We start from the raw sequence: 57,671 nt of genomic DNA on the forward strand, positions 1-57,671 counted from the left end.
GAAGAGGTTGAACACGCGCTCCTGCAGCTGCCGGTTAAAGTAGATCAGCACGTTGCGGCACACCACCAGGTGAAACTCGTTGAACGAGGTATCGGTGGCCAGGTTGTGGGGGTAAAACACCACGTTACGCACCAGCGACGAGGCGAACTTGACGCTGCCGTAGTTGCTGGTATAGTACCCGGCAAAATCGCGCTTGCCGCCCGCCGCATAGTATGCCGCCGCATAGGCTGCCATGCTGGAAGCCGGGAAGATGCCTTCCTTCGCCTGCTTCAGCACCTTCTGGTTAATGTCGGTGGCGTAGATCTTGGTGCGGCCCAGCAGCCCCTCCTCCTCTAAAAGTATGGCCAGCGAGAAAAGCTCCTCGCCCGTGGAGCAGCCGGCATCCCAGATCTTGATGAACGGGTAGGTGCTAAGTATGGGCAGCACGTGCTGGCGCAGCGACAGGAAGAAGGTCGGGTCGCGGAACATTTCGGTCACGTTCACGGTGATCTCCTGCAGGAAGTTCTCAAAAAAGAAGCTGTCTGAGAACAGTCTTTCGCGCAGCGCATCCATACCCGGCAGGTGCTTGTGGCCCAGGAAGCGCTTTACCCTGCGGTACACCGAGGCCCGCGCGTAGCCGCTGAAATCGTACCCATACGTGGTGTGTATGTCCCTGATAAGCGCCTCTACCTCCTGCTCAAACAGTTCATCCGCCCTAGGCTTCATACAACCAAACCCGCATTAAGGTCAGCAACTTGTCGGTATCCACCGGTTTTGGGATGTAGTCAGAAGCGCCGGCCTCTATACATTTCTCTCTGTCTTCTTTCATGGCTTTTGCGGTGAGGGCAATGATCGGGAGTTGCTTAAAACGAGGAATCTCCCGAATTCGTTTTGTGGCCTCAATGCCGTCCATCTCCGGCATCATCACGTCCATCAGCACCAAGTCTATGTCGCTTTCGGCACCCAGCTTTTGCAGCGCCTCCTTCCCGTCGTAAGCGGCCGTCACGCCCATGCCGTGCATCTCCAGCAAGCTGCTCAGTGAGTAAATGTTGCGCACGTCGTCGTCCACCACCAGCACCTTTTTGCCGCGCAGCACCTCCTCGGGCACGTGCAGCTTCATCCTGAACTCCTTGCCCTGCGGCAGCTTCTGATTCACCTTGTGCAGGAACAGCTGCACCTCGTCCAGCAGGCGCAGGTACGAGTACTCGTTCTTGATGATGATGGTGTTGGCAAACTCCTTGAGCCGGGCTTCCTCCTCCTCGCTCAGGTCCTTGCCCGAATAGATGATGATCGGGATGTCCGAAAGCCTGCTCTGCAGCCTGATCTTCTTCATCCACTCGTAGCCTTTCATGCCCGGCAGGTTCAGGTCAAGTATGATGCAGTCCACTTTCTGCCTGGCCAGCACCTGCTCGGCTTCTTCTGCGGAGAAGGCGGGGGTGGATTTAAGCCCGTGTGCCAGCAGCAGTTCGCCCACCGCTCGGTTCTCGATCTCGTTATCCTCCACGATCAGGATGTTCTCAATCGTAGCGTCGGACCCGTTGAGTATGGAGCTGAAGGCTTTGTTCAGCATCTCCAGCGTGACCGGCTTTGGCAGGTATTCCTCGTTTTCGGCATGCTCGCCAATCACGTCCTTGTCGTAGGCCGACATCACGTGCACGTTCATGTGGCGCAGCTCCTTGTCCTCCCGCACCTGCTTCAGCACGTCCCAGCCTGTCATGTCGGGCAGGTGGATGTCGAGCAGCATGGCATCGGGCTTCTCCTCGCGGGCCGCCTGCAGGCCTTCCTGCCCGGTGTAGGCCTGCTGCACCTTAAAGTTCTTGGCCAGGGCAAAGTCAGCCAGAATATCACTGAAGCCCTTGTCGTCCTCCACGATCAGCACCTTGATGTCCTGTTTCTCCTGGCGCTCCATGTGCATGAACATCTGCCCCACGCCCTGACCCTTGCTTTGCGCGGGCGCAGGTGCGGTAAGGGCTGGCTGGGCTTGCTTTATACTTGTGGTTGGCTCAGGTTGCTTTTTCTCCACGCCCTGCGGCACGCGCGGCAGGTACAGGGTAAAGGTGCTGCCCTGGCCCGGCGCACTCTCCAGCATCAGCTCGCCGCCCAGCAGCGTGGCCAGTTCCTTACTGATGGTCAGGCCCAGGCCGGTGCCGCCATACTTGCGGGTGGTAGATGTATCGGCCTGCTGGAAGGCCTCAAACACCATGTCCTGCTTCTCTTTTGGGATGCCGATACCGGTGTCGCGCACCGAGAACGCCAGAATATCGGTCTGCTCGCGCAGCTGCTCCGACCTGAACTTTGGCTTGTGCAGCACCGGTGTTATGGAGAACTCCACCTCACCGCCAGCGTCGGTAAACTTGAGCGCGTTGCCGATAAAGTTCTTCAGTATCTGCTCCAGGCGGAAGCGGTCGGTAATGATGGTCTCGGAGCTGCCCGGGTCGATGCGCTCGGTAAAGCGAATCTGCTTTTTAGCGGCCACCTCCCCGAACAGCGGCTTCATGGAGATATCCTGTAGCTTCAGCTCCTCCGTCTCCAGCTTCACCATCCCCGATTCTATCTTCGACAGGTCCAGTATCTCGTTTATGAGCCGGAGCAAATCGTTGCCCGACTTGTGGATGATCTGGGCGTGATCGATCTGCTTGGTGGAGAGGGTGTTCTCCACGTTGTCGGCCAGCAGCCTCGAAAGTATAAGGATGCTGTTGAGCGGGGTGCGCAGCTCGTGGCTCATGTTGGCCAGGAAGTCGCTTTTATACTTGCTCACCGTCTCCACCTGCTGTATCTTCAGCTCGATGGCTTCGCGGGCGTCTTCCAGGGCCCTGTTCTTGGTGCCAAGGGCTTCGTACTGCTCCTCCAGCAGCTGGGCTTTTTCCTCCAGCTCGGCGTTTTTCTCCTGCAATTCCTCCTGGTTCACGCGCAGCTCCTCCTCCGATGCCTTCAGCTCGGCGTTCAGCTGGCGTAACTCCTCCTGCTGCGTCTCCAGTTCCTCGGCCTGGTTCTGGGTTTCGTAGAGCAGTTCCTGGGTTTGCAGGTGCGCTTTCAAAGTATGGATCACCACGGAAATCCGCTCGGAAACGGACTCGAACAACCTTCGGTGCAGCTCGGTGTAGGGCTGGCGCGCGGCAAGCTCCAGCGCCCCAACGATATTATCGGCAAAGTATAAAGGAATGATGATCACCGAGGCCGGCCCGATATCGGAAAGGCCCGTTTTGATCCGCAGGTGCTCCTCCGGCACGCCCTCCAGCACTTGTATCCTGCGCTCCTGCACCGCCTGCCCCACCTTGCCCAAACCGATCGCAAAGGCAGGAAGCTGGTCCCTGTCAAGCGCCACGCCGTAGCTGGCCGCAGGCGTCAGTTTGCCGTTGCTGTGGTGCAGGTACAACACGCCCGCCTCAGAGCCTGTGTACTCGCAAAGGAAGCTGATAACTTTTTCGGATACCTTCTCCAGGGATGTTTCGCCGCTTACGTGGATGTTCAGCTCCGCCACGCCGGTAAGTATAAAATTGCGGTTGGTGTTCTCGGTGGTAAAGCGCTGCAGGTTGTCCTTCATATCGCGGATAGCCATGCTCAGCACGTCCTCGTCGCTCTGGGCGGCTACCGCCACCTCATAGCGCCCCTCGCCAATGGCCTGCGCCACCTCCGAGAGGTGAACCGTTTTATTCAGCACGCCCCTGAAGGAGGTGGCCACGCTTCCGATCTCGTCATTGCTGTGGATGTCGATCGTGACATCGGTGGCGCCCAGCTTGATGCGATCGGCGGCGGTTTTGAGCTTGGTGAGCGAGGAGGAGATCAGATTGATGATGTAGATGGACAGGGCCACCGTAAGGCCAAGTATGAGCAGGAAAGCAATGATGAGCGTGGCCACGGCCTGCTGCTTCTCCACCACCCGTGCATTAATATCCTGCTTAATGCTGCCTGAAAGTGCTGTTTCTGCCTTGCGGAGATCCTCTATACTGATAGTGAACTCATTAAAGACCGTTTCGGGGTCGAAGGTGGTCAGGTTTAGCTGTGGGTCTGCCTCGATGGCCTGCAGTACAGCCGCCACCTTTTTGTAATTCCCGGAGGCGAGGATGCCCTGCACCTGGCGCGTTGTCTCCGGCCCGGCGTAGCGGCTGAAATTATCCAGGGCCCGGTTGTAGGAAGTAATCTGCGACCTGATGGTGGCGTAGTCGTTGTAGTTGAAGCGCTCCCCTTGTATGGCATTTAAAAAGTGACTCCTGATCCTGGCCAAATGTATTTTAGCCTCGGTGAGCTGGCGGAAGCTTTCGAGCTGGCGCCCCAGAAACGCACTGCCCACGCCGGTGGCGTTGTCCTCCATCCTGTTGAGCAGGCTAAAGATCAAGGCGCTTGAGTACTCCCTGTACTCCTGGGCATCAAAATTACGCTGATCGAGGCGGCTCCTGTACTTCTTCTGCTCGCCCAGCTGCGCCAGTTCCGACAGGTTTCGGCCTGAGTTCTCCAGAAAAGCGTTCAGTTCTCTTTCGGCAGCATCGGTGGTGGCTCGGGTGGCCTTTGCCTCCAGCAGCATGTCGGTGTCGCCGGTTGCCGAGGCCAGCATGCGGGCGCGCTCCCGCTGAAACGCATGCAGCAGCGAGGATATTCTCTCCGACTCCTCCAGTTGCAGTTCCTCCTGCTTCAGGGCGGCGTTCTCTTCCAGTTCATTCTCAATCGCGGATACAAGGAAGTATACCAACGGAACAAGCAGCAGGGACAGCAGCAGAATAAGCTTATCCCTGATCTTAAGGTTCTTTATGAAGTTCATCTAACGTGCGTATGGTTCGGTTCTGTTACCTACTCCTTTGCAAGTTAGTAAAACAAAGTATGATTTTCCCGCTCGTATTACCTCCCTATCCTAGATTAGAGCCATGCCAATGGGTTTGGCGCCACAGCGGGCGGCGCAGGATAAGCCACAGCAGTATGCACCTGCGTGATGCGGCGCGCCGGTTTACCGGGAGGCGCCGGGGTGGGTGAAGCCGTGCTCCGGCAGCTTACCAATCAAACATCTCCATCAGGTCTACCTGCTTAATGTAGGGCTCCAGAGCCTTGTTGCTGGTAAAGCCGCGCACCAGGCTGATGTAATCGTTCTCGGGGTTATACCAGATCTCGGCAAAGAAACTGCCCAGGTTGTAGAGTTCGATGCGGTAGCCTCTTCTGCCCCGGTTGGCAATAAAGTCCCCGTGCGCCCAGATAATCTCCAGTCTTCCTGCCAGGGTGTGGGTGTTGAATAGGTTGAGGTTCATGTGGTAGTATACGAGGTTAGTTAGAAAAGGAGGTGCCCTGTACGGGCTTTGTTACAGCACCGCTAAGAGGCTGCCTTGGGATACTCTTGATACTCCTCGGGGTTGCCGAAGTCCCAGTATACTTCCAGGGTGGTAGGGCCGCTGAGGTAGGCCGGAAGGGGCGTATAGATCACCAGGCCATCTTTAAAGACCCGCTTACCGGATTTAGCCAGGCGCATGGCCTGCCAGAGCAGCCTGTCGCGGATCTCGTTGCTTACCGGCCGCCTGGCGTTTACAAACGGACTCCCCTCCCCGAATTTAAATACAGTGGTATACATGGCGTTATGGTTGTGGTGGTACAATCTATCCTACGCAAGTTTCAATTATTTAGTATAAGGAATCAGAGGGAATATTACCTTATGTTACGAGAGCCGGATATTGTGGGTGCTGCCGAAGCCGTGCTTTCCGTAGCTATACTTTTATACTTGCTGTTATGGACATACCTGTCTGAAAGCACTTCTGCTGCGGGTTTCCTGATTCGCGTAAGCCATACTTTATACTTTGCTTATACTTGATTTATACTTCCTTAGCCGCTGCTTCCTGTTTTTGACACAGGCTATACTTGCTAGCTGCCGCTGATCCTCAGTCTTACGAGCCTACCGTTGCACTTTATACTTTGGCTCCCTCAAGGCCGGGAGGCCTCGCCTTCGGGCATCGCGCTGGGAGCTTTTCCTTTGCTCCTGACGTCGCAATGCCTCACTGGCGTTCGTCACCGGAAAAACTCGCATAGGCGCTCAACCCAAAGGCTGGGATCAGATTCGATAGCCGCCGGTTTTGTCATTTCGACCTTCGGGAGAAATCTTATTAGAATTCCGGATAGATCTTTCACTGTGTTCGGGATGTTAGGTAGAAGAAGTAAGTATAAATTCCCCTCCTCAGAGGGGCAAGGGGTGGTTTTATACTTTGTAGGGACAGGTCGCGACCTGTCCGCGCTGTACCAGCGGCTACAAAGCTTATACCTTGGCAAAAGTAATTACGGGCTCCCCTCCTTGGACAAGGAGGGGTAGGGGTGGTTGGAACAAGTGCTGCAGAAGCTCCCTCTCCTGTTCTTAAGACAGGGCTGGGCTGGGGTAATCCCCCTCTGTCAAATATTTCATCCGGGATGCATGATAGCTACTGCCTCCCCTCCCCCAACAGCCACTGCAGCGCCGTTTGTTGATCCATGAAAACCTCGTGCCGGGCAGAGCCGTGGTGCTGGTACTTCTTCTGTGCCCGCTGCGTAAAACCGGTGAAGGAAACGAGGCTGTTGTAGTGGTCCGTGAGGAGAACTGCGATTTTGCTGATGCCGGATGTTGCCACCAGGGCCGTCCACTCGTTCTCCACCCAATGCTGCTCCTGCGACGTGATCACGAAGATCTCAGCGTCATCGATCAGCCAGTACCTTATATCGTTCCCGATGGAAAAGTCCAGGGCCCGGAGAAAGCCTTCCCGTCGCTCTTCAAAATCAATCTGCCGCAACCACTTTAGCGTTAGCAGCGCGTGCGCCGCGTCATAACGTAAGGAGACAAACCCATTTCGCAAGATCTCTTCAGACACAAATTTATGATACTCGGCCTCCCCCATAAAGTGAGCTTCTGCGCTAATTGCTGATAACTGCTGCTACATCCTCAATTTAAGGAACTTAGGCGAGAATCACAGAAAAACGACCATAAAAATTGACTTATTACCGCGTGCTAAGCCACGGAAAGAGGCAATGCCATACCTTTCCTGCACGGAATTTGCGTGAACACGACCGTCCAAAGTATAAAATCAATATACGGGCCTTCTCTAACCCACATGGCGGGAGCGGCTTTATAGTTGTTTTTTGTATCTTGTGGCTGATTTCAGTAACACCGCCTGAGGAAGGCATCATTCACCCAATTTTAAATAATCTATGCAGAAGAAAATTATAACAGCAGGCAGCCTGATAGCTGTACTTGCCCTGACCAACTGTACCTCGGTAGAGGACAAGTCGCAGCAGGCGCAGGCTACCGTAGAGCAGGCGCAGGCCGAAACCAACCCGCTCCTGAAGGAGTGGACAGGCCCCTACGGCGGCGTGCCGGCCTTCGACAAAATGAACCTGGCCGACCTGAAACCGGCGATGGAAAAAGCCATGGCCCTGAACCTGGCTGAGATCGAGGCAATCGCCAACAACCCGCAGCCCGCCACTTTCGAGAACACCATCGAGGAGATGGAGCGCGCCGGCGAGGAGCTGGGTCGTGTGTTCACGTACTACGGCATCTGGGGCAGCAACGTGTCTACGCCGGAGTTCCGGAAAGTACAGGCGGAGATGGCGCCCAAAATCTCTGAGTTCAGCTCCAAGATCTCCCAGAACGAGAAGCTGTTCCAGCGCATCAAGACCGTTTACGAGAACTCCCAGAAAAACCCGCTGCCTGCCGACCAGCAGCGCGTGGTGCAGCTGGTGTACGAGAACTTTGCACTGGAAGGCGCTGACCTGAGCCCGGAGGCCAAGAAGCGCTATGCCGAGATCAACAAGGAGCTCTCCTCGCTTTATACTTCGTTCTCTAACAACGTGCTGGCCGACGAGGAAAAGTACGTGGTTTACCTGACCAAGGAGCAACTGGGCGGTTTGCCGGAGTCGTTCGTGAAATCGGCGGCCAAAGAAGCCGAGGACCGCGGGCAGGCAGGCAAGTACGCTGTTACGAACACCCGCTCCAGCATGGACCAGTTCCTGACCTACTCGGATGAGCGCGCCCTGCGTGAGAAAGTATGGAAGAACTACTACTCCCGCGCTGACAACGGCGATGCCAGCGACAACAACGAGAACATTGCCAAGATCCTGAAGCTGCGCAATGAGCGCGTGAAGCTGATGGGCTACGACAACTACGCCGAGTGGCGCCTGCAGAACCGCATGGCCAAAACCCCGGAAGCTGCCATGGACCTGATGAACGCCGTTTGGCCGGCGGCCCTGGCCCGCGTAAAGGAAGAAGTAGCCGACATGCAGGCCATCGCCAACAAAACCAGCAAAACCAAGATCACGATAGAGCCCTGGGATTACCGCTACTACGCCGAGAAAGTGCGCCAGGAAAAGTATGATCTGAACTCTGATGAGGTGAAGCAGTACCTGGAACTGGGCAACCTGACGCAGGCTATGTTCTTTACGGCCGGTGAGCTGTTCAACTTCAAGTTCACGCCTGTGGCGGAAGGCTCAGTGCCGGTATTCCACGAGGACGTGAAAGTATGGGAAGTAACCGACAAGACAACCGGTGCACACATCGGCCTTTGGTACCTCGACCCGTTCGCGCGCCAGGGCAAGCGCTCCGGCGCCTGGGCTACTACCTACCGCGCCCATACTACGTTCGATGGCAAGAAAAACGTGCTGTCGTCTAACAACTCCAACTTTGTGAAGCCTGCCCCGGGTGAGCCGGTGCTGGTGTCATGGGATGATGCGAGTACTTTCTTCCACGAGTTCGGCCATGCGCTGCACTTCCTGGCCTCTAACGTGAAGTACCCGACCCTGAACAGCGGCGTGCGCGATTACACCGAGTTCCAGTCGCAGTTGCTGGAGCGCTGGCTGTCTACCGACAAGGTGATCAACCAGTTCCTGAAGCACTACAAGACCGGCGAGCCGATGCCGAAAGAGCTGGTGGCCAAGATCGAGAAGGCCGCCACCTTTAACCAGGGCTTCGAAACGACTGAGTTCCTGGCATCTGCCTTGATGGACATGCACTTCCACCTGGCTGACCCTACGAATATGGATGCGGATAAATTTGAGCGCGAGACGCTGGCCAAGCTGAACATGCCGAAAGAGATTGTGATGCGCCACCGCTCCCCGCACTTCGGGCACGTGTTCTCCGGCGAGGGCTATGCCACCGGCTACTACGGCTACCTGTGGGCTGACGTGCTGACCTCTGATGCCGCCGAGGCCTTTGCCGAGGCACCGGGCGGGTTCTACGACGAGGAAGTGGCTGCCAAGCTGGTGAAGTACCTGTTTGCCCCGCGCAACTCGATGGATCCGGCCGAGGCATACCGCCTGTTCCGTGGCCGCGATGCCAAGATCGACGCGCTGATGCGCGACCGCGGCTTCCCGGTACCGGGCCCGCAGTCTAAGAAGTAAGCCACCCGCCGCGCGCTCAGAGTTTATACTTTAAAGTGCGTGGTTTATATACAAAAGCCCTGCAGACGCTGTGTTTGCAGGGCTTTTATACTTTAGTGCGGATGCTGCCCCATACACCCCTCCTTTCCGTTCCAGAGTAACTTTTGGCCTCTTACCTCGTCAATAGAGAAGTAACTCTAACGGACGTAGCATTGAAGATAGTTTTACCACACCGGTTATGTTTGCTGTTAGTCCTCTTTCTTTTCTTCAGCAAGGTGTGCCAGGCACAGGCCCCGGAAGAGAAGCCCGAGGAAAAACCATACCTGAAGCTGGGCGGCGCCGTGCGTTTTAACTATAACCTCTCTACCTGGAAGAAGGACCAACTGGAGCGCGGTGGCGATTTTGGCTTCGACATGTTCCGTATCAATGTGGAGTCCGCCTACAAAGGCATCAAATTGAACGCTGAATTCCGCCACTACTCCCAGGCCTTTGGCGGTTCCTTTCTGAAACAAGCCTGGTTCCAGTACGATTTCGACGAGCGCTCCCAACTACAGGTCGGGCTGAACCAAGTACCCTTTGGCATTCAGCAGTATAACTCCAACAACTGGTTCTTTAACATCACCTACTATGTTGGCTTTGAGGATGACCACGATATGGGCGTCAAGTATATCCGCGACTCCGGCCGCTGGCAGTGGCAGGCCGCCTACTATAAAAGCGCGGAGGAATTTGTCTTTGCCTTAACCGATCCCAGTCCCAACCGCTACTCCTACGATGTGACGGGCCGGAACAAGGAAAACAACCAGCTCGACTTTAAACTGATACGGCGCCTGGGAGACAGCCTGGGCCATGAACTGGGAGTTTCTTTGCAGGGCGGGCTGCTCTACAACCTCGACACCGAACGTAACGGCACCCGCTACGCCGGGGCAGTCCACTATGAACATAAAACAGACCAAAGCCCCTGGAACATCAAGCTGCAGGCCATGCTCTACCATTTCAACCCAAAGTATGGACCCGGGGCCGACCCCGGTTTTGTGGAAATGGGCGCGTACGGGGCCAACTATAACGTGGCCAATAAGGGAGAGATTTATACGGCAGGCATCGCCTACCATATTCCTTTACAAACCCGCCTCGTACAAAGTATAGATGTGTACAACAACTACGGCTTTTACAACAAGCGTATCAGCGGTTACGAAAATGCCCATACAAACATACTTGGTGCGCTCATTACCGCCGGCCCCATGTATATCTACACCGACGCAGCTTTCGGCTATAATCACCCCTGGCTGGGCCCCGAGTGGACGAACGCCTTGGCCGCAGGCACGCCTGGCAATACCAAATGGCACATGCGCTTCAACATCAACATGGGGTACTATTTCTAACCTTAAAAACACGATGCATGAGTAAAGTAAAAAGTGATACAAAGAAATCGTTAGGCCTGGATGTAAACGGCCCCGTGTTCTGGTCCTCCATCGTGTTCCTGGTGCTAACAATATCCCTGGTGCTTATTTTCAGGAAGGATGCAGAGGAGTTTTTCAGCGCCACCCAGGTAGCCATTACCTCCAGCATGGGCTGGCTGTTTATACTTAGTGTCAACATCTTTGTGGCTTACTGCCTGTACATGGCCTTTAGCCGGTTTGGTAAAATACGATTGGGTGGCAAGGATGCCAAACCGGAGTTCACTACTTCGGCTTGGTTTGCCATGCTTTTTAGCGCAGGAATGGGCATTGGCTTGCTGTTCTGGAGCATCGCAGAGCCCATCAACCACTTCCAGACGCCTCCGCTCGGGGAGCCCGGAACACCCGCTGCCGCCCGTCAGGCCATGAATTTCACGTTCCTGCACTGGGGACTCCATGCCTGGGCCATTTATGCCTTGGTGGCCCTGGCGCTGGCCTACTTTACCTATAACCGGCAGCTGCCACTCACCGTACGTTCGGCCTTCTATCCTTTTCTGGGCGAGCGCATCCATGGCATGGTAGGGCATGTGATCGATATTCTGGCCGTAATCGCAACACTTTTTGGCCTGGCCACTTCGCTGGGGCTGGGCGTACAACAGGTGGCTGCCGGGCTAAACCACGTATTCCCGGCCATTATAAACAATATCACCACCCAGATCATACTTATCGTGGTGATCACGGGTGTGGCTACGATATCTGTCGTAACCGGGGTGGACAAAGGCGTGCGTATCCTGAGCGAGTGGAACATCCGCGTGGCGCTGTTTATACTAGTGGCCGTGATGGTGCTGGGTCCGACTGTTTTTATACTGGGTTCCTACGTGCAGAACACTGGCTCCTACATCGGCAACTTCATGCAGCTCTCCTTCTGGAACGAGGCCTATTCTACCCGGAACTGGCAAGGTTCCTGGACCGTATTTTACTGGGCCTGGTGGATCTCCTGGGCTCCTTTTGTGGGCATCTTTATTGCACGGGTTTCCAAAGGGCGAACGATAAAGGAGTTTATATTGGGTGTTCTCATCGCCCCCTCCCTGCTCTGCTTCCTGTGGATGACGGCCTTTGGCAGCACCGCCCTGCGCGAAACCCTGGCTGGCGATCCAACCATAGCCGAGGCCGTGGCATCCGACATGTCCACTGCCTTGTTTGTGTTCTTTGAACAGCTGCCTTTCTCCACCATACTTTCAGTGATCGGCGTTATACTTGTAGCCGGCTTCTTTGTCACCTCCGCCGACTCAGGTTCGCTCGTGGTGGTGAGCCTGACCTCCGGCGGCAAGCTTAACCCTTCAGTTGGCATACGCGTCTTTTGGGCGTTGGCCGGTGGGGCGATTGCGGCCGTGCTTCTAATCGGCGGTGGCTTGCAGGCACTGCAGACAGCCGTCATCATCACGGGCCTGCCCTTTGCCATTATACTTTTGCTGATGTGCATCAGCCTGTACCGGGGCTTAAGCGAAGAAGCCGACGAGGAAACACGACTCGGCAAGGCCCAACAGCGGAAGGCCTACCAGCAACTGGTAGCCGAAATGCTGGCCCGGCGTGCCCAGAAACAAGATGCCAAAACAGTAGAAAGCAGAAAAGACACCTCCATATCACCAAATCCTGATACGTTATGATCACGATAGACGCCATGATGGTCTGCCTGGACCTGAGCGACATAGACGAAAAACTAGTTGCCTTTTCCCGCTCCATTTGCGAGCGCCTGGAAGTGCGCAAGGTATACTTCGTGCACAACATCAAGCTCTATGAGCTGGCCGATGATTTCCGGGAGATGATCGGGGATCTGGACCTTGGCAAGGAGGTAGAAGGCAACATCGCTGACATTGTAGCCGAGCAGTTCGGCAACATCACCGACCATGAAATACTCGTAAGCGAGGAGCCCAATACCGAGGTGATCCTGGCTGACATAGTAAAGCGCTATGGCATAAAACTGACGTTGCTGGGCAAGAAAATGGGCGACAAAAGCACGGGTGCCCTGGGCACAAAGCTGTTGCGCATACTTCCCTGCAGCGTACTGGTTTTCCCCGAAACGGCCAGCTTCAACATCCGGAAAGTGCTCGTGCCGATAGACTTCTCGGATACTTCGCTGCACGCGGTCCGGCTCAGCAAGGAGCTGTCGGACCAGCTGGGGCTAGAGCTGGAGATCATGCACGTCTACCGGCTGCCGACACAGTTTTTCCCGCTCATCTCGGAAGAGGAGGCCGTCCGGAAAGCAGTGGAAGTGGTAAAACGAAAATTCGCCGACCTGCAGAAGCGGCACCGGGAAATGGCCGATATACCGTATACCCTGGTGCGGGCGGCCAATAGAAGTATAGCCGAGCGTATCGCCTTGCACCTGGAGAAAGGCCACCACGACCTGCTGGTGCTTGGCCTGAAAGGGAACAACCCGCTGCCTTCGCTGAGCCTGGGCAGCGTACCGACCGAAGTGTATAACTCAGACATCGATGTGCCCTTGTGGCTGGTATACTCCGAGGAGGCAATCAGGAAGTAGCAGGTATAAAAGGAAGCAGGAACAGCTAGTGGTAAAAAATTATAGCGGCACCAGGGGATAATTGAAAACCTCTACCTCTTTGCCATTCTTTATATGCAGCAAGCGGCTCGGGCGATGGCTTTGCGCTAATTCGTGCGCCCGGGCAAGTGCTGCATCTTCGTCCTGGAAAGTCTGTACTACCCTTTTGTTGTGGTCCAGCACCTGCCACTGCTTCTTTTCCTCCTGCCAGCTAACCCTGTAAATAGTTTCAGCTATGCGGGGCTTATTCCGGATCAGGTCAAGTATAACTTTGCCATCGCTGAAACTGCCATCCGGGTAAGGCATGGGCAGCAGCGCAAAGAAGATGTAGTACATCGAAAAGTACGTAAACTGGTAGGTGAGCATACCGGCCTCCAGCGAACCATTTTCCACCAGGTACATGACAGCAAGGGCTGATAGGGCGTTAAACAGCACTCCCCCCGAAAAGATCAGCATATTGGAGAAGCGCTCATTGCGCTGCAGGTTATCAAACGAGCAGTGGCCGTACCAGAAATAGTATTGCCGCACTTCCAGCATGCCCAGGCGGAAAACCACATCGCCGGTACCTACCGTTACTTTGATGTTCTTGCCGCCCATCAGCCAGGCAAAAAACACATGGCCTGCCTCGTGCAGAAAAGAAATGACCGGAAGCACCAGGAAGAAGGCCAGAAAAAACTTCGGAATGTCGTTGATGCCAAACATATGCCTTTCTGTTACAGTATCCCGGGAAATTGAGTACCCCAATTTTGTGGTGGGACGATCCCCAGTGAAGGATGAGTTGGTAAGAAGGCTGAAAGTGTAGAACCGGAGCCAGACGAAGTATAACCCAGCGGCGGGAGGCACCGCTTTAAACAAGAAGAGGAAGCACGGGGCTTCCTCTATCTGGCTGTCTATGCAGGCAAATAATTAATCTCTGTATTTGTCCTTGCCAAGTTGCTTTACGAGCTTGTTGTATACGCCCAGCAGCAGGAAAGACGGTGCCCACTGGCCCACGAATAAGGCTTCCTCGTCTTTTTTCATCACTTTAAGTGTGGCTGATACAGCCATGGAGCCCAGGGCAGCCCACAGGTACATATCGGAAGGGATACGGGCGGTATACTCTTCTATAGCTGCCGCCACCGGCCCTTCTTGCTTTTGCGGGTTCATCTTGTCGGCTTTGTTTTTCAGGTCGTTCATTGATGTTTCCATAGTCTACTAATGGTTTAAATTTTGGTTTATCTCAGTAGAAACGGAGCAAGCTGTTTTAATGTTATGAAAAAGCGGGCAAATTTAGCCCTCCCCCATACTTTGCCGTCGTAACATTTCCCCTGGTTTATACTTGCGGCAGGTACACGTCGTCCGGACTTAAAAAAAACGGTTTACCTTGGTCATCTCCTTGCGGTACTGCGTCAGCAGGCGGCTCTTGGAAATAAAGCCCTTGAACTTGCCTTGCCGCACCACCGGCAGCGACCACAGCTTGTAAGTATCCAGCTTATCCAGCACCTCCGATGCCGACTCGTCTATCTCCGCCACGGCCTCCGGCGGATGCATCAGGTCGCGGGCAAGTATGGTGTCGTAGTTGGAGGTGTCGCCCAGGCGCTGGCGCAGGTCGTTCAGCGTGATGACGCCCCGCAGCATGCCCTGCTCATCCAGCACCTGCTGCACATTCCTGTTCGACTTGGCAAAACCCTCCACCACCTCCCGGAAAGTGGCGTTCTCCCTCACCGGCGTGTTGTCCTCATCCACCAGCTGCTTTATACTTAGCTGGTTCAGCAGGATACGGTCCACGCGCAGGGCCTTGCTCTGGCCGGCCGGCTGCACCACGCTGCCGCTCAGGTTCTCCATGTAGTACTTGAGGAAGTAGGACACGGCGCAAACCAGCATCAGGGGCACAAAGAGCTGGTAACTCTGCGTGATCTCGGCCACCAGGAAGATGGCGGTAACGGGCGCGTTCATGATGCAGGCAAACACACTGGCCATGCCCAGGAAGATGAACGTGGCCGGGTTGAGCGCGTAAAACGGAAGTATGAGCACCGTCACCTTGTAGAACAGAAAGCCCAGCAGGCCGCCCGTGATCAGGGAGGGCGCGAAGTAGCCGCCCTCCCCGCCAGAGTTCACGCAGATGCCCGTGCTGATCGGCTTCACCATCGTGATCAGGAAAAAGAAGAACAGGTTGAACCACACGGTGTTGGGCAGCACGGCCAGCGGCGAGTTCACCAGTAGCGAGCGCTCCTCGTTGTTGAGCAGCGCGTTTATACTTACATAGCCCTCGCCATACATGGGCGGCAGCAGAAAGATGATGCTGCCCAGGGCCAGCCCGCCCGTCAGCGCCCGCAGGTAGGCGTTCTCGATCTTGTTGAAGACCTTGGCGCAGTAGCTGTAGGTCCGGAGCAGGTAGTTAGACATGAGCCAGCCCAGCACACCCAGCAACACCACCAGCGGAATCTCCTCATAGGCAAAATCGGTGAGCGGCACCTGGAAGCGCAGGTGCTCGCCCATGATGAACTCAAAAAGGATCTTGCCGGCCGCCGCCGCCACCAGCAGCGGAATCAGCAGCGTGGGGGTGAACTCGGGAAGTATGGTTTCGAGGGCGAAGATGAAGCCCCCCATCGGCGCGTTGTACACCGCCGAGATGCCCGCGGCCACGCCGCACCCGATCAGCAGCGTGCGCAGCCGGTAGCCCAGCCCGAGGAAACGCCCCACGTTGGAGCCCACGGCCGCCCCGCTCGAGATAATGGCCGCCTCCACGCCCGAGCTTCCGCCAAAGCCGATGGTAAGGCCCGTGGTGATGAACTTGGAATAAATAAGCCGCAGCCGGATAACGGAGGAATGGTTCTCGATGGCATCGATGACACTGCGCGCGCCCCCGAAGTAAGCCGTCTGGCTAAAGATGTTGCGGTTCAGGAACGTTACGATCAGGAAACCGACGAGCGGCAGCAGGAAGTACAGCAGCTGGGGGGCAAAGTATACGGCGTACTGCTCGAAGTAGAAGATGATGGTCTTGATAAGTATAGCCGAGAGCCCCACGATGGACCCCACCACCACGCTCAGCACAAAGGGCATGACACGGCTGTTGCTCTGCCGCCTGCGCCACCTCAAAAAAGCCAGCTGGTATCGGTTTAATCTGCTCATGTACCCGTGTTCGTGCGGTTTCCCTCTGCTTTTGGCGTGATACACCCTGTCTCAGCAAGGCATTTATACTTTAGCGGGCATGGTGCAAGTCCAAAAGCCACCCCGCCTTCCCCTATCCGACAACGAAAGTTGAAGGAAATGGCTGCATTTAAATTTAACCGGCCTTATACGCACCCTGTAACGCATTGTATAACAAGTGCATAACCGACACTGCATAGCGCCATACGTATACTCTTTGCGTTTCTCCGGCCCTTGCTCCGGTGCATCTTATCTGCCTCTTTTTTTGAATTTACCCTCAAAAAAGCTTAGCTTGAGCTGAGCGGGATATACGTGCCTGGCCTCAGCAGGAGGCCAGGCCGCTTCTTTCACTCTCTTTTGGGGGCAGGGGAAGGTATCCTTTTTAAATCAATTTTTTCACCCAATCCAAAAAAATCCATTATGGTATTCATTAAGAAAGGGACGATTGCGGCCGCCTTTGTGGCGGCAACCATGTGCCTCGGCAGCGCGGCCTATGCCCAGGAGGCAGCCGCCACCCCGGACGGAGCCGGCCAGGAGCAGGCAACACAGCAGTACGCGGAGGAAGACCTCCGGAAATTCGTGGACGCTAACACCAGTGTGACCGACATCCAGAAAGCCAGCCGCGACACCATGGTTGCCGTGATCGAGGAAAACAGCCTGACGCTGGAGCGCTTTAACGAGCTGGCCAAGGCGCACCGTGCCAAAAAACTGGAAGAGGTGGCCGAGGGGCCGGAGGAGATCTCCGCCTTCAGCAACGCCGCGCAGGAGGTGGTAAAGCTGCAGCCTGAGAACAAGGAGAAAATAGAGGCGGCTGTGCAGGAGCATGGCCTGACAATGGAAAAGTATACCGCCCTGATGAAGGCCTACAAGGATGACCCCGAGGTGCAGAACCAGGTACGGAAAATAGTGGCAGAGAAGAAATAAAATTGCTGCCAACCCCTCAGAATAAGAAAAAAGCTCCGGACATGACTGCCCGGAGCTTTTTTCTTATTCTGCGGATGTATACACTCACCCACGAATTACGAGCAAGCGCAACGCCAGGCATTATACTTACGCCTGCTTCACCAGCTGGATCTCACAGTTCAGCTTAATCTCGTCGCTCACCACTACGCTGCCAGCCTCGGTTACGGCATTCCAGGTAAGGCCGAAATCCTTGCGGTTTACCTTCCCGGTTACGGTAAAGCCGGCTTTGGTCTGCCCATAGGGGTCCACCACAATGCCACCGTACTCCACGTTCACGGTCACCGGTTTGGTAGTGCCCCGGATGGTCAGGTCGCCGTGCAGTTTGTACTCGCCTTCGCCCACTTTCTCAAAACTCTTGCCCTCATACTTTACCTGGTCGTGGCTTGCGGCATCAAAGAAGTCGGCCGACTTCAGGTGCGTGTCGCGCTGCTCGTTGTTGGTGCTGATGGAGTCTACATCGGCCGTGAATAAGATCTGGGAGGCCTTGGTAAAGTCATCCTCCTCAGTCTCCACCTCCACGTTAAATTTTCCGAAATAGCCCGTCACCGTCGAGATCATCAGGTGCTTCACTTTAAACTGCACTTCGCTGTGGGTGGGGTCTACTGCCCATTTTGTTGTTGCCATAATTATTCGTTTTTATATGTGTTAACTGATTACCAGAGAATTCTAAGCCCCTTACTGTCAGGGATGATTAAGATAAACGGACAGCGAAGTATAACGTTCTCCCTTCGCCACGCTCCTCCTTAATCCATACATTAAATGTACATACATGTAAATGTAGAAAATGTTTGCCTAATATCCCTGTCGCCCGTAAAAAAATATGCCGCTGGGCCTCCAAATAGCCTCCCGGCCATTATAGTTACGCGCTACTTTTGCCTGATTGTGCTATATTTGAATCTTGTAAATACTGTTGCCGTTCAGGAAAGCGGCACAGGCAGCATCTTAACTTAAATTCACCGCCCCATGAGAGTACATACCAGAGAAACCCAGAGCAGCCTCACGCCGGAAAAGGCCATCCAGATTCTGAAAGAGGGCAACAACCGCTTCGTGGGAAATCTGAAGGCCAACCGCAACCTGTTGCAGCAGGTCAACGAGACCTGCAACGGGCAGTTTCCCTTCGCCATCATCCTCAGCTGCATCGACTCCAGAACATCCGCAGAGCTTATATTTGACCAGGGCCTGGGCGATATCTTCAGTACCCGTGTGGCGGGCAATGTGGTGAACGAAGACGTTCTGGGAAGTATGGAGTTTGCCTGCAAAATAGCGGGCTCGAAGGTGGTGCTGGTGCTAGGCCACACACACTGCGGGGCCATAAAGGGCGCCTGCGACCGGGTAGAGATGGGCCACCTGACCGTCCTGCTGCAAAAGATCGAGCCTGCCATCAAGCTGGAAACCGCCACCATCTCCGACAGGAGCAGCAAAAACACTGCCTTCGTTCAGAACGTGGCCGAAAACAACGTGCACCTGATGATGGAACGCGTGCGGGAGGAGAGCCGGATCCTGAAAGAGATGGAGCAGATCGGTGAGATCCGGATCATCGGGGGCATGTATAACGTGGAAACCGGCAAGGTGGATTTTTACGAGTAGGCTATACTTTTGTACATTATAGCAAAGTATAAGCGCATACTTCTTCCGCAGCTTTTCGTACTTTAGGGTTCCACCAAAACAAGCAAGATCTATGCAGTACAGACGATTTGGCCGCACCGGCTGGGATATTAGCGAAGTAGGCTACGGCATGTGGGGCATGGCCGGCTGGACTGAGTCAGACGACCGGCAGTCGGAGCAATCCCTGGACCTGGCCGTGGCGCGCGGCTGTAACTTTTTCGATACGGCCTGGGGCTACGGCAAAGGGCACAGCGAGGAACTGCTCGGAAAGCTGCTGAAACGCCATCCGCAGAAAAGGCTATACATTGCCACCAAAATCCCCCCAAAAAACTTTACCTGGCCCTCCCGGCCGGAGTTTAAACTGGAAGAGGTGTTCCCGGCGAGCCACATCATTGCGTACACCGAGAAAAGCCTGAAGAACCTGGGCGTGGAGACGATTGACCTGCAGCAGTTTCATGTGTGGGAAGATAGTTGGGCGGAGCACGAGGAGTGGCAGCGCGCCGTGGAGAAACTGAAGGCCGACGGCAAGATCCAGCACATGGGCGTGAGCGTGAACCGCTGGGAACCCGAGAACGTGCTCAGAACGCTGCGCACCGGCCACATCAGCGCCGTGCAGGTGATCTACAACATCTTCGACCAGGCGCCCGAGGATGAGCTGTTCCCGCTCTGCGAGAAGCTGGACGTTGGCATCATCGCCCGCGTTCCGTTCGATGAGGGCACCCTGACCGGAACCCTCACCAAAGACACCACCTTCCCGGAGGGCGACTGGCGCAACACCTACTTCGTGCCCGAGAACCTGAACAGCAGCGTGGACCACGCCGAAAAACTGAGGCCGCTGGTGCCCGGAAGTATGACCATGGCCGAGATGGCCCTGCGCTTCATACTCAGCAACCCGCAGATCAGCACCACCATACCCGGCATGCGCAAAGCCAACCACGTGGAGGCCAACCTGGCTGCCAGCGACGGCAATGGCCTGCCCCAGGAGCTGCTCCAGGAGCTGAAAGGCCACCGCTGGGACCGCCAGCCCACTGATTGGTCGCAGTAGAAAGTATAAACAAAGTATAACCGGAGCCGCTGCCACACAGCGGCCTTTTTTATGCTTATAGGTGCGGGATGTATACTATATTTGCAACCTGGATTCCTGATTTTAATTCCCCCGCATGAGCCTGACCAAAATAAGCAAAGCTTTCCAAGAGCTTACCCCGCACGAAATGTACGAGATGCTGCGCCTGCGCAGCGAGGTGTTCGTAGTGGAGCAAACCTGTGTGTTCCTGGACATGGATAACAAGGACCAGCAATGCCGGCACCTGCTGCTTTACAAGGAGGGAGAACTGGTGGCCACCTCGCGCCTGGTGCCGCCCGGCCTCTCCTACCCCGACGCCATGTCCATTGGCCGCATCGTGACAAGTATGCAAGTGCGCAGTACAGGTGTGGGCAGGATTTTAGTGGATTATTCGATAGAAGAATGCTACCGACTCCACGGCCACGGCCCCATCAAAATTGGCGCACAGGTATACGCGCAAGGCTTTTACGAGAGCTTCGGCTTTGTGCAGTCCGGCCCGGAGTACGATGAGGATGGTATCCCTCACATTGAGATGACGAAAGCGTAGTTTTCCTTTCGACTGTTATAAAGGATTTTCTGCAATACCGGGTCCAACCGGCCCTCCCCCTCTGCTTCACCCCACCCCAGCCCTCCCCTAAAAACAGGGGAGGGAGCTATACTTGCTGCTTTAGTCCAAGTATAAGTTGCATTGCTACTTCCCTCACGCGGACAGGTCGCGACCTGTCCCTACAAGTATAAACCCACCCCCACCCCTCCAAGGAGGGGAGTTCTGTTGAAGCTCCGTCAGCCGCGGCTATCGAATTGATACCCAGTCTTTGGGTTGAGCGCCTATGCGAGTTTTTCCGGTGCCGCAGGCAGCCCGAGGCACGAGGGCAGGAAAAGCTCCCAGCGCGATGCCCGAAGACGAGCCCTCTCGGGCTGGAGAGCACCAAAGTATGAAGTGCAACTATGGGTGAGTAAGTCTAGAGGATCAGCAGTAGCTAACAAGGATAGCTTGGTTCAAGCGGAAGGAAGCAGGGGCTAATAGAGGCACAAGCGGACGCTTGCGCCAGGGAATGTATAAAGTATAGCCAAGTATAAGTATGGCTTTTCAAGCCAGTCAAGTTGCAAACCTGACGCCATAGTAGGATACAAGTCTGAAGACTTGCACCATAGAGAAAGACAAGTATAAAATACGGCCACGAAACGCCATGCTTCGGCAGCACCCATCATTACCTCAGCCAACTCCTAAACTCCCTAACTTACTACCGCTCCTGCCCTGTAGACACCAGCACCGACGTATCGTCCTCCACAGCACGGCGGCTGGCGCGGAAGCGGATGGTGCGCTTGCCTAGCAGCAACAGCAGCAGGCCTACCAGGGAGCAGCCCGCCATCACGCTTACCATAGGCAGGGCGGTGCCCGTGTGCAGCACGCTCACCGCCGCCGACATCAAGCCTCCCATCGCCATTCTGAAGCTTCCCAATAGCGCTGCGGCACTGCCCGTGTTTTTGGTGAACGGCGCCAGGGAGAGCGCTGTGGCATTCGGGTTTAGCAAGCCCTGGCCGGTAAGGAATATGAACAGCAGCCCGATGAGCGATAATTTGCTGAACCAGCCATAGTACGTGCCCACCACCAACAATATGCCCGCGGCCGTCTGGTAGAAGAGGGTGAAGTTGATCACCTGTTCGCTTTTGAACCTGTTCAGGATGATGTGATTAAGTTGTGTGGACCCGATCATGGCGAAAGCCAGGAAGGCGAAGATCCAGCCGTACTCCTGCTCGCTCACCTTGTAAATGTTCATGAACACATCCGCGGAGCCCGCTATGTAGGCAAAGGGAGCCGCCGTGGCGATTCCCCCGGCCAGGGTATACAGCAGGAACTGCTCCTGTTTCAGCACCAGCACGAAGTTCTTAAGCACTGCCTTTGGCTTCAGCGAGATGGAGGCATCGGCGGGTCGCCCCTCGGGCAGAAAAAAGTACACCCCTAGCATGATCAGGGCCGTAATCACGGCAAGTATAACGAACACCGAGTGCCAGCCAAACGCAGCCGTTACATAGCCCCCCACCGTAGGCGCCACCATCGGCGAGACGGCGATAACCAGCGTGAGCAGCGAGAAGGCCTGCGCCGTCTTGTTCACCGGGAAGATATCGCGCACCAGCGCCTGTGCCGCCACCATGCCCACACAGCCGCCAATGGCCTGCAAAAACCGCATCAGCACAAACGAGTTGATCGACTCGGTATAGGCGCAGGCCAGCGAGGTAAGGATGTAGATGAACAGGCCGGCGTACAAAGGCATTTTGCGCCCGTAGCGGTCCAGCAAGGGGCCGTAGAGCAGCTGCCCCACTGAAATGCCCACCAGGTATGCCGTGAGCGAGAGCTGCACCTGCGCAATGGTGGTTTTCAGGTCGGAGGCGATGGCCGGGAAGCCGGGCAGGTACATATCAATCGAGAAAGGACTGATAGTGGCCAGCGAGCCCAGGATGAGTATGATTACAATGTATTGTTTACGCGTCATGTAAAGTATTCAGAAAAACGCCCCAAAGTTACAACTTATATAAGTCTCTGCAGCGGCAGCACAGAGGTATATAACCCCATACTTGGCGCAATGTTCAGGATTGTTTACCTTGCTTGCATGAATACCCACGAGGCGCAGCCTAATCCCAATATTTTGCAGGAACTGGTCCAGCACCGCATGCCTTTCGGCAAGTATAAAGACACCCTGCTCTGCGACCTGCCCGTGTCGTACCTGGAGTGGTTCGCCAGCAAGGGTTTCCCGCCGGGCAAGCTGGGAATGCAGCTGGCTACCATGTTCGAGATCAAAACAAACGGGTTGGAATACCTGCTGACCCCGCTCAGGCGCCAGGCAGGCAGGCGCAAAGTATAAACTCAGCCTACATCGAAGCCGCCCACCTCGCGCACCTCCCCTGCCGCCATTTCAAACGCGCTCATGTTGCCGATACGCACCCGCACCAGGCGCAGCGTCGGGAAGCCAACGGCGGCCGTCATTTTGCGCACCTGCCGGAACTTGCCCTCCGTCAGCGTGATGGAGACCCAGCTGGTGGGGCCATGGCGCTCGTCGCGAATGCGCTTTGCCCGCTCGGGCAGCGCCGGGGCAGTGGCTAGCCTGTATACTTTGCAGGGCCTGGTTTGGTGCCACTCTTTTTCGGTACGGATCTGGAGCCCCTGGCCCAGTTGCTGCAGCGCCTCCTCGGTTATCAGCCCGTCTACCTGCGCGTAGTACTCCTTCTCCACCTTACTGCTGCGCACCAGCTCGCTTGTTTTGCCATCGGTGGTCAGGGGCAGCAGCCCTTCGCTGTCCTCATCCAGGCGGCCAATAGCCATCGTGCCCGCGGGGAAATCGTACAGCTCACCCAGGACTTTTTTCTTGCTGGTTTCGCTGATAAACTGGCTGACATAGCCGTAAGGTTTGAAAAGTATAAAATGGCGGTGCATGCGGAAAGTGTTTTTCGGACGCAAAGGTACGGGTATGGAGGTATACTTTCCAGTTGCAACCAAACTTCCGTCGGAGGGGTCATCTCGTAAAATACTTTCCGCTATCAGGCTGGTTATTAATTTATTGGTAGGGGGCGAAAGTATATCCGGTATGTAGTATATTGTATGAAGTTTCTCCTGCTGAGCAGTTTATATATGAAAACACGCGCCCGTTTATACATTGCTTTGCTGCTTTTAAGCTGCTGCCTCGCCTCCTGCGACCCAATCAAGTATGACTACGTGAGCAAGTACTGCCCGGGCTCCTGCACTACTTTAATAGGGCGGATTACCGACCAAAACGGGGAGCCAGTGGCAGGTGCAGAACTTTGGGTAAGCTGGCACAAACCAAACTACCCTCTGGGAGGCTCTACCCGTCAGAAAGCAGTTACAAATACGGATATTAACGGCAACTATGCATTGCGTTTCCTGCTGCGTGACCAGGAACTGGTGGAGGGCTACATCAGCCTGGAATCTGGCGTGTCATTGAATACCTACCTGAGCTGCAGTGGCAACAACCGGTGGTACGGAGGTGAAATTTCGCGCGACACTACCATTGTCCAGAACTTTACCAAAGCTCCCTCGGCCATGCTCCAGCTAAACACCACCCACATCCCCGACCAGCCACCCCGCTTTCAGGCCACCGTAAAGTATAAACTCAGCCCCGCTGATCCTGACAGCTGCACGTTTGCCTACGACGGCAGCCCGGGGTACTTTGAGGACGAGGTATATGTGCCGGCCAACATCCCCATCGTAGTATACACCCATAAACCAGAGGCCGCGACAACCAGGAAAGAGTTGCTGACACTGCAGCCAGGCGAGGTACGCAGCTATATGTTAGATTTTTAAGCAGATGAAACACGAGATCATACACGAGGAGAAGTACCAGCAGTTTACCGCCAAGCTGGAGCAGGACGAGGAGGCCGAACTGGCTTACGCCAAGCCTGAAGACGGCGTGCTGGACCTGACCCATACTTATGTGCCCGAAGCTTACCGCGGCACCGGGCTGGCGCAGGAACTCATCAACACAGCCCTGGCTTACGCCCGCCAGCACAATCTGAAAGTCATCGCCACCTGTCCGGCCGTGAAGAAGCATATCGCCCGGCACCCCGAGCACCAGGACCTGCTGGCTTAACCTACACTTCCCTATGAAACGATTTATACTTTATGCGTTCCTGCTGCTACTGGCTTTGCCGGCCCTTGCCCAAACAGAGACAGAGCCCTTGAAACAACACCTGGTGAGCCTGCAGGTGGGCAGCGCCTTTGTAAGCGGCAAGTTTGGCAAGGCTGCCTTCACGGATGCCTACCCGGCCTTTGCCCGCGACGGGCTGCTGCTTACCGGCAGTTACCGCTACAGCCTTGGCCCCCATGTGGGCGTCGGCACCTCGGTGAGTTACCGCCACAACCGCTACAACCTGGATGCCTTTGTGGAACCCGACGATGAATTGGTGACGGGCAAAAGCTCCGAGGCCTGGCGCTCCTGGTTTACGCTGGCCGATGTATACTTTAAAGTGCCCGTGAGGCAGGTGATGGAAGTATACCTAAAAGGCTCGGCAGGTGCCGCCTTTAACCGCAGCGCCTCCTGGCAAGTGCAAACTACTTATGGCGATATCCGGATGCCCGCCGACAAGGCCACGGCCCCGGCATGGGGTTGGGGCAGCGGCATTAATTTTATCACCAAACCGTTCCTCATCAGCCTGGAAGGGAAGATGCTTTACACCAAACCAATTCTTGAGGTGCTGAACACGCAGGGCAACTCCCTCCGCCACCGCCAATCCTTAAATACCTTTAACTTAAACGTGGGTGTGCTGTACGATTTTTAAGGTGATGCTTTGGTGAGCAAAAATAATCAGTATATTTTTTCTGCCTTATCAGGACTCAAAAACCTTGTTTAGACATCATAATGGCAGGTTTTATACTTTCGCAGCCTCTGGTCCCAAAAAAATAGGTGATATTTTACAACCCGCTGTAACCTTACTATGGGTGCCCCGTTAAAGAGAATGGCTAAAAGTTGAAAATAGATTACAAAAAAGCCGGAGATTCTTCCCAAAGGATTTCCGGCTTTTTTGTTTCCACACCTTCCCGTTATACTTTGCCCAACTGCTCAAAACTCTCCTTCAGCTTCGGGTACAGCGATTCGAAAATGGCATAGCTCCTGGCGTAGGTCTCATGGTTTTTCTGGTCAGGCTCAAGCGTTCTGCGCACGCGGATCATACTTTCGGCGGCCTCCAGCGAGGGTAGCAGCCCCAGCGCGTACATGCCCATGATAGCGGCCCCAAAGGCAGAGCCCTCCCTTATCTCGGTCAGCTGCACTTTCTTGCCCGTCACGTCGGCCAGCATCTGCACCCACAGTTCCGAAAAGCAGAAGCCCCCATTGGCGTAAATCGACGATACGGGCCCGACCGTTTGCTCCAGTGCCTGCACCACACTGTTCACGCTGTAGATCACGCCTTCCATCACGGCCCTCAGAAAATGCGCCCGTTTGTGGTTGTACCCTGCCCCGATGAAGCAGGCCCGGGCGGAGCCATCCCAGATGGGCGCGCGCTCGCCTAGCAGGTAAGGCAGGAACAGCAGTCCCTCAGCCCCGGGCTTTATACTTTCAGCCACCTCGTTCAGCAGCTCGTATATATCCTGTTCCTTTAGGTTGGCCTCCAGCGTTTCGGATGCATAAAACGTATCCCGGAACCAGCGCAGCGCCACGCCCCCGTTGTTCACGGCCCCGCCCAGCACAAAGTGGTCCTTATCCAGGATGTAGCTGAATACCCGCTCCTGCAGGTCGGTGGCCGGCTGGTTGGCCATCATGCGCACGGCGCCGCTGGTGCCAATGGTGACCACCGCCTCGCCGGGGCGCACGGCATGCGAGGCCAGGTTGGCCAGGCAGCCGTCGCTGGCCCCGATCACGAAAGGCGTATCCGGGTTGAGGTGCAGCAGGGCCGCATCGGCAGGCTGCAAGCCCCTGAACGTATAGGTGGGCGGCACCGGCTCCGGCAGTTGCCCTGGCGCTACGCCTGCCACCTGCAGGGCATCCTCGTGCCAGCCAAACTTAAAGATATGGAACAGGCCCATGGCCGAGGCAACCGAGTAATCCACCTTGTACTCCCCAAACAGGCGGTGCAGCACAAACTCTTTTATGCCGATGAACTTCGCCGCCTGCCCAAACAGTTCCGGCTGCTCCTGCCGCAGCCAGCACAGTTTCACGAGCGGCGACATGGGGTGCACCGGCGTGCCGGTCTGCAGGTAGATCTTGTGCCCAACGGTGCTGTTTTTGATCTCGTCGGCATACTTGTGGCTGCGGGAGTCGGCCCAGGTATAGCTGTTGCTTAGGAGCTTTCCGCTTGCATCCACCAGCAGCAGGCTGTGCATGGCGCCGCTAAAGCTCACGCCCGCCACCTCGTGTCCTTGCTCCCCCAACCACTTCGCCACCGCGCTCAAAGTATGCAGCACGGCCTGCAGCACCAGTTCGGGGTCCTGCTCTGCCTGCCCCGGCTCCCGGCTGATGATCGGGTACTCTTCCGAATGCTGGAACAGCGCCTCTCCGCCCATCCCAAAGGCCACGCTTTTGGTGCTGGTGGTGCCAATGTCCACGCCAATAACAATGCTTTTTCGCATACCTCTTAATTTTAGTGTAGCATACGCAGCCACCGGCACAGGTTTATGGTTCTGCCGGGTATTCGTATAAAATCATACTTGGCCGCTTCCTTTGCGCCCCGGCTTTACGGGTAGCTGCTACAGCCACCCCGATACGTTCCTATTTATACTTTATACTTTTAATTTCCTACACACGCCCATGCGGCACAGCAGGCGCCGCCTCACCAGACACAGTAAGCTGTGTAACCTCCTTTATACTTTGCATCGTGTGCCATGGCGCGACAGAAACAGGTTTTACACACTTCTGCCCCAGGTTTCGCTCCTCACCCGCCTAAAGATCCTAGCCAACATTCTGATTTTCAGATTTATACTTTGTGCGCGGTACCTGCGTTTACAAGTATGATTCTTAGGTAAAAGGGGAGATCTTAAACTGTTTAATTTCCTCCTGCTGCGCCTGCTCGCTGTATCCTTCCGCTTTCCGGGGCGGGAGCTGCCTAAGGATAACCTGCCAGGACCTCTCTCTGGCAGCAAGTTGCCGCGCACAGCCACGCCTATGGCCTTTCGGGGCTGTGGATAAAGTATGGAAATGTAGATAACGTATGGCCGGAATACCTCCACCAAAAGTATAAACAGCTCTTTTTCAAACGCTTTCAGCAAACACACCCGTGAGACGCTTCCGCATCCGTGTAAAATTTGTCCACATTCACATTTCATGCATAGTGATTACCTATTTTTGTAAAGAATAAGGCGCTTACACAAACAGGTAACGGACAGTAGCGATGGTGAAGACTAACACACACAGAGGCGAGGTAATACGCGAGGCCATTAAGGCGAGCGGCGTGGCAATAGGCGTGGTGGCCGAAAAAATGAGCATCAGCCGTAAAACGCTTTACAATAAGTTTAAGGAGTCGAGCATTCCCTACAGCTTTATCCTGAAGCTGGGCGAGGTGATCCACCACGATTTCTCACAGGACTTCCCACACCTGGGTAAAAGTGTGAAAAAAGAGGCCCCGAAGCCGCAGCCACAAATGAGCACCAGCCTGCTCCTGCCCTTCGACAGCGAGCCCCAGGAAATCTACAAACCCAATAACCTCCGCGACTGCGAGCAGGAGCTGGTGAACCTGCAGCGCAAGTACATCAACCTGCTGGAGAAATTCAACGAGCTGCTGCTTAAGACGCAAGCATAGCCCTGTGTGTAAGCGTAACGGGTTATGCCTGCGCCGATGGGACTCCTCCCCCTTAGTATTTGATGACGCCTCCCTGTCGGGCGTCGTTGTCGATGCTCTCTTCGGTGCCGGCCATAAAGGTGGCCACAGCGGTTTCGTTGGCGTAGAGCGTGAGCACCTCGCCGGAGATGCGGTAGCTATCCACGCGGCTGAGTATGTCCAGCAGCTGGTTTTCCTGGTCCATGTCGGGGCAGGCCATGCGGGTGGAGCCGAGGCCGGACAGCGCCAGGTTTTGCCCGTTTAGCTCATACTTGCCAAAGAACCTGTTGCAGCCCGTAAAGCCATGCACACTGGTTTTGCCCTCCTCAAAACGGATAAAGGCTGTTTGGGTGTTTTGCGGCCGCTGCACGTCCTGCCCCTCCAGCGAGACCAGCGTCCAGTAGGCATCCAGGATACTGTCTGTTTCGACTGTCTGGTTCGTGTTCTGCACGGTGCAGGAGCCGGCCAGCAAAAGCAGCAGCCCCAGCACCGGAAGTATGTATGTCAGTCTTTTCATCATCTGGCAAATTTAAGATAAAAGTATAACCACCCTACCTGGCGGCGATGTTTATACTACGCAGCCGCCGCCCTAAAGTATGGCACAGAAAAAGCCCGCAGCTAAGCCGCGGGCTTCCTTATTTATACTTGCCGGCCGTCATACCTTACCCTCTCGGAGATTCCATGCCGTAGCTGCTGGCGCCGGAGTCCGTGCGGTAATCCGGACCAGAAGTCTCGCCCGGGCGGCGGTAGCGGCTGCTGCGCTGGCTGTAGTCTATGCGCCCGGGGTCGGTGTTCCTGATCTCGCCACTGTAGTGCAGGTCGCTGTTATCGAAATCGCTGTCGTAGTAATTGCGCTGCTGGCTGCCGCGGAAGTCGTTATCGGATCGCCGTTCGGGTTGCTCGCCGCGGTCGTAATAGGCATCTATGCCCAGCATGTTGTAGCCATGGTCTGAGCGGCCCCTGTACATCTTCTCGTCGCGGTTAAAGTCTTCGTAGCGGCGGCCCTGGCCACCATACTGGTAGCTGTTGTCCTGGCGGCGGTAGCGGTCGCTGCCGGAGCCGGCGCTGTAGTTGGTGCCTCGGGCGGCGCCGTAAGTGCCGTAGTTATCCTCGGCGCCCCAGCCTGTGCCCCTATGCCGCTCATAGCCGCCGTTTTGCTCGTTGCGGCGGTTCCCCATGTAGGGGTTGGGGTCTCCGTAATGGTAATCGCTGCCCCGCCGATCCGTTTCGCCGCGGTAACCGGAGTTAGCGCCCGGGTTAGAGCTGCGCACGTTGCGGTACTCGGCGTGCTCATCATGCATGCCATAGTAGTTGCCATGGCGATTGCTGTAGCGGTCTCTGTAGTTGTCAAAGCCTTCGTTGCGGTTGTATCTATTATCGGAGTCTCGCTGATAATTTCTCTCGTTTCTTTCCATAGTAAAGTCAGTTTAATTTACATGTATACTTCCCTATAAACGCACTGCAGCGCTATACGTTTCCCTTTGCTGTCCGCAGCGCCCTCCTGGCCGCCCTTTCTCCACACGCTATACTTCCACCACCTGGCGCCGGACGCATCCGTTGCAGCAGGCCCTGCCGCTTCGGGGCGCCGTTTTCTTTTGCCCGCCGGAACATATGTGCCGGCGCAGGTGTAGTAACAGTATGCTGGCAAACAAACACATCATCAGGCTTGTAGCGCTGCTCCTCCCCGCCCTGTACCTGGTCTCACCTTTCAACCTACAGGCCCAGAGCAGGCAAACCACCATTGCCTTCGGCTCCTGCAACAACCAGGACGAACCGCAACCGCTATGGCCGGCCATCCTGGAATCCCGGCCCGACCTGTGGGTATGGCTCGGCGACAACATCTATGGAGACACCCGGAACATGGACACGCTGGCCAGCAAGTATAACCGCCAGAAACAGCACCCGGGCTACCAGGCACTGCTGCAAAATACGGCCATTACCGGCACCTGGGATGACCACGACTACGGCTTTAACGACGCAGACGGCGAGTATAACCAAAAGGCGCAGAGCCAGCAGCTGTTCCTCGATTTTATGGGCGTTCCCGCCGATGACCCCGTGCGAAACCAGGAGGGGATTTACCGCAGTTATACGTTGGGGGAGGGTGACCAGAAGGTAAAAATCCTGTTGCTGGATGGCCGTTACCACCGCGACCCGTTCCACGAGCTGTTTGGCCTGTACCTGCCTAACTTCGGCGGCGATATCCTGGGGGAGGCGCAGTGGCAGTGGCTGGAGCGCGAGCTAACCAACTCCGATGCTCAGATCCACATCATAGCCAGCGGCATGCAGATCCTCCCGACCGGCCACGCCTACACCAGTTGGTCGGCTTACCCCAATGCACGCAAGCGCCTGCTGCGGCTCCTCGAAACCACGCAACCTGCCAACCCCATCCTGCTCTCCGGCGACCGGCACGTGGGCGAGCTGGCTAATATAAAACTGGAAGGATACAGGCAGCCTGTCTACGAGATTACCTCCAGCGGCATGACGCACCACCGGGAGCCCAGCAAGCGCGGCAACCGCCACCGCATCGGTGATCAGGTAGGCGCGCTCAACTTCGGTATACTTCAGATCGGTTGGGAAGAGGCAGCCACAAACCTGACCCTGCAGATTCGGGGCGTTCGGAACGAGGTGCTGCTGGAGCAAAAGCTGCAGTTCGACAAAATACCGGTGCAACTGTCCCGCCACTAGCCTATCAAACAAAAAAAGCGGGCTGCCAACGTATGGCAGCCCGCTTTTGATTTAGCAGCAAGTATAAACTATTTACCTGCAGCTGACGAGGTAGCCGTAGTAGGCACTTGCTGCTGCTGGTTTTTATACTTGTTCTCGAACTTCTCGTAGAGGTACTTCTGCTTGTTGTTCAGGTCCACCTGGCGGCCCTGAATAAAGGCGTGCGTTACGTTGTTGGTGCGCATGTCTAGCAGATCGCCGGAGGATACCACCAGTGTCGCATCCTTGCCTACCTCCACAGAACCGGCCTGCTTATCGATACCCAGGATCTTAGCCGTGTTCAGCGTAACCGCCGCCAGCGCCTGCTCTTTGTCCAGGCCGTAGGCCGCGGCCGTGCCGGCAATAAATGGCAGGTTACGCGTACCGTGGATGCTCAGGTCATAATCCAGCGCAAACGGGATGCCCGCCTTGTGCAGCAGGTACGGTGTTTTATAGGGCATGTCCACATCCTCCTCCGCTCTGGAAGGCAGGGCATGCACGCCGGAGTAGATCACTGAGATATTGTTCGTTTTCAGGAAATCGGCCACGGCTACGGCGTCTCGGGCTCCTACTACCACGATCTCCTTCACCCCTTGCTGCTTTGCGAAGTTCACGCCTTCGATGATCTCCTTGCCATAGTTAGCATGAATGTACAGTTTCCGGGAGCCATCGAACAGGCCCGTCATAGCGGCCAGTTTCAGGTTCAGGTTGTCATGCTTTCCGGCGGAGTACACGGCCGCATCACGGAACAGCTTCTCCAGCTCCAGGATCGTTTTCTCACGCTCCCCGGCCATACGCTTCAGGCGCTCGTCTGCCTCCTTGTTACCTGTTTCCACCAGCATGTAAGGCCAGTTCAGGTGCAACCCCTCGTCGGCTTTCACAATGGCGTCTTCCCAGTTCCAGGCATCCAGCTGCACGATGGAGGAAGTACCGGAAATCGTGCCGCCGATCGGTGTCAGCTGCGTCATCAGCACGCCGTTGGCGCGCACCGTCGGGATAATGTCCGAGTCCGTGTTGTAGGCGATCACGGAGCGCACATTCGGGTTCATGTCGCCGATCTCACGCCAGTCGATAGTCGCCTTCACACTCTCCACCTCGTTGAGGCCCAGGGTGGCGTTTGGCTGGATCAGGCCCGGGTAAATGTGCTGCCCTGTCACGTCCACCACCTGGTAGCCGCTCAGGTTTGCGCCGCTCTGCGGACCGGCATACGTAATTTTCCCGTTGTCGAAGCCTACGGCGGCGTTCTCTACCACCTGTCCGTTGCCAATGTGCAGGGTCGCGCCCTTCAGCAGCACTGGTTTGCTTTGCTTGGGCGCCGGGGCGGGCACCTGCGCCATGACCGGCACCGCGAAGAGCATCGCCACCAAAGCAGAAATATATCTTTTATGAATCTTCATCATCTGAATTATTGAATTGCTGGATTTATTTGATTGATGATTGCTAATTGTTGATTGTTTCTAATTCGAAAACAACAATTAGCAATCAACAACTAACAATTTAATAGGCAAAGTATGACTCCTCCTCGCTGTGCTGCACGTCCTCGCAATGAACCACGTGTGCTTTTCTGCTTCGGGGAGCCTGTGTTTTAGCGCCGTTGCCCTTCTCGTGCAGCATCTTCTGCACCAGGCGCATGCGCTCTTTCTCCAGTTCCTCACGCAGTTGCTCGTCGCGCTCCACATCGTAGTAGGCAATGCCATCCACAAAAGTCTTCAGCGGCTTGGCGTAGATAGAGAGCGGATGCTCGTTCCACAGCACGATGTCGGCGTCCTTTCCGGCCTTCAGGCTTCCCATTCTGTCGTCGAGGTGCAGGAGTTTGGCCGGGTTCAGGGTCACCATTTTCAGGGCGTCCTCTTCGCTCATGCCGGTATACTTCACGCTCTTGGCTGCTTCCTGGTTCAGGCGACGGGCCATCTCCGCGTCGTCGGAGTTGATGGCTGTCACCACGCCCAGTTGGTTCATGATGCCGGCGTTCTGCGGAATCGCGTCTTTCACCTCCATCTTATAGGCCCACCAGTCCGCGAAGGTAGAGCCGCCAATGCCGCGCTCCTTCATCTTGTCTGCCACTTTGTAGCCTTCCAGGATGTGCGTGAACGTGTTCACCTTAAAGCCCATCTCGTCGGCCACGTTCATCAGCATGTTGATCTCAGACTGCACGTACGAGTGGCAGGTGATAAAGCGCTTGTCGTTGAGGATCTCCACCAGCGTCTCCAGTTCCAGGTCGCGGCGCGGGGCCACGGCTTTGGACTTCTGCTTTTTAGACAGGCTGTTATAGTTTTTCCAGGTCTGCTCATACTCTTTGGCGCGCTGGAAAGCATCCACGAACACCTGCTCCACCCCCATTCTGGACTGTGGGAAACGGATCGTTTGTGTGCCGCCCCAGTTCGACTGCTTCACGTTCTCGCCCAGCGCGAACTTGATGTAGCCATCGGCGTTCTCCACCAGCAGCTCATTGGCGCTCTTGCCCCAACGCAGCTTAATAATAGCTGACTGACCGCCGATCGGGTTTGCGGAGCCGTGCAGCAACTGAGAGGTAGTTACACCACCCGCCAGCTGACGGTAAATGTTGATGTCTTCCGGATCTACCACGTCGGCCATGCGTACCTCGGCGGTAACCGCCTGCGTACCTTCGTTCACGCCGTCCAGGGCAATATGCGAGTGCTCATCAATGATACCCGGCGTTACGTGCTTGCCTGTGCCGTCCACCACTTTGGCTCCGGACTCACTCAGGTTTTTGCCTACTTTGGCGATTTTACCGTTCTTAATCAGCACGTCGGCATTCTCCAGCTTTCCTTCCTTCTCATTCGTCCAAACAGTGGCGTTCTTGATCAGCACCGTCTCCTGCTTTGGCAATTGAGGCTGGCCATAAGCCTGGAACGGGTAGATCATACTGCCCATGGCAATGCTTTCCTCTTTCTTCGCCTGGTCTTTCTTCGCCTTTTCGGTCATGGCTTCAGAGTAAGCTGCCACCCACTTCACAGCGGAAGCGTTTGGCAACTGGCCCTCGCCCTGTAGGTTTTTGTCAGCAACCCAGCCGCTCAGGCGAATGCTCTGCTTGCTGTCTTTGCTCTCGGCGAAAGAGATCGTCACCAGGTTTCCTTTGATGCTGATGTTGCCTTTTACCGTGTCCTTGGCAATTACCTGGAGCTCTGGCTTTTCGGCAGTGCCGGCAATCAGCAATTTACGGCCCGTGTCGTTTCCTAACTTTAAAGTATAAACGCCGCGGAAATCGGCCGGCACGTCAGCGATCTTATACTGCTCGCCCTGCACCCAGTTCTCCAGGATCACGCCATCCTCCGAGAAAAGATTGTCGGTGGTGATGATGAAGTTGGCCAGCATGCCTTTGTTCAGGCTACCTACCAGGTTTTCAGCGTTCAGGAGCTTGGCAGGTGTGGCCGTCAGGGCCTTTAAGGCCTCCTCTTCGCTCAGGCCATACTTCACGGCTTTGCGCAGGTTTGGCAAAAAGTCTTTCTTCTCTTTCAGATCATGCGCCGTGAAGGCGATGGTAACGCCGGCTTTCTGCAGCATAGCCGCGTTGGCAGGGGCCATCTCCCAGTGCTTCATGTCGTTGAGTGCCACACGACGGGCATCAAACGGGTCCTCCACGTTATAGGCGCTCGGGAAATCCAGCGACAGGATGATCGGCGCGTTGGTGGCCTTGATCTGCGGCAGCATCTGGTACTCGTCGCCGGCGCCTTTCATGATGTACTGCTTGCCGAACTCATCCCCCACCTTATCGGCGCGCAGGATGTTGAGCTTGCTGGAAGCCTCAAAAATTTGCGGGTAATTATTGGCTTGTGTAAAAGCGGCCAGGGAGATATTCTGCTCTTTCTGCGGATTCTGAGCGTTCCACTGGGCATCCAGGTACGTCTGGCGCAGCAGGGCCACAGAGCCCATCAGCGAGTTCGGGTAATCCTGCTTCGAGGTGCCTTTCTCAAACGAGAGCGCTGCCGCGGCTCTGTCTTTCAGCACCACCTCGTTCTCGCGCTTCTCAGCCAGTGTTACGAGGGCGGCTGTACCACGGGCAATGCCGTCGCGATGCACGGCCAGCACCGTGCCGAAGCCCAGCTTGCGCAGCTCCTCCGCTTTCTTGGCGTCAACCTTAAACAGCTCCACGGCGTCCGTCTCCGGACGAATAGCCTCGTTCCAGTTAAAGGCGCCCTCTTTGGTGGACTCCATCTGCGGCGCCGCGCGCCAGCTGCGGCGCTCTGCCTTTACCTCCGGCACGCCGTAGTCGGTGAACATGTCCACCAGGCCCGGGTAAATATGCTTGCCCTTGGCATCCATCACCACGGCGCCGGCAGGCACTTTTACGTTCGTGCCCACGGCCTCCACTTTTCCGTCGCGGATAACCAGGGTGGCGTTGGGGATAATGGTCTTGTAATCGGTGTGAACGGTGGCGTTGGTGAAGACCACGAGTCCGGCGCGTTCGTCGTACACGCCGTTGCGCGGAAAAGTCTCCTGCGCCATTACACCACCTGCGCTGAATGCAAGGCAGGCTGCAATGGTTAGAATTTTCTTCATTCTGTAGATGTAGGTGATAGTTTAAGGTTTAGACAAGTTTCGGCTATCAATGTAAGCATCAGGGAGATGAAATACTATATAATTGTATGGTTTTCCTGCTATACTTACCCCTGCTGCTGCATAATAGACAAGATTGCTTCCTTTGACTGCCGGGCCTGCGAAAAGCTTAATGGGGAGGGATAATTTTTGGAAATCTTCCTGATGTAGGGGTTTCTGACATGTCTGTAAACCCGTTAGCCTGCAATGCATAATTTATACCTGGGCCATACTTTTATACTTATACTTTAGCTGTAGTTTTATACTTTCTTCTGCTGTGGACATCCTTGTCTGTGTTGCTGCATTGGCGGGTCCAACCACCCCTGCCAAAGTATAACCCCTCCCCAACCCTCCCCTTTTATCGAGGGCCCCTACCCCCAGAACAGGGGAGGGAGCTTTTGCAGTACCAAATCAAACCACCCCTACCCCTCAGAGCTGCGCTCGCTACCTTCGAACTCTCGTTCTCGGTAGTCCAAGGAGGGGAGTCTGTAATTGCTTTGGCTGAAGTGTAAGTCTTATAGCTGCTGGTATTGCGCGGACAGGTCACGATCTGTCCCTACAAGTATAAACCCACCCCTAGCCCCTCCCAAGAGGGGAATTATACTTGTCAATTTCTCCTGTCATCCCGAAAGAAGTGAGGGATCTAGTGAGAATTCTAAAGAGATCTCTCACTACGTTCGAGATGACAAAGCCGCAGCTATCGAATCTGTTCCCAGCCTTTGGGTTGAGCGCCTATGCGAGTTTTTCCGGTGCCGAACGCTAGTGAGGCAGCCCGAGGTACGAGGGCAGGAAAAGCTCCCAGCGCGATGCCCAAAGGCGAGGCCTCCCGGCCTTGAGGGAGCCAAAGTATAAAATGAAGCGAGACGCTTGTAAGACTGAGGATCAGCGGCAGCTAGTAAAGATAGCTTGTGTCAAAAAGAAGGAAGCAGCGGCTAAGGAAGTATAAATCAAGTATAAGCAAAGTATGGCTTTCCAAGCCAGTCGGGTTGAAAACCCAACGAATAAAAGGACACGGGCTGCAAGCCCGCGCCAGCGGAAGTATGGGCGGCTATGAAAGTATAAATCAGCAAGTATAAAAAGGCAAAAGCGGACGCCCCGAAATACTCCGGGACTTTCAGCTTGCGCCAGGGAAGTATAAAGTATAACCCAAGTATAAGTATAACCTACACGGATAAGGGTGTCTGGAACAGCGGTGAGAGGAGCTTGTAGAGTGGTAACGACCTGCTAAAACAAAACCGGCCGCTGCACAAGGTACAGCGGCCGGTCTTAAGTATGGATTTATACTTTATACTTCCTAGTAAGCCCTTCCGGACTTGTTCTCGACAAAGTTCATGAAGGCACGGTTTACCACGCCGGTACCGCCTGGTGTGGGGTAGTTGCCGGTGAAGTACCAGTCGCCTTTATGGTTCGGGCAGGCCTGGTGCAGGTCCTCGATGGTCTGGTAGATCACCTGTACCTCTGCCTTAACATCCGGCGCCTTCACGATCTCGGCAACCTTGTTCGAAATCTCATCATGCGTGAACATGTTGTATAGCTCCTGCACGAAGTTAGTTTCTTTGAAGGCTGGCGTTCCGGCGGCGGCAAGGCATTTTTTATACGTCTCCTGCACCCTTATTACCTTGCCTCTATCCTTGAGCAGGGCCAGCAGCGCCCTGAAAGCCACAAACTCCTTCATCCGCGACATGTCGATGCCATAGCAGTCGGGGTAGCGGATCTGCGGCGCGCAGGACACGATGATGATCTTCTTGGGCTCCAGTTTGTCGAGCATCTTGATGATGCTTTTCTCCAGCGTCGTGCCGCGCACGATCGAGTCGTCCAGCACTACCAGCGTGTCCACACCCTTCTTCACCACCTCGTAGGTAGTATCGTACACGTGCGTTACCAGGTCGTTGCGGCTGCTGTCGTCGGTGATGAAGGTACGCAGCTTGGCGTCCTTGATGACCAGTTTCTCGGCCCGCGGCTTAAACTGCAGGATCTCGTCGAGTTCCTCCTCCGTCAGCTTCTGGTTGAGTATGGCCTGCTTGCGATAGTCGCGCAGGTAGTTCTCGATGCCCTTCATCATGCCCAGCCACGAGGTTTCGGCTGTGTTGGGGATGTAGGAGAAAACGGTGTTCTTCAGGTCGTAATTGATGGACTCCAGTATCTGCTTGCAAAGCAGCTTGCCCATGTTCTTGCGCTCGGTATAAATCTCCGGGTCGTTGCCGCGGGAGAAGTAGATGCGCTCAAAGCTGCACGAAAGCTTTTCGCGCGGCTCCACGATCTCCCTCAGTTGCGGGTTGCCGGCCTTGTCCACGATCAGGGCGTGGCCCGGGGCAATCTCCTTTATCTGGCTGTACTCAATGCCAAAAGCGGTTTTAATGGCCGGCTTCTCCGAGGCCACTACCACCACCTCGTCATCCATGTAGTAATACGCCGGACGGATGCCGTTCGGGTCGCGCATCACGAAGGAGGCGCCATAGCCCGTGAGGCCAGCCATGGCATAGCCCCCGTCAAAATCCTTGCCGGCGCGCCTGAGCACACGCTGCATGTCCAGGTTCTGCTCTATGAGTTGGGTGATCTCTTTGTTGGTGTAATCGCCTTGCTTGTAGTTGTCGAACAGCACCTGGTTCTCCTCGTCGAGGAAGTGGCCGATCTTTTCCAACACCGTGGTGGTGTCGGTCTTCTGCTTGGGGTGCTGGCCCAGCTCCAGCAGTTTCTCGAACTGCTCATCCACGTTGGTCATGTTGAAGTTGCCGGCCACGGCCAGCGAGCGGCTGCGCCAGTTGTTCTCGCGCACCATCGGGTGGCAGTTGTCCACGCTGTTTACGCCGTGGGTGCCGTAGCGCAGGTGGCCCAGGTACACATCACCTAAAAACGGCATGTTCTCCCACACCCACTCCACATCCTCGGCCTTGTCGGGGTACTGCTCCTGCAGCGCCTTGTACTCCTTGCTGATCTTGCCAAAGATGCTGTCGATGGCGCGGGTCTTCACGGAGCGGAAGCGGCTGATGTAATCGATGCCGGGCAGGGCGTTGATCTTGATGCTGGCCACGCCCGCGCCGTCCTGGCCGCGGTTGTGCTGCTTCTGCATGAGCAGGTACAGCTTGTTGATGCCATACATCGGCGTGCCGTACTTCTTGGCGTAGTAACTAATGGGTTTGCGGAGCCTGATTAAGGCGATACCACATTCGTGCTTTATTGCGTCGCTCATGAGTGCTTTATAGTGTCTGCGCCAGCAATTGCTCTATCCAGCCAAGCAGCAGGTCGGGTTTAAAGAACAGGACCAGCAGCGGCAGGGCGAACAGCGCCAGCAACAGTTTTTCTGACGGTGAAATAACTAAATTTTCGTGAGATTGATTCCCTTTGAAGAAAAGGTAGTATGGTATCTTGATATAGTAAAAAAGCGCCACCCCCGTCAGCAGGATCCCCAGTATTAACAGGGCCAGCAGCATGTTGTTTGCCGACAGCGTGTACGCCTCCCACACATTGCTAAAGATAAGCAGCTTGCCCATAAAACCGGCCAGCGGCGGCAGCCCCGTGAGCGAGAGCAGGTACACCAGGGCCATCACCCCGAAGTATGGCTGCAGCCGGCCCAGGCCCGAAAAGCCCTCCAACGTATACACGCCATACTTTTCCTCGGCCACCTGCAGCAGCAAAAAGATGCCGAAGTTCATGAACAGCAGCACCGTGAGGTAAAACAGCACGCTAGAAGTGTAACCGGTGCCGAAAGCCAGCAGCGCCATCAGCAAAAAACCGGCATGCGACACCGAGGAATAGGCCAGCAGCCGGCGTGGCGTGCGTTGCCACAGCGCCGTAAAGTTTCCGACAGCCAGTGTTGCCAGGACCGCCACGCCCAGCAGCAGCTGCACATCGGCGAAAGCATCCGCATCGGTAAAGTTGTTGATGAAGCGAAGTATAACCAGGATGCCCGCCATCTTCGGGCCGGTGGAGAACAGCGCCACCACGGGCATCGGTGCGCCCTGGTACACATCCGGGGTCCAGAAATGAAAAGGGGCGGCGGAGATCTTAAAAAAGAACCCAGCCAGCACCAGCACCGCAGCCACGGTTACCAGCAGCGTATCAGCGCGGTACAGGCCCATCACGAAGCTCTCTGAAGTATAAGCCAGCGTGCCCGTCAGGCCATAGAAAAACGACATGCCGTACAGCATCACGCCTGCGGAGAAGGTTCCGTAGAGCACATACTTCAGGCCGGCCTCCACGGCGCGTTTCTCGGCTTTAAACGTAAGGGTAAGGATATAGGAGGCGATGGAAACCAGCTCGATGGCCAGGAACACCATCAGCAGGTTCACCGACTTGGCCATCAGGTTGAGGCCCAGCACAAGTATGAGTACAAGCGCGTAGAATTCGCCCCTACCCTCCTGCAGCTTCTCCAGGCGCGGGTGCTGCAAAGCCATGAGCACCGTAAAAATACCCGCCGCGCTAAACAGGATGCCCCCGTAGCGGGCAAGGCCATCCGAAAGGAGCAGATCCAGGAAAGGCGTGTCGCCGGAAGTATAGCCGCCCAGCACCTGCAGCACCAGCACCCAGAACAAACCGGTCAGCGCCAGCCAGGGCAAGAGTATTTTTATACTTCGGGCTTTAAAGAGATCGAGCGTGACGACCAGCAGGAAGAAGCCGGCCAGCACCAGCTCGGGCAGCAGCGAGCCCGCCCCGGCAAGTATGGCGTCCAGCTTATCCGACAAGTATACCGCCTGTTCGTTCACTTATTTCAGGGTTGATAAAATTAAGCCCAATTGCTCCTGCCCGCGCAGCAGCACCATCTCCGTGTAGCCGTTCACCGTCAGTCCGATCTTGTCGAGCAGCAGGTGCGGGAAAATACCGAAGACCAGGGCTAGCACCGCCAGCGGCACCAGCATCAGGTATTCTCTTGTGTTCAGGTCGGTGATGAGGGCATTCGGGCGCAGCTCGGGGAAAATCCAGAACTTACCAAAGAACATGCGCTGCAGCGCCCACAGGTAGTAAGCCGCGCTCAGTAGCAGGCCAAACACCGCCACCACCGTCAGCCAGCGCGGCAGCAAGCCTGTGGCCTCCGGCGCACCAAAGCCGCCCACCAGCACCAACAGCTCCGAGATAAACCCGGAAAAGCCCGGCATCCCCAGCGAGGCAAAGAAAGCGATTACCACAAAGGCAGTATAAGCCGGCATCGCGTTGGCCAGTCCCCGGAAGTTATGGATCATGCGGTCATGGGCACGGTCATAAATCACGCCTACCACCAAAAAGAGCATGGCCGAAATAATGCCGTGGCTGAACATCATGTAAATGGCACCGTTCACGCCCTCGTTGGTAAGCGAGGCCAGCCCCAGCAGTACAAAGCCCATGTGCGACACCGAGGAGTAGGCAATAAGCTTCTTGAGGTCTTTCATGGCCAGCGCGTTCATCGCCCCATAGATAATCGAGAGCACACCCAGCCCGCCGACAAGTATGGAAAAGTAAGTGCCGGCATCCGGGAAGATGGGGTACACAATGCGGATCAGGCCATAGCCACCTACCTTTAAAAGTATAGCCGCCAGCAGCACCGAAATGGGCGTGGGCGCCTCCACGTGCGCATCGGGCAGCCAGGTGTGCACCGGCACCGACGGCACCTTGATGGCAAAACCGGCAAACAACAGCAGAAACGCGATAAAGCGCAGCGGCAGGTTCCAAAGCACGCTTCCCGAGAGCACGTGCAGCAGGCTGTCAGGGATAAAATTGGCCGGCTCCATCATGGCCGGAATGCTGAAGGTACGCACCAGGTTGTAGTTGCTGATCTGGTTGCGCTGCAGCATCTGCTGCACCTGTGTGAGTACCTCGGTACTGGCCGTTTGCCCCCGCTCCAGCAGCCCCATCTCCACCGCCGTCGCCGCCGGGTCAATCACCGAAGTATAAAGCCCGATCATCACGATCAGGATAAACAGCGAGCCGACCAAGGTATAAATGAAGAACTTGATGGCCGCATACTCGCGTTTCGGGCCGCCCCAGATGCCGATGAGGAAGTACATGGGCAGGAGCATGAACTCGAAGAAGAGGTAGAAGAGGAAGAAGTCGAGGGCCAGGAAGCAGCCCATCACGCTCGTCAGGAGCAGCAGGTAAAGCAGGAAATAGCCTTTCACGTTTTTGGTGATGTTCCAGGAAGAGATCACCCCGATCACGCCTACCAAACCCGTGAGCAGCACCAGGCTGATGCTCACGCCGTCCACGCCCACAAAGTAGTCGATCTGGAAGCGGCCCAGGCTGCCGAGCGAAAAGCCGATCCAGTTGAGCTGCTGCACAAACTGGTAGCCTGTCTGCCCGTTGGCCACCGTTGCGCCATCAAACCGGAAGTATAAAAGTATGGCCAACCCCATCTGCACCAGCGCCGCCAGCAGCGTCACCGCCTTGATCGGCTTTTGCAGGCGCACCGGCAGCAGCAGGATGACAAGCGCTGCCAATAAGGGTGTAAAAATGAGGCTACTAAGTATAAAATCCATTTCTTTTTAAGACACAAGTATCACGTATCACGACACAAGACTTTTCTTCTGAATGCACTTGTGTTGGATCTTCTGGCTGTCTATACTATAAGCTACAGTTGCAAACAGGAAGTATAAACTCCGGAAACCAGGAGAAATAAATCGTCTCACTATTCATGGCGAAATCCTGCCAATCCTTTCCTCCTAAAAATCCTGATCCCAAAGGTAAATCAAAACAGGATGATATATAGCATGAGTAAAATAAATCCAAACAGCGAGTAAGCGAAGTAACTTTGCACCTTGCCGTTCTGCAGCCCGCGGCCCACGCGCCCCATTACCTTCGAGAGTGCCCCCACCAGCCACACCAGCCCATCCACTACCCAGCGGTCTACCCAGGCCACGATCTTGGCCAGGATCACCAGCGCCTTGCTGCCGTTGTTCAACGTATAATCGATGATGCGTTTGTCGATGCGGTACAACTGGTGGCCGAGCGCGAGCGTTGGCTGCACGAAGGTTCTATCGTAGAACTCGTTCAGGCGGAAATGCTGGTGCGAGAACTGCGCCAGTTTGCCCTTTGGCTGCTCCTGCAGCAACTGTTCGGCGGGTCGGTTTCTATACTTTAAAATAGCCCAACCAATGCCCGCCACCCCCAGCAACGTGGAAAGTATACCGAACACCAGGTGCAACGTATGGTTGGCCGCATCACGTGCTATCACCGCCTGCACCAGCTCATCCGCCAGGATGTAGGAGGTGGACAGTCTTTCCAGGCTGATGCCCTGCAGAAGCCAGCTGCCGCCGAAGCTCAGTGGGTTTAGCGAGAAGAAGATGCTCAGCGAAAGTATGGCAAGCAGGATCACCGGAAGCAACATCACGCGCTCCACCTCCTGCCCTGCCGCTAGCCGCACATCCTGCACCGGAAAAGCTGCCCTGAACGCGCCGAAGAAGATAAACCACATGTGCCGCGCCATGTAAAAAGCCGTGAGCAGCACTACCGTAAACCCGATAATGGGAATCACAAAGTATAAACCGCCCCCCATGGTCTGGGCCCAGGTCCAGCTGCCCGAAAGTATGGCGTCTTTCGACAGGAAACCTGAAAACAGCGGCAAGCCTACCAGGGCGGCAGCGGCGATAAGATAAGTATAAAACGTGAGCGGCATGGCTTTGCGCAGCCCTCCCATGTTTCGGATGTCCTGCGCGTCGAGGGGCAGGTGGTGCTGGTGCAGCCCCCGGTGTATGGCGTGGATGATGATGCCCGAGTTGAGGAAAAGTGCTGCCTTGAAAAATGCGTGGGTAGACAGGTGAAACAGCGCCGCGTCGTGTGCGCCCGTGCCCATGCCCATCACCATGTAGCCCAGTTGTGAGATGGTAGAGAAAGCCAGTACAGCCTTAATATCATACTGCGTAAGCGCCACCAAAGCACCTACCAAGGCGGTAATAGCACCAATGATAGCGATAACGACAAGCGCCTCCGGCGTGAAAAAAGCATAGCAGCGCGCTACCAGGTACACCCCGGCTGCCACCATGGTAGCCGCGTGTATCAGCGCCGAAACCGGCGTAGGCCCCTGCATGGCATCGGGCAGCCAGACCTGCAGCGGAAACTGCGCCGACTTGCCCACGCAGCCCATAAACAGCCCCAACCCCGCCACCGTCAGGAAGATAGGCCCCAGCTCCACCCGCCAATCCTGTCCGTCCAACGTATACGTGGCGATAAAACTGCCACCCTCCCAAATACCGTTCCCGATGAGCAGGCGCAAGGCTTCCAGGTCGAAGGTGCGGAAGTACGTATAAAAGGCGAACAGCCCAAGCAGCAACCCGATATCGCCAATGCGGTTAATGAGGAAAGCCTTTTTGTTGGCCGCCACCGCCGCCGGTTTATGGAACCAGAAGCCAATGAGCAGGTATGAGGATAATCCTACCAGCTCCCAGAACATGAACAGCAACAGCAGGTTGTCCACCAGCACAATGCCCAGCATGCTAAAGGTAAACAGGCCCAGGAAAGCGAAGTAACGGCTGTACCCCTTGTCGCCGTGCATGTAGCCCACCGAGAACAGCTGCACCAGCAGCGAGATGAAGGTCACGATTACCAGCATCAGCACCGTGAGATTATCCAGCAGGATGCCGGCCGTGAAATCAGTCAGGGAATTACCCGGCAGACTGAACCAGGTAGTGCGCATGTGAAACGTGGCGGTGTTCCAGGTCTGCGTAAACAGCCATCCGGAAAGTATAAACGCCCCCGTCGTCAGCCCGATGCCCAGCCAGTCGCCGTGCCGCGGCAGGCGCCTGCCAAGTATAAACAGCACCAGAAAGCCCAGCAGCGGCAGCAACAGCACCACCAGCGCGGTGGTGGTTTGGGGCGTGGCTGCCAACGGCTTCAAGAGTTCGGATAGCTCCAAGGTATGCTTCTGGTTTTGTTAGGGACTGGCGTGGCCGGGGCCAGCAAACAGCGGGCAAAGTTACATATATTGCTTTAAACTAATAAGTATACTTTGGGGGAGATTTCAGGGCTAGTTAAGCCAGCTGCGGAGCAGAAAAGTATAAATGAGTACTTTAATCGGGATGCCCTTTAGCAGATACCCTGGTCCTCCGGCCCAGTTGAGTTACAAACTCAACCTCATGCAAAGCCACAAGTTGAAAACTTGCGGCAGGAAAAGTTACTCCTGTGTCGCCACCTCACTCAGGTTGGCCGTTTTAAAGTACTGATACACCCGCAGCACGATGGCCAGCGCGACGGCTGCCTCGGCAGCGGCCACCAGGATAACAAAGAGGGAGAACATTTGGCCCTGCAGCAAAGCAGGGTCGTGGCGGCTGAAGGCGACCAGGTTGAGGTTGGCAGCGTTGAAAATAAGCTCAATGCCCATCAGCACCACCACCGCATGGCGCTTGGAGATAACGGCCAGCACCCCAATGCTGAAGAGCGCGGCGCTCAGGAGTAAAATATGCTCTAACGGAATCTGCTCCATACTTATGCGTTCTGTTTTTCGGTGGCCACGTAAGCGGCACCCATCAGGGCGATGAGCAGCAACAGCGAGGCCAGTTCAAAGGGCAACACAAAATCGGTCATCAACTTAATGCCTATACTTTGCACCGTGCTTTTCTGATTGCCCAGCACCTCTATTTCGGTATTCTGCAGCCAGGGCAGCGAGGCAATATTCGCCTTAAGTATGGCATAGCTCAGCCCGACAAGTAGAAGCCCGGCCACTAAGGTTCCCCATACTTTGTTCACGCTCTCCGACAGCACCGATTTGTTGTGCACGCGGCTGCTGAGCATGATACCGAATAGGATGAGCACCAGCACTCCGCCCACGTACACCATCAGTTGCGTAACGGCGATAAAATCCGCAAACAGCAGCACGTAAATGCCAGCTATGCTCAGCAAGGTGATCAGCAGCGAAAAACCCGCATACAGCAGGTTGCGCGTCAGCACCACGTAGGCCGCCGAAAGTATGGCAAGTATGGCGAAGAGGTAGAAAAGCACGGTTTCGATGGTCCTTAATCGTTGTTAGTTAATCGTTATTCGTTGTTCGTCTTCTGGCGCAAGCGTCCGCTTGTGCCTTGTTAGCATTTCTACTGCGGCAGCACAAGCGGACGCTTGCGCTATGTTTTTTTATTTTAACAATTAAACAATGCAGCAATTTAACAATTAATCTTTTTTCCTCGCTGCCAGCGCCGCTGCTTTGGCCGCTGCCATCTCCTCCTGCTGTTTGGCCAGTAGCTGCTTCTTCTCCTCAGACTGCTCCGGCGTGAGGTCGGTGAAGTGGTAGACCATGTTCTTGATATCTACTTCGGCAAAATCGTATACCGGCGTCATGGTGAGGCAGTCGGTGGGGCAAACAGTGGTGCAGAGGCCGCAGTAACAGCACTTGGCCATATCGATGTCGAATACCGGCGCGTAGAGGCGCTTTTTGGTGCCGTCGGAGGTCATGCCAATCTCTTCCGTAGCTTTTACCGACTCAATGGTGATGCAGTTGACCGGGCATACTTTGGCGCAGAGGTCGCAGACAATGCAGTCGTCGATCTCGTTGTGCAGGCGGTAGCGGCCGTTGTCGGGCACGGGGAGGGCCTCGTACGGGTACTTGAGCGTCGCCATACCATCGGGCTGCTTAAAGTAATTCTCGTCCGACACATACTCCGGCGTGCGGCGGTTGCGGGCATTCTTAAAGTGCCGCCACGTCAGGCCAAGCCCGCTCACCAGCGACTTCACCACGAACCCAAAACCTGTATGTTTTTTCACTTCTTTCAAGTTAAGAATTTTGAGTTAAGCGTTCAACGCACTCAGAGCGCATCCTCCTCCAACTCATTTATTATACTTACCAACTCACTCAGCATCATGGCTGTGGCGCCCCAGACCGTATGGCCGTCCACACCAAAGTAAGGCGCAGAAATCTCGACATTGTCAGCTACCACCATATTCGTGATACCCCTGAAGCTTTTGTCGAGCAGCGTGGAGAGCGATACTTCTATCAGTTGGTCTACCTCTCTCGGCTCAATTAAAAAAGCCGGCTTATACTTCATATAACCAACTACCGGATGCACCATGTGGTTGCTGGCAAATACAAAGAGATCGCTCAGGTGGCCAACAACGGTAACATCTGCCGGGTTGATGTCTATTTCTTCCTGCGCCTCTCTTAAGGCTGTTTGGTAGAAATCTGCATCGGCTTTTTCCTTTCTGCCTCCGGGCAGCCCTATCTGGCCACTGTGTACGCCCGCGTAAACGGGCCTCAGGATAAGTGGCAGCTTTATGTTGTCTTCATCCTGGTAAAACAAGATCAGTACCGCGCTTTCTTTCGTCTGGCTGTCAGGCTTCGGCCTGATTTTAAGGTTACTCCGGGTGGCGCTTGCCATTAAATTATGCGCTGCTTCACCAGGCAGTGGCTCCTGCAATCTCTTCCTGAGTGCCTCAATAAAGTTGTGCATCGGACTGGGCTATGGTGCGTCTATGCACTATAGGTGTTGTTGTGCCTTCGTAGCTTTTTGCTTTTATCCAGAATAATCCAAATCAGAATAGAGAAAGAGAGCGTTATGATTGCAAAGTATTTCTCAAAATCTGTCTTTGCTACAATGTTTCCAATGGTGTTTAAGATAAATAATACCAGAAATGCCCATAAAACAGTGTTAACAATTTTCAGGGGTAAAATCTGCTTCACATACTCTCCTTTTATTAAAAGAACGAAACCCAGAAAGAAATTGATTGCTAAAGATATTGATTCGAACACATACATCTCAGAGTCACTTTTCAATCTACCACCCCATGTAATTTCATAAGGAATAACCTTGAAAAGAATAGCCATGTGAAAAATCGTGATAGTTACGATTAGCCACAACATTATTTTAATTGCTACTCTCTTATCCATATCCTTATAATTTTAATCTTTATGACGCACTACAACCGGCTATCAAAGCATCTGATTTCCCTCTCCACTCTTTCGTCCAAAATCATATCATCAACAAACGCCAGATGCCAGCTATTAAAACGACGGCCAGCGCTACCGGCGTAAGCACTTTCCAGCACAGGTGCATGAGCTGGTCTACGCGCAGGCGTGGGTAAGTCCAGCGGAGTTGCAGTTGCAGGAATAAAAGTATAAACGTCTTGCTTAGCAGCCAGAAGATGCCCCAACCTATACTTGATAGTTCGCCGGGCGTGCCGGAAGTCCAGTAAGCCAGCGCCACAGGGCCGATGTTGGGCAACGGCGTGTTCCAACTACCCAGGAAAAGTATGACAGCCACCAAACTCACCAAGACCATCATACTGTACTCGGCCAGGAACAATATGGCAAACCGAAACCCTGAGTATTCTACGTGGAAACCGGCCACCAGCTCCGATTCCGCCTCCGGAATGTCGAACGGGGCGCGGTTGCTCTCGGCCAGCGAGGCGATGAAGTAGATCACAAAGGCTACCAGAAGTATGGGAGCCCGGAAAATGTTCCAGGTCGTGATGCCGCCGATCGTGGTGGTGTTGATGCCCAAGGCTTCGATGCCGAAGAGCCAGTTCATCTCGTACTCCAGCCCCGGAAACTGGTTCATTAAAGCGCCCTGCTGGTAGCTAATCTCCTGGAAGTCCAGCGACTGGCACACCATCACCACCGAAAGTATGGCCAGCCCCGCCGGAATCTCATAGGAAACGATCTGCGCCACCGAGCGCATCGCTCCCAGCATGGCATACTTGTTATTGGAGCCCCAGCCGGCCATCAGCAGCCCCACCACATCCAGCGAGATAATGGCCAGCAGGTAAAACACGCCAATGCCAATGCCAGCGGGTATAAGATCCGGGGAAAACGGAATCACGGCAAAGCCCGCAAAAACAGCAGCAAAAATGAGGATAGGCGCCAGCTTGAAGAGTTTTTTATCGGCCGCGGCAGGCACAATGTCTTCTTTCTGCAGCAGCTTCAGCACGTCGGCCACGGCCTGTAGCGAGCCCTGCGGCCCTGCCTCGGTAGGCCCCATGCGGTCCTGCATAAAAGCGGCCACCTTGCGCTCGGCGTAGGCCAGCGCAATCACCACTCCCAGCAAGGCTCCTAAGGTCAGCAGAAAAGCGAGCATACGCGGTTAGGCTTTGTGAACAGGCAAAGGTAGGGCTAAATTTGGAAATTTGAAGATATGGGAATTTGGAGATGACTTTTGTCTGAATGAGGTTTTGCAGGATTTAGGGATGGGCTGAACTATGAGAACCATTTCACGCTTTTCTTTACAACGATCCACTTTCCATTAGTCTTCTCTAATACATACTCTTTCCCATACCCACACAACTTATAGCACCTGTAGTTCATTTCTACATAGACTTTAGTTTTATCAGCAGAGAAAAGTGGTATAGACAATTCGTAGAAAGCCGTATGCTCCTGAGCTCTAAGTTTCGGTTCTTGTTCCTCCCAGGTTGTAAAGTGGATATTTCTATAGATACCTCTGTCTAACACAAACCCTTGTAGCTTCTCGTATTGAAAAAGTAGATAAGAAGAGTCTTGTACTGTGAAAGGAGAGGTTTTCCCATGTAAACCTATAAGCTCATAAAAATTGCTCTTCCAAGGTACAGGTGGAGGATCTTGCCCGTTTAGGGTAGCATCAGGGAAGTATAAATCAAGCCTGAAGAGATCTGTCGATAGTGGTATATCGCTACTCTTACCATAAAACAAGCTATCCTGAACAACAATTGCATGAATCACTTCATTTATATCCTGCTCTGTAAGGCGTGAATACTCCTCCTCCTGCACTTGCTTACAGCAAAAGACCAGCAGGCACAGGGGTAATGTATAGCTATACTTCAGAAATCGCCACATCTTCAAATTTTCCTATGCAGTTAAACGGCGGGAGGCTGTGCCGAGGTTTATATCCCGTTCGCTTTGGTCAGGATGATCGGCTCTCCGTCGGTGATGAGGATCGTGTGTTCGTGCTGGGCCACATACCCGCCCTTTTCGGCCAACAGCGTCCAGCCGTCGCCTTTCTCGTGAGTATAACTGCCTTTGGTGGAGATAAACGTTTCTACGGCTACTACGGTGTTTTTCCGGAAGCGCTGCGTGTTGTAACGGTCGTAAAAGCAAGGGATCTCATCCGGCGCCTCATGCAGGCTTCTTCCTACGCCGTGCCCAACCAGGTTCTTGATCACTTTAAAGCCGTTTCTTTTGGCTTCCGTTTCAATAATTCTCCCTATCTCGGAGATTCTTTTTCCGCCTCTGATTTCCTTCAGCGCCTTGTGCAGCGCACTTACAGACGTCTCCACCAGCTTATTCAGGCCGTGCACATCCTTGCCAAGTATAAAAGAGCCCCCGTTATCGGCATAGAAGCCATTCAACTCCGCCGACACGTCAATATTTATTAAATCTCCTTCTTTCAGTACCGTGCTCTCAGAAGGGATGCCGTGTGCCGCCTCGTTGTTGATGCTGATGCACGTATAGCCGGGGAAGTCGTAGGTGATTTTTGGTGCGGACGCAGCCCCGAAGGATTGCAGCACCTCATAGCCATATTCGTCCAGCTGTTTTGTGGTGATGCCTGCCTTGGCATATTCACGCATTTTCCTTAGTGTAACAGCAACAGCCTCGCTTACCTGCTGCATGCCGGCCAACTCTTCCTCTGATTCTATTGTCATCGTGTGTTTAAAGTATAAATTATTCCACCAAATGCGGCACAAACTGCGAGAGGTTGGTGATGATACCCTTCTCCCTTCTGAAGCCAATCGCGCAGCCTTCACCTGCCCAAAACACGCCCGCCTGGTAAGTATAGCCCTTGCTGTCCTCGGGCAATTCGCACCAGCGCTGGTACACCTGCTGCTGGCTATCGTAATCGCCCCGTACTTTGGTTATACGCACTTTATCCACCACTTCTATACTTTGTCCTTCGCGCCCGAAGTATGGCTTGCGGATATACTTGCCCGTGAGCGGCGAAAGGTCGGTTTCGAGGAGGAGCGGGTGGTACGGGTACGCCTTCCAGAGCCAGGCCAGCATGCCTTTGCTTTGGAACAACAAGGTATAAGCCGGGTTGGCGATGACCACCGTGCGGGAAGCGGAAAGTTGCGTCAGGCTGTCGCAAAGCTCGGGCTCGTCCCAGGCAATCTGCTCCCAGGGCAGCAGCTTGAAGAGGAACGGGAACTGCCGCCACTGCTCCGCCTCCACCTGCGCCCAAACGCCCCGCTCCGCTCCCTCTGTAGACACGCTCATCTCCTCAGCCGCGCAAAGGTGCGGGACAAAGCCCGCCTCGGTGGCAGCCTGGGCTATGACGGCGCAGTTGGCTTCGTCCTCGGCGCTGCCGCCCATGTAGGTGAGCAACAGCGCGGGAGCCAGGTCATCGTTGAGCATGCGCCAGGTTTTCAGCTGCTCTACCAGCGCCTCGTACAGGCCCGAGTACTGTTTTGCCTCGTTTTTACCGGCGGCGGCCAGGCTGGCCCACTGCACCACGGCGGTTTCGGGGATGGAGGTAGCGGTATCGGCGTTAAACTCCAGCAGCTTTGGCCCCTCCGGCGTCTGCGCCAGGTCAAAGCGGCCATATAAATGCCAGTGCCTGTCGTCGTTCCACGACTGCCGCACCAACTCCCACAGGTTTTCCGGAATCCCGAGCACCCGCAGAAAGTCGTCCGGCAGATTATCCGGAATGGCATTGGTCATCATCTCGTAGAGCGTGTCGGCAGCCTCCAGCAGGGAATCCGCCTCCGGCTCGGGCAGCACCACCGCCTCGCCGGGCACATAGTTGGCGCAGCCGTCTTCCACGCACCACTCCCAGCCCAGGCCACGCACGGCCGTTTCCACGTCGCCGGAGTGCGGCTCCACGTGGATCTTGTTATTCTTCTGCATCAAACTCAACTGAAATTAAGCGCCTGCCCCACCACTTCGGCCTCTGAAAAAGCCGCTTCTACCGGAGCGTGGCGCAGTGCTTTGCTGCCGGTAGGTCTGCACGTTCTGGCGCCAGGCGGCGGTATTGTTCATGGTGTTCGGGTTGGCGTAATAACCGGCGCGCGGCCCCATGTTGCGGCCGGCCATATAGCCCAGCGCACTCCACCACAGCACATTACCCATGCCGAAGCCACCCTGCTGGTACACCTGCTGGTTATCAGCAAGGGCCTTCAGCTGGTTTTGCAGCTCCAGGCCCTGCAGCGTGTCTACGCGCACATCGTTATACTTCAGGATGGCCATACTTTGGCCGGGAGCCGTGGTGCGCTCGTCCGTGATTTTCCATTGGTCCGGCGCCTCCTCGGTCAGCTCTGTGATAATACCGTCCGGCACCTTCACTTCATCGCCGGTATTCCACTCCTCGTTCTGGTTATTAGGCCCGCAACTGGTCAGGCCCATGCAGGCAGCGGCGGCCACAATAAAGGCATTGCGCTTCAGGTCGCCTATGGTCAGGTATTTCTTCTTCATCAGGATTCGTCTTGATTAGCATATAAAGATAAGCTTTTTACGCGGAAGGCCCTGAAAACAGCGGTTTATACTTAATAGATCTTGATTCACAGAGGGGGTCTAACCACCCCTACCCCATACTTTCTAACCTTCTAACTTCCCAACTTTCTAACTCAAAACTACTCCCACAACGGGTAATGCTCCAGATGCACTTTGCGCTTGAAGAAGATGCGGGTGCTTTCCTCGAAGGAGCGGGTGAAGTCGGAGACGTAGAAGGTGTGCTCACCGGAGCGTTTTTCGGCCAGCAGGCCATGCTGCTCCAGGTAGCCCTTCACCTGCTGCGCCACGATCTGGCTGGCATCCAGCACGTCCACCGCGCCTTTGTAATAATTCTCGATCTGCTTCTTGATGAGCGGGTAATGGGTGCAGCCAAGTATAAGCGCCTCAATTTGCTGCAGGTGCGGGTCCGAGAGGTAGGCGTGGATCACGCTTTCGGAGATGGAATCGTTGAAGAAGCCCTCTTCGATCATGGCGGCCAGCAGCGGTGTGGCCACCGGCCTCAGCTCAATGTTGCGGTCCAGCTCATCCACCTTTTTGCGGTACACGTTGGAGTTCACGGTTTGCTTGGTGCCGATCAGGCCCACGGTTTTATTAGGGTAGGCCTGGCCGATGTACTGCACGATCGGGTCGATCACGTTGAGTACCTTGGCCTTGCTGCCCACATATTCCTTCACCAGTTCATAGGCCGCCGCCGAGGCCGAGTTGCAGGCGATAAGTATAACCTTGCACTGCTGCCGTATCAGCAGGTCGCAGATCTTCACAGCGTAGGCTTGTATCGCCGGCGTGGATTTATCGCCATAAGGCAGGTGGGCCGTGTCGCCAAAGTATACGAGGCGCTCGTTTGGCAGCACGCTTATAATGGCCTGAGCCACAGTAAGTCCGCCTATCCCACTGTCAAAAATCCCTATCGGCCTGTCTTTTATTTCCTGGTTCATGAGCTGCGAAATTAACTAAAACATATACAACGATGCTGTTCACCATCCAAATATGTACGTTCACAATATTTTGTAACCTTTCCGAATTTATACTTCACCATAAAAGTTATATTAGCGAAAAGATAAATCACATAACCCGGAAGCCCAAATAAAAAATATTCAAACTATTTGCTGTTTTACAATAAAAGTGTATTTTTAACAGCAATTACGCCACACTTAGCTAACGTTGCAGGTAGCTAACCTTGCCAAAGGTGCTCCTCCTGGTGAAGGGAGGGAAGAAGAGTATGAAAGCCTCACCACAGGCCCCCGAAAACCATATACCCTACTACTGCTCATGCAAAGCACTTATACGCTCTCGCCCGCACCCACGGTAAAACGTTCTGCCTTATACGGTACGCTTTCTGCCCGCTTCGTTTCTTTTCTGGTGGACACCACGCTGCTGGTTTTTTTCTACACGTTTATCATTTACGGGCTAGGCGGCAAGCTGGAGCATGTCTACACCTGGGATAAGATCTTTAACGATGGCGCCGCCCTGAACGAGTTGACGGCAGTGGCCAAAATGCTTTTCCTGAACCCATACTTCCCCCTCCTCCACTGGTTGTACTACACCGTGCTGGAGTCGTCGCAGAAGCAGGCTACCATTGGCAAGTTCACTATCGGCCTGCGGGTGACCGACCTGCGCGGCCGGCCCATCACGTTTGCACAGGCTAACCTGCGCTACTTCTCCAAGCTGCTCTCCCTTATTCCGCTGGGGCTGGGCTTCGTGCTGATGATAAACTCGCGCAGGCAACAGATGCTGCACGATTACATAGCGCGTGCGTTGGTTGTGAACGAATAGCCATTCACTCAAAGAATTGCACTATTTTTTACACTAATTTACCCGGGCTCGTATAACAACCTGTAGACTAATTACGAAAGGAGGTTTAATATGAGATTTATCCCAACCCGATTCCACGGGATATTAGATTATGTGGTGGGGTTGTTATTTATAGCAGCTCCCTGGTTATTCGGTTTTTCTGACGTTGGCGACGCTACCTGGGTGATGGTGGTGGCCGGTATCCTGATCCTGCTGCAGACCATCTTCACGGACTTTGAGGTAGGGCTGATCCACAAGATTCCGATGCAGTCGCACCTGATGGTGGACTTTGGCCTGGGCGTGATCCTGGCCCTGTCGCCGTGGCTGTTCAGCTTCGCAGACCGCGTGTACATGCCGCACCTGATCGGTGGTGTTTTCGCGATACTTGCCTCGCTTACCACCCACCGCAGACCGAGCGAAGCCTTCAGCAGGCACCATGCCACCCACGACACCATACACTAGAACCAAGCTTAACCGCAGCAAAAAGGCTGGCCCCATAAGGCCGGCCTTTTTTATACTTGCCCGTTTTGTAGCGCCGGCATTATCTTTTGTGTCAGCACATCGCTAACTTTGTACCTATGAATTACCTCTCTGCAGAAAATATTGCTAAAAGCTTCGGCGACCGCTGGCTTTTCAAAAACCTGAACTTTGGCATCAGCCAGGGGCAGCGCGTGGTACTGGTGGGCGTAAACGGCTCCGGCAAAACCACCCTGCTCAACATCCTGGCCGGCAAACTGCCGCCCGACGAGGGCAGTGTGAGCGTGCGCCGGGAGGTGAGCATCGGGTACCTGGGCCAGAACCCGGAGTTTAACGAGGAGCTGACCGTGCAGCAGACCATTTTCTCGATGCAGAACGAGACCCTGGAGCTGGTAAAAGACTACGAGACCGCCATCGCCAACCCCGACACCAGCGCCGAGCGAATGCAGCACCTGATGGAGCGCATGGACGAACTGCAGGCCTGGGACTTTGAGGTGAAAGTGAAGCAGGTCCTCTCCAAACTGGGCATCAACAACCTGGACGTGCCGATCAAAAGCCTCTCAGGGGGGCAGCGCAAGCGCGTGGCCATGGCCCGCGTGCTGATAGAGGAGCCCACCATGCTGATACTGGATGAGCCCACCAACCACCTGGACCTGGACACCATTGAATGGCTGGAGGGGATGCTGAGCACCCAGAACACCACCCTGCTGATGGTAACCCACGACCGCTACTTCCTGGACAAGGTGGCCAACGAGATTGCAGAGCTCGATAACGGCGAGATTTATACTTACAAGGGCAACTACAGCTATTTCCTGGAGAAGAAGGCCGAGCGCGAGCTTTCCGCCGCCGCCGAAACCGAGAAGGCCCGCAACCTGATGCGCAAGGAACTGGACTGGATACGCCGCCAGCCTAAGGCACGCGGCACCAAGGCCAAGTATAGGGTGGATGCTTTTGAGGAGCTGAAGGAGAAGGCTGCCAAAAAGATTTCCGGGCCGCAGCTGGAGCTGTCGGTGAAGACCACGCGCCAGGGTGGCAAGATCATCGAGGTGGACCATATCTCGAAATCCTTTGGGGAGAAGAAGATCGTGGACGACTTCAGCTATGTGTTCAAGAAAAAGGACCGCATCGGCATTGTAGGTCCGAACGGCGCCGGCAAATCCACCTTTCTGAACATGCTGACGGGCAAGCTGCAGCCGGACTCCGGTATAATAGATGCCGGCCAGACCACTGTGTTCGGCTACTATACCCAGGATGAGTTGACGTTTAAGGAAGACCAGCGCGTGATCGACATCGTGAAGGAGATTGCCGAGGTGGTGGAGATGGCTAACGGCGAGGTGATCACGGCCAGCCAGTTTCTGCAGCATTTCCAGTTTGCGCCGCCCCAGCAGTATACCTTCGTAAGCAAGCTGAGCGGCGGGGAGAAGCGCCGCCTGCAGCTACTGCGCGTGCTCATCAAGAATCCGAACTTCCTCATCCTCGATGAGCCCACCAACGACCTGGACATTATCACGCTCAACATCCTGGAGGATTTCCTGCTCAACTTTGGCGGCTGCCTGCTCATCGTGAGCCACGACCGCTACTTTATGGACCGGCTGGTGGAGCACCTGTTCGTGTTTGAGGGCGAGGGGCAGATCCGCAACTTCCCGGGCAACTACACCGACTACCGCGAGTGGCAGAAAGAGCAGGAGAAACAGGGCAAGCTACAGCAGGAAGAGGCCAAAGCAGCAACACCCGCGCCTGTGGTAGAGAAACAGCCGGAGCAACCAAATAACAAGCGCAAGGCTACCTACAACGAGAAAAGGGAGTATGAGCAACTGGAGAAGGAAATAGCACGGCACGAAACCCGCAAAGCAGAGATCATCGACACCATGAACAGCGGCGGCGTCACCGACCACGAGGCACTGCATGCGCTTGCCGCGGAGCTGAAAAGTATAAACCAGCAGCTGGAGGAAAAGGAATTCCGGTGGCTGGAGCTGGCCGAGCTGATGTAGAAGTATAAAGTATAAGTATAAACCCCTTTCTGTCTGCAGGAAGGGGTTTATTTTTCCAGCCCTTTTACCACCACGCCAGAGCGCAGGTTCTTTTGCCCCTGCTTCACAAAAGCATTCTGAAAATCCCTGGGGTCGTTGAGCACCTCGTAAAACTGATCCAGGTATTTGGTGGTCTGCCGGATATAGCGCCTGTCCAGCAGCGGGAAGCCTTGGTAGACCTGGTAAACAGCCCGCTTGCGTGTATTCAATAAATCCCGCACCTGCACGTATACTTCGTTGGGAAAAGTATAGCCCCTGAAAAGCCGCTGCCGCACCGAGTTTATACCTAGCTCCGGGGGCGGGGAGGCATAGGGCGTACCCACAACGCCGGCATAATCGAAGTCAAAAGGCACAGGTATGGGCGGAGCAAGCGGGTCCATCAACAGCAGGTCGATGTTGTGGCGGTAGGGCACCGACCAATCGGTGTTACCAACCAGGAACTGGAAGAACGCCACCCGGGCCATAGCCACCGTTTCTGCCCTGTCCATTCGCACCAGCGCCTGCTCCGGCATCACGGCTGCTCCATTGCGCGCGGCCATCACATCGTCATCCTCAATCAGAAAAGCATAACCGGCTTCTGTCTCGCGCCTGCCTTTCTGGTCCTCGTACTGCACCCGGCACAGGCGTACCCGATAGCTGGCATCAGTCAGGGTGTTGTATACTTTGTAGACCAGGTACTCGCGCAGCACATACTCGTCGTTGATACAGTGCGTCACCAGTTTCAGCTTATTCACCTTGCCAAAAATGGTGTTCTCCACGGTTTTGCGCGAGAAGTTGAGCTGCAGCGGCGGAAAATTGCACACTGAGGGGTCGCGGCGGCGGTTGCCGCGCACTTTTACCTTCAGCTTCTCCGCCACCTCTGTTCCGTCCGCATCTTTGTAAACAAGAACCGCCTCATGCGACTTCCGGTCATCCCCTACATCGCGCAGCACTGTTTTCAAGTCCATGCGCAGGGTAAAATGCAGCACCTCCTCGCTCAGGAAAAGCGGGTTTTGCAGCGCCCGCAGGCTGTCCGCGAGCTTCTTTTCCGGAGCGGCAAGTATAGTGGTGTCCTCCTGAGCCCAGAGACGCGACGGCATGCCGGGCAGCAGCAAAAGAAACAGGAAGTATAGTAGCCACGATTTCATACGTACAGCGGCTTAAAGTTTATACTTTCCGGGAGGGCGCTAGGGCTATTTGAAGAGCTCTTCTATCACCCTGGCCTTCAGCACGGTTGTATCCATCACAATCTCCAGTCGCATAGAGTCTTGCCCAAGTGGGGCCTGGGCACTGTCGGCCGGAAATGTTACATAGGTGGTATCCACGCGCGGCACCACTACCAGCGAGTCCATGGAAAAGTGAAGCAGGCGGGCCACAGTGGGGGCCAGATCGATGAGGGTATGCTTTGTCTCAACGGTACCGCGCCTGAAATCGGGGCCCAGCGCCAGCAGGTAAATTTGCTGGCAGCCAGGGCAGCTATCGCCATGTTCCATGTATCCGCCATCTATCCCATTCAGGTGCCGGCCGTGGTCCGCCGTGATAAACAGCGTGGTTTTGCCTCGGAAGGCCT

Annotated in this window: 52 protein-coding genes (2 of these 52 cut by a window edge); 19 read left to right on the forward strand and 33 right to left on the reverse strand. The window is 55.1% G+C overall.

Features of this window, described 5'->3' with window-relative positions; translation table 11 throughout:
• The 4 genes from A3841_RS12915 to A3841_RS12930 form a co-directional block, all read right to left on the reverse strand.
• Window positions 1-705, reverse strand: partial view of a CheR family methyltransferase gene (locus A3841_RS12915; protein ID WP_073852760.1) — the 5' portion only. Its footprint begins 126 nt before the window's first position; only the first 705 of its 831 coding nucleotides appear in the window; its start codon is at window positions 703-705; its stop codon lies beyond the left edge, outside the window.
• On the reverse strand, window positions 695-4,735 hold the full coding sequence (locus tag A3841_RS12920) for a response regulator (protein WP_073852761.1): 4,041 nt from the start codon (window positions 4,733-4,735) through the stop codon (window positions 695-697). The genes A3841_RS12915 and A3841_RS12920 overlap by 11 nt, the downstream gene beginning before the upstream one ends.
• A gap of 226 nt (window positions 4,736-4,961) precedes the next feature.
• The gene (locus tag A3841_RS12925; protein WP_073852762.1) at window positions 4,962-5,213 is read right to left on the reverse strand and encodes a hypothetical protein; all 252 of its coding nucleotides are present in this window, start codon (window positions 5,211-5,213) and stop codon (window positions 4,962-4,964) included.
• A 62-nt stretch (window positions 5,214-5,275) separates the two neighbouring features.
• A complete protein-coding gene (locus A3841_RS12930) occupies window positions 5,276-5,530 on the reverse strand; it encodes a hypothetical protein (RefSeq protein WP_073852838.1) in 255 nt (84 codons plus the stop codon).
• A gap of 81 nt (window positions 5,531-5,611) precedes the next feature.
• On the opposite strand from A3841_RS12930, the gene A3841_RS20325 reads away from it, so the two are divergent.
• Window positions 5,612-5,767, forward strand: coding sequence for a hypothetical protein (locus A3841_RS20325; RefSeq protein WP_170866195.1), 156 nt, complete (start codon window positions 5,612-5,614; stop codon window positions 5,765-5,767).
• Window positions 5,768-6,365: 598 nt separating this feature from the next.
• Here the strand turns inward: A3841_RS20325 and A3841_RS12935 are convergent.
• Window positions 6,366-6,788, reverse strand: coding sequence for a hypothetical protein (locus A3841_RS12935; RefSeq protein WP_139307961.1), 423 nt, complete (start codon window positions 6,786-6,788; stop codon window positions 6,366-6,368).
• A gap of 337 nt (window positions 6,789-7,125) precedes the next feature.
• Between A3841_RS12935 and A3841_RS12940 the strand changes: the two genes are divergently transcribed.
• The 4 genes from A3841_RS12940 to A3841_RS12955 all read left to right on the forward strand — a co-directional run bounded on the left by A3841_RS12940 (window position 7,126) and on the right by A3841_RS12955 (window position 13,224).
• Complete coding sequence (locus tag A3841_RS12940; RefSeq protein ID WP_073852764.1) at window positions 7,126-9,309, forward strand: M3 family metallopeptidase; 2,184 nt, start codon at window positions 7,126-7,128, stop codon at window positions 9,307-9,309.
• A 221-nt stretch (window positions 9,310-9,530) separates the two neighbouring features.
• Window positions 9,531-10,667 carry a hypothetical protein gene (locus tag A3841_RS12945; protein WP_235861403.1) on the forward strand — a complete coding sequence of 379 codons (1,137 nt, stop codon included), beginning with the start codon at window positions 9,531-9,533 and terminating at the stop codon, window positions 10,665-10,667.
• Between the two features lie 17 nt (window positions 10,668-10,684).
• On the forward strand, window positions 10,685-12,349 hold the full coding sequence (locus A3841_RS12950) for a BCCT family transporter (RefSeq protein ID WP_073852765.1): 1,665 nt from the start codon (window positions 10,685-10,687) through the stop codon (window positions 12,347-12,349).
• On the forward strand, window positions 12,346-13,224 hold the full coding sequence (locus A3841_RS12955; protein ID WP_073852766.1) for a universal stress protein: 879 nt from the start codon (window positions 12,346-12,348) through the stop codon (window positions 13,222-13,224). The genes A3841_RS12950 and A3841_RS12955 overlap by 4 nt, the downstream gene beginning before the upstream one ends.
• Before the next feature lie 39 nt (window positions 13,225-13,263).
• Here A3841_RS12955 and A3841_RS12960 read toward each other — a convergent pair whose 3' ends face one another.
• The 3 genes from A3841_RS12960 to A3841_RS12970 form a co-directional block, all read right to left on the reverse strand.
• Complete coding sequence (locus A3841_RS12960) at window positions 13,264-13,944, reverse strand: DUF2188 domain-containing protein (protein ID WP_073852767.1); 681 nt, start codon at window positions 13,942-13,944, stop codon at window positions 13,264-13,266.
• A 204-nt stretch (window positions 13,945-14,148) separates the two neighbouring features.
• Window positions 14,149-14,430: a hypothetical protein gene (locus A3841_RS12965; protein ID WP_083610353.1), complete on the reverse strand. Its 282-nt coding sequence runs from the start codon at window positions 14,428-14,430 to the stop codon at window positions 14,149-14,151.
• A gap of 156 nt (window positions 14,431-14,586) precedes the next feature.
• Complete coding sequence (locus A3841_RS12970; RefSeq protein WP_139307962.1) at window positions 14,587-16,353, reverse strand: chloride channel protein; 1,767 nt, start codon at window positions 16,351-16,353, stop codon at window positions 14,587-14,589.
• Between the two features lie 438 nt (window positions 16,354-16,791).
• On the opposite strand from A3841_RS12970, the gene A3841_RS12975 reads away from it, so the two are divergent.
• The gene (locus A3841_RS12975; protein ID WP_073852769.1) at window positions 16,792-17,295 is read left to right on the forward strand and encodes a DUF4168 domain-containing protein; all 504 of its coding nucleotides are present in this window, start codon (window positions 16,792-16,794) and stop codon (window positions 17,293-17,295) included.
• A 126-nt stretch (window positions 17,296-17,421) separates the two neighbouring features.
• Here the strand turns inward: A3841_RS12975 and A3841_RS12980 are convergent, their stop codons facing one another.
• Window positions 17,422-17,958 (reverse strand): YceI family protein, encoded by a 537-nt coding sequence (locus A3841_RS12980; protein WP_073852770.1) that lies wholly within the window; start codon window positions 17,956-17,958, stop codon window positions 17,422-17,424.
• Window positions 17,959-18,297: 339 nt separating this feature from the next.
• Here A3841_RS12980 and A3841_RS12985 point away from each other — a divergent pair, with 339 nt between their 5' ends.
• The 3 genes from A3841_RS12985 (at window position 18,298) to A3841_RS12995 (ending at window position 20,549) form a co-directional block, all read left to right on the forward strand.
• Window positions 18,298-18,921 (forward strand): carbonic anhydrase family protein, encoded by a 624-nt coding sequence (locus A3841_RS12985; RefSeq protein ID WP_073852771.1) that lies wholly within the window; start codon window positions 18,298-18,300, stop codon window positions 18,919-18,921.
• Between the two features lie 91 nt (window positions 18,922-19,012).
• Window positions 19,013-19,984 carry an aldo/keto reductase gene (locus tag A3841_RS12990; protein WP_073852772.1) on the forward strand — a complete coding sequence of 324 codons (972 nt, stop codon included), beginning with the start codon at window positions 19,013-19,015 and terminating at the stop codon, window positions 19,982-19,984.
• Window positions 19,985-20,099: 115 nt separating this feature from the next.
• On the forward strand, window positions 20,100-20,549 hold the full coding sequence (locus tag A3841_RS12995) for a GNAT family N-acetyltransferase (RefSeq protein WP_073852773.1): 450 nt from the start codon (window positions 20,100-20,102) through the stop codon (window positions 20,547-20,549).
• Between the two features lie 697 nt (window positions 20,550-21,246).
• On the opposite strand, the gene A3841_RS13000 is transcribed toward A3841_RS12995, so the two are convergent.
• Entirely contained in the window at window positions 21,247-22,497 is a 1,251-nt protein-coding gene (locus A3841_RS13000; protein ID WP_073852774.1) for a multidrug effflux MFS transporter, read from the reverse strand.
• Between the two features lie 117 nt (window positions 22,498-22,614).
• Between A3841_RS13000 and A3841_RS13005 the strand changes: the two genes are divergently transcribed.
• A complete protein-coding gene (locus tag A3841_RS13005) occupies window positions 22,615-22,866 on the forward strand; it encodes a DUF3820 family protein (protein ID WP_073852775.1) in 252 nt (83 codons plus the stop codon).
• Window positions 22,867-22,868: 2 nt separating this feature from the next.
• Here A3841_RS13005 and A3841_RS13010 read toward each other — a convergent pair whose 3' ends face one another.
• On the reverse strand, window positions 22,869-23,459 hold the full coding sequence (locus A3841_RS13010) for a pseudouridine synthase (protein ID WP_235861404.1): 591 nt from the start codon (window positions 23,457-23,459) through the stop codon (window positions 22,869-22,871).
• A 171-nt stretch (window positions 23,460-23,630) separates the two neighbouring features.
• Here A3841_RS13010 and A3841_RS13015 point away from each other — a divergent pair, with 171 nt between their 5' ends.
• The 3 genes from A3841_RS13015 to A3841_RS13025 are packed head-to-tail and all read left to right on the forward strand — an operon-like array spanning window position 23,631 to window position 25,294.
• Window positions 23,631-24,320 (forward strand): carboxypeptidase-like regulatory domain-containing protein, encoded by a 690-nt coding sequence (locus tag A3841_RS13015; protein WP_139307963.1) that lies wholly within the window; start codon window positions 23,631-23,633, stop codon window positions 24,318-24,320.
• A gap of 4 nt (window positions 24,321-24,324) precedes the next feature.
• Window positions 24,325-24,606 (forward strand): GNAT family N-acetyltransferase, encoded by a 282-nt coding sequence (locus tag A3841_RS13020; RefSeq protein ID WP_073852777.1) that lies wholly within the window; start codon window positions 24,325-24,327, stop codon window positions 24,604-24,606.
• A gap of 13 nt (window positions 24,607-24,619) precedes the next feature.
• On the forward strand, window positions 24,620-25,294 hold the full coding sequence (locus A3841_RS13025) for an outer membrane beta-barrel protein (protein WP_073852778.1): 675 nt from the start codon (window positions 24,620-24,622) through the stop codon (window positions 25,292-25,294).
• 262 nt (window positions 25,295-25,556) lie between these two features.
• Here the strand turns inward: A3841_RS13025 and A3841_RS13030 are convergent, their stop codons facing one another.
• Window positions 25,557-27,080 (reverse strand): gluconokinase, encoded by a 1,524-nt coding sequence (locus A3841_RS13030; RefSeq protein WP_073852779.1) that lies wholly within the window; start codon window positions 27,078-27,080, stop codon window positions 25,557-25,559.
• A gap of 758 nt (window positions 27,081-27,838) precedes the next feature.
• Here A3841_RS13030 and A3841_RS13035 point away from each other — a divergent pair.
• Complete coding sequence (locus A3841_RS13035; protein WP_073852780.1) at window positions 27,839-28,246, forward strand: hypothetical protein; 408 nt, start codon at window positions 27,839-27,841, stop codon at window positions 28,244-28,246.
• Between the two features lie 52 nt (window positions 28,247-28,298).
• Here the strand turns inward: A3841_RS13035 and A3841_RS13040 are convergent, their stop codons facing one another.
• Together A3841_RS13040 and A3841_RS13045 are read right to left on the reverse strand one after the other, a co-directional pair.
• Complete coding sequence (locus A3841_RS13040) at window positions 28,299-28,781, reverse strand: META domain-containing protein (protein ID WP_139307964.1); 483 nt, start codon at window positions 28,779-28,781, stop codon at window positions 28,299-28,301.
• Between the two features lie 145 nt (window positions 28,782-28,926).
• Window positions 28,927-29,679, reverse strand: a complete 753-nt coding sequence (locus A3841_RS13045) for a hypothetical protein (protein WP_073852782.1) — start codon at window positions 29,677-29,679, stop codon at window positions 28,927-28,929.
• A 223-nt stretch (window positions 29,680-29,902) separates the two neighbouring features.
• Between A3841_RS13045 and A3841_RS13050 the strand changes: the two genes are divergently transcribed.
• Window positions 29,903-30,949: an alkaline phosphatase D family protein gene (locus A3841_RS13050; RefSeq protein WP_170866196.1), complete on the forward strand. Its 1,047-nt coding sequence runs from the start codon at window positions 29,903-29,905 to the stop codon at window positions 30,947-30,949.
• A 68-nt stretch (window positions 30,950-31,017) separates the two neighbouring features.
• On the opposite strand, the gene A3841_RS13055 is transcribed toward A3841_RS13050, so the two are convergent.
• Together A3841_RS13055 and A3841_RS13060 are read right to left on the reverse strand one after the other, a co-directional pair.
• Complete coding sequence (locus A3841_RS13055) at window positions 31,018-32,367, reverse strand: amidohydrolase family protein (RefSeq protein WP_317042489.1); 1,350 nt, start codon at window positions 32,365-32,367, stop codon at window positions 31,018-31,020.
• A 97-nt stretch (window positions 32,368-32,464) separates the two neighbouring features.
• Complete coding sequence (locus tag A3841_RS13060; RefSeq protein WP_073852783.1) at window positions 32,465-35,488, reverse strand: amidohydrolase family protein; 3,024 nt, start codon at window positions 35,486-35,488, stop codon at window positions 32,465-32,467.
• Between the two features lie 944 nt (window positions 35,489-36,432).
• On the opposite strand from A3841_RS13060, the gene A3841_RS20330 reads away from it, so the two are divergent.
• Window positions 36,433-36,600: a hypothetical protein gene (locus A3841_RS20330; RefSeq protein ID WP_170866197.1), complete on the forward strand. Its 168-nt coding sequence runs from the start codon at window positions 36,433-36,435 to the stop codon at window positions 36,598-36,600.
• 218 nt (window positions 36,601-36,818) lie between these two features.
• Here the strand turns inward: A3841_RS20330 and A3841_RS13065 are convergent, their stop codons facing one another.
• The 15 genes from A3841_RS13065 to murI form a co-directional block, all read right to left on the reverse strand.
• Window positions 36,819-38,714, reverse strand: coding sequence for an amidophosphoribosyltransferase (locus tag A3841_RS13065; RefSeq protein ID WP_073852784.1), 1,896 nt, complete (start codon window positions 38,712-38,714; stop codon window positions 36,819-36,821).
• Between the two features lie 7 nt (window positions 38,715-38,721).
• Window positions 38,722-40,227: an NADH-quinone oxidoreductase subunit N gene (locus A3841_RS13070; RefSeq protein WP_073852785.1), complete on the reverse strand. Its 1,506-nt coding sequence runs from the start codon at window positions 40,225-40,227 to the stop codon at window positions 38,722-38,724.
• Window positions 40,228-41,970 (reverse strand): complex I subunit 4 family protein, encoded by a 1,743-nt coding sequence (locus A3841_RS13075; protein ID WP_073852786.1) that lies wholly within the window; start codon window positions 41,968-41,970, stop codon window positions 40,228-40,230.
• Window positions 41,971-42,179: 209 nt separating this feature from the next.
• Entirely contained in the window at window positions 42,180-44,342 is a 2,163-nt protein-coding gene (nuoL, locus tag A3841_RS13080; protein WP_073852787.1) for an NADH-quinone oxidoreductase subunit L, read from the reverse strand.
• A 258-nt stretch (window positions 44,343-44,600) separates the two neighbouring features.
• A complete protein-coding gene (gene nuoK / locus A3841_RS13085) occupies window positions 44,601-44,909 on the reverse strand; it encodes an NADH-quinone oxidoreductase subunit NuoK (RefSeq protein ID WP_073852788.1) in 309 nt (102 codons plus the stop codon).
• A gap of 2 nt (window positions 44,910-44,911) precedes the next feature.
• Window positions 44,912-45,424, reverse strand: coding sequence for an NADH-quinone oxidoreductase subunit J family protein (locus A3841_RS13090; RefSeq protein WP_235861405.1), 513 nt, complete (start codon window positions 45,422-45,424; stop codon window positions 44,912-44,914).
• Between the two features lie 165 nt (window positions 45,425-45,589).
• Window positions 45,590-46,180: a NuoI/complex I 23 kDa subunit family protein gene (locus A3841_RS13095; protein ID WP_235861406.1), complete on the reverse strand. Its 591-nt coding sequence runs from the start codon at window positions 46,178-46,180 to the stop codon at window positions 45,590-45,592.
• A 41-nt stretch (window positions 46,181-46,221) separates the two neighbouring features.
• Window positions 46,222-46,791, reverse strand: coding sequence for an NUDIX hydrolase (locus tag A3841_RS13100; protein WP_235861408.1), 570 nt, complete (start codon window positions 46,789-46,791; stop codon window positions 46,222-46,224).
• A gap of 92 nt (window positions 46,792-46,883) precedes the next feature.
• Window positions 46,884-47,300, reverse strand: coding sequence for a hypothetical protein (locus tag A3841_RS13105; protein ID WP_073852792.1), 417 nt, complete (start codon window positions 47,298-47,300; stop codon window positions 46,884-46,886).
• A gap of 82 nt (window positions 47,301-47,382) precedes the next feature.
• Window positions 47,383-48,486: a complex I subunit 1/NuoH family protein gene (locus A3841_RS13110; protein WP_073852793.1), complete on the reverse strand. Its 1,104-nt coding sequence runs from the start codon at window positions 48,484-48,486 to the stop codon at window positions 47,383-47,385.
• Window positions 48,487-48,605: 119 nt separating this feature from the next.
• A complete protein-coding gene (locus tag A3841_RS13115) occupies window positions 48,606-49,217 on the reverse strand; it encodes a hypothetical protein (protein WP_073852794.1) in 612 nt (203 codons plus the stop codon).
• Between the two features lie 47 nt (window positions 49,218-49,264).
• Complete coding sequence (map, locus tag A3841_RS13120) at window positions 49,265-50,023, reverse strand: type I methionyl aminopeptidase (RefSeq protein ID WP_073852795.1); 759 nt, start codon at window positions 50,021-50,023, stop codon at window positions 49,265-49,267.
• A gap of 19 nt (window positions 50,024-50,042) precedes the next feature.
• Entirely contained in the window at window positions 50,043-51,221 is a 1,179-nt protein-coding gene (locus tag A3841_RS13125) for a glutathionylspermidine synthase family protein (protein WP_073852796.1), read from the reverse strand.
• A 15-nt stretch (window positions 51,222-51,236) separates the two neighbouring features.
• Window positions 51,237-51,785 carry a hypothetical protein gene (locus A3841_RS13130; RefSeq protein ID WP_073852797.1) on the reverse strand — a complete coding sequence of 183 codons (549 nt, stop codon included), beginning with the start codon at window positions 51,783-51,785 and terminating at the stop codon, window positions 51,237-51,239.
• A gap of 158 nt (window positions 51,786-51,943) precedes the next feature.
• On the reverse strand, window positions 51,944-52,759 hold the full coding sequence (murI, locus tag A3841_RS13135; protein WP_073852798.1) for a glutamate racemase: 816 nt from the start codon (window positions 52,757-52,759) through the stop codon (window positions 51,944-51,946).
• A 334-nt stretch (window positions 52,760-53,093) separates the two neighbouring features.
• On the opposite strand from murI, the gene A3841_RS13140 reads away from it, so the two are divergent.
• From A3841_RS13140 to A3841_RS13150, 3 genes are all read left to right on the forward strand, one after another.
• Complete coding sequence (locus A3841_RS13140; RefSeq protein WP_073852799.1) at window positions 53,094-53,597, forward strand: RDD family protein; 504 nt, start codon at window positions 53,094-53,096, stop codon at window positions 53,595-53,597.
• A gap of 90 nt (window positions 53,598-53,687) precedes the next feature.
• Entirely contained in the window at window positions 53,688-54,077 is a 390-nt protein-coding gene (locus A3841_RS13145) for an SPW repeat protein (RefSeq protein WP_073852800.1), read from the forward strand.
• 116 nt (window positions 54,078-54,193) lie between these two features.
• The gene (locus tag A3841_RS13150; protein WP_073852801.1) at window positions 54,194-56,083 is read left to right on the forward strand and encodes an ABC-F family ATP-binding cassette domain-containing protein; all 1,890 of its coding nucleotides are present in this window, start codon (window positions 54,194-54,196) and stop codon (window positions 56,081-56,083) included.
• A 47-nt stretch (window positions 56,084-56,130) separates the two neighbouring features.
• Here A3841_RS13150 and A3841_RS13155 read toward each other — a convergent pair whose 3' ends face one another.
• Together A3841_RS13155 and A3841_RS13160 are read right to left on the reverse strand one after the other, a co-directional pair.
• Entirely contained in the window at window positions 56,131-57,249 is a 1,119-nt protein-coding gene (locus A3841_RS13155) for a hypothetical protein (protein ID WP_235861410.1), read from the reverse strand.
• 45 nt (window positions 57,250-57,294) lie between these two features.
• On the reverse strand, window positions 57,295-57,671 hold the 3' portion of the coding sequence (locus A3841_RS13160) for an alkaline phosphatase family protein (protein WP_083610356.1). Its footprint extends 697 nt past the window's final position; the window shows 377 of its 1,074 coding nt (coding positions 698-1,074); its start codon lies off the right edge, out of view; the stop codon is at window positions 57,295-57,297.

The organism is Pontibacter flavimaris (genome assembly GCF_001907195.1).
In the GTDB taxonomy this organism is placed as follows: Bacteria; Bacteroidota; Bacteroidia; order Cytophagales; family Hymenobacteraceae; genus Pontibacter; species Pontibacter flavimaris.

What these genes read in the sequence shown, in the direction of transcription:
- A3841_RS13030 (WP_073852779.1), bottom strand. Translation starts at nt 27,080, where the DNA reads ATGCGAAAAAGCATTGTTATTGGCGTGGACATTGGCACCACCAGCACC.
- A3841_RS13015 (WP_139307963.1), top strand. Translation starts at nt 23,631, where the DNA reads ATGAAAACACGCGCCCGTTTATACATTGCTTTGCTGCTTTTAAGCTGC.
- murI (WP_073852798.1), bottom strand. Translation starts at nt 52,759, where the DNA reads ATGAACCAGGAAATAAAAGACAGGCCGATAGGGATTTTTGACAGTGGG.
- A3841_RS12960 (WP_073852767.1), bottom strand. Translation starts at nt 13,944, where the DNA reads ATGTTTGGCATCAACGACATTCCGAAGTTTTTTCTGGCCTTCTTCCTG.
- A3841_RS13130 (WP_073852797.1), bottom strand. Translation starts at nt 51,785, where the DNA reads ATGAAGAAGAAATACCTGACCATAGGCGACCTGAAGCGCAATGCCTTT.
- A3841_RS13045 (WP_073852782.1), bottom strand. Translation starts at nt 29,679, where the DNA reads ATGGAAAGAAACGAGAGAAATTATCAGCGAGACTCCGATAATAGATAC.
- A3841_RS13050 (WP_170866196.1), top strand. Translation starts at nt 29,903, where the DNA reads ATGCTGGCAAACAAACACATCATCAGGCTTGTAGCGCTGCTCCTCCCC.
- A3841_RS13145 (WP_073852800.1), top strand. Translation starts at nt 53,688, where the DNA reads ATGAGATTTATCCCAACCCGATTCCACGGGATATTAGATTATGTGGTG.
- A3841_RS13105 (WP_073852792.1), bottom strand. Translation starts at nt 47,300, where the DNA reads ATGGATAAGAGAGTAGCAATTAAAATAATGTTGTGGCTAATCGTAACT.
- A3841_RS13115 (WP_073852794.1), bottom strand. Translation starts at nt 49,217, where the DNA reads ATGTGGCGATTTCTGAAGTATAGCTATACATTACCCCTGTGCCTGCTG.
- A3841_RS12925 (WP_073852762.1), bottom strand. Translation starts at nt 5,213, where the DNA reads ATGAACCTCAACCTATTCAACACCCACACCCTGGCAGGAAGACTGGAG.
- A3841_RS12920 (WP_073852761.1), bottom strand. Translation starts at nt 4,735, where the DNA reads ATGAACTTCATAAAGAACCTTAAGATCAGGGATAAGCTTATTCTGCTG.
- A3841_RS13125 (WP_073852796.1), bottom strand. Translation starts at nt 51,221, where the DNA reads ATGCAGAAGAATAACAAGATCCACGTGGAGCCGCACTCCGGCGACGTG.
- A3841_RS12970 (WP_139307962.1), bottom strand. Translation starts at nt 16,353, where the DNA reads ATGAGCAGATTAAACCGATACCAGCTGGCTTTTTTGAGGTGGCGCAGG.
- A3841_RS13035 (WP_073852780.1), top strand. Translation starts at nt 27,839, where the DNA reads ATGGTGAAGACTAACACACACAGAGGCGAGGTAATACGCGAGGCCATT.
- A3841_RS12965 (WP_083610353.1), bottom strand. Translation starts at nt 14,430, where the DNA reads ATGGAAACATCAATGAACGACCTGAAAAACAAAGCCGACAAGATGAAC.
- A3841_RS12955 (WP_073852766.1), top strand. Translation starts at nt 12,346, where the DNA reads ATGATCACGATAGACGCCATGATGGTCTGCCTGGACCTGAGCGACATA.
- A3841_RS12950 (WP_073852765.1), top strand. Translation starts at nt 10,685, where the DNA reads ATGAGTAAAGTAAAAAGTGATACAAAGAAATCGTTAGGCCTGGATGTA.
- A3841_RS13075 (WP_073852786.1), bottom strand. Translation starts at nt 41,970, where the DNA reads ATGGATTTTATACTTAGTAGCCTCATTTTTACACCCTTATTGGCAGCG.
- A3841_RS12975 (WP_073852769.1), top strand. Translation starts at nt 16,792, where the DNA reads ATGGTATTCATTAAGAAAGGGACGATTGCGGCCGCCTTTGTGGCGGCA.
- A3841_RS12940 (WP_073852764.1), top strand. Translation starts at nt 7,126, where the DNA reads ATGCAGAAGAAAATTATAACAGCAGGCAGCCTGATAGCTGTACTTGCC.
- A3841_RS13065 (WP_073852784.1), bottom strand. Translation starts at nt 38,714, where the DNA reads ATGAGCGACGCAATAAAGCACGAATGTGGTATCGCCTTAATCAGGCTC.
- A3841_RS13040 (WP_139307964.1), bottom strand. Translation starts at nt 28,781, where the DNA reads ATGAAAAGACTGACATACATACTTCCGGTGCTGGGGCTGCTGCTTTTG.
- A3841_RS20325 (WP_170866195.1), top strand. Translation starts at nt 5,612, where the DNA reads ATGTTACGAGAGCCGGATATTGTGGGTGCTGCCGAAGCCGTGCTTTCC.
- A3841_RS12980 (WP_073852770.1), bottom strand. Translation starts at nt 17,958, where the DNA reads ATGGCAACAACAAAATGGGCAGTAGACCCCACCCACAGCGAAGTGCAG.
- A3841_RS12990 (WP_073852772.1), top strand. Translation starts at nt 19,013, where the DNA reads ATGCAGTACAGACGATTTGGCCGCACCGGCTGGGATATTAGCGAAGTA.
- A3841_RS13150 (WP_073852801.1), top strand. Translation starts at nt 54,194, where the DNA reads ATGAATTACCTCTCTGCAGAAAATATTGCTAAAAGCTTCGGCGACCGC.
- A3841_RS12995 (WP_073852773.1), top strand. Translation starts at nt 20,100, where the DNA reads ATGAGCCTGACCAAAATAAGCAAAGCTTTCCAAGAGCTTACCCCGCAC.
- A3841_RS13000 (WP_073852774.1), bottom strand. Translation starts at nt 22,497, where the DNA reads ATGACGCGTAAACAATACATTGTAATCATACTCATCCTGGGCTCGCTG.
- map (WP_073852795.1), bottom strand. Translation starts at nt 50,023, where the DNA reads ATGACAATAGAATCAGAGGAAGAGTTGGCCGGCATGCAGCAGGTAAGC.
- A3841_RS13020 (WP_073852777.1), top strand. Translation starts at nt 24,325, where the DNA reads ATGAAACACGAGATCATACACGAGGAGAAGTACCAGCAGTTTACCGCC.
- A3841_RS13140 (WP_073852799.1), top strand. Translation starts at nt 53,094, where the DNA reads ATGCAAAGCACTTATACGCTCTCGCCCGCACCCACGGTAAAACGTTCT.
- A3841_RS13155 (WP_235861410.1), bottom strand. Translation starts at nt 57,249, where the DNA reads ATGAAATCGTGGCTACTATACTTCCTGTTTCTTTTGCTGCTGCCCGGC.
- A3841_RS13060 (WP_073852783.1), bottom strand. Translation starts at nt 35,488, where the DNA reads ATGAAGAAAATTCTAACCATTGCAGCCTGCCTTGCATTCAGCGCAGGT.
- nuoK (WP_073852788.1), bottom strand. Translation starts at nt 44,909, where the DNA reads ATGGAGCAGATTCCGTTAGAGCATATTTTACTCCTGAGCGCCGCGCTC.
- A3841_RS13005 (WP_073852775.1), top strand. Translation starts at nt 22,615, where the DNA reads ATGAATACCCACGAGGCGCAGCCTAATCCCAATATTTTGCAGGAACTG.
- A3841_RS13025 (WP_073852778.1), top strand. Translation starts at nt 24,620, where the DNA reads ATGAAACGATTTATACTTTATGCGTTCCTGCTGCTACTGGCTTTGCCG.
- A3841_RS12930 (WP_073852838.1), bottom strand. Translation starts at nt 5,530, where the DNA reads ATGTATACCACTGTATTTAAATTCGGGGAGGGGAGTCCGTTTGTAAAC.
- A3841_RS13110 (WP_073852793.1), bottom strand. Translation starts at nt 48,486, where the DNA reads ATGCTCGCTTTTCTGCTGACCTTAGGAGCCTTGCTGGGAGTGGTGATT.
- A3841_RS12985 (WP_073852771.1), top strand. Translation starts at nt 18,298, where the DNA reads ATGAGAGTACATACCAGAGAAACCCAGAGCAGCCTCACGCCGGAAAAG.
- A3841_RS13100 (WP_235861408.1), bottom strand. Translation starts at nt 46,791, where the DNA reads ATGGCAAGCGCCACCCGGAGTAACCTTAAAATCAGGCCGAAGCCTGAC.
- A3841_RS13055 (WP_317042489.1), bottom strand. Translation starts at nt 32,367, where the DNA reads ATGATGAAGATTCATAAAAGATATATTTCTGCTTTGGTGGCGATGCTC.